Below are 56,785 nucleotides of genomic sequence, written 5' to 3'. Positions count from 1 at the left end.
ACTTTGGCCTGAGCCAGATCGCGCTCAGGGGTATCGAAGTACTGGTTCATCAACTCACGGCGTTCCCAGCCATTTTTGTTGCGTTTTTTCAGTAGCGGGTGCTCGCGCAGGGCAGCGAGGGTTTCGCGGCTGACGCGGAGTTTGATTTCGGTTTCTTTCTGCATGGCCGGAAAATCCAGGATCGGGAGCGCAGCCGGGGGAATGTGTGGCTGCCAAGGCCGTGCAGTGTACAGGACTCAAACTTCCTACGCCCTGCGGCGGTTTATTCCGAGCGCCGGATGGCTCTATGATGGACTTCAAATCGGGAGTTGGAGTCAGCGATGCCTTTGCCATCCATGCAAGACCAGTTCGCGGCACTGATCGCCGCACCGTCGGTCAGTTGCACCCAACCGAGCCTGGATCAGTCCAACCGGGCGGTGATCGATTTGCTTGCCGGCTGGCTGGGGGATCTGGGCTTCAGCTGCGATATCCAGCAGGTCAGCCCCGGCAAATTCAACCTGCTCGCGAGTTTCGGCAGTGGCCCCGGCGGCCTGGTGCTGGCCGGGCACAGCGATACCGTGCCTTATGACGATGCGCTGTGGCAGACCGATCCGCTGAAACTCACCGAAGTCGATGGCCGCTGGGTCGGGCTGGGCAGTTGCGACATGAAGGGTTTTTTCGCGCTGATCATCGAGGCCGTGCAGCCGCTGCTCGACCAGCCGTTCAAGCAACCGCTGCTGATCCTCGCCACCTGTGATGAAGAGAGCTCGATGTCCGGTGCCCGGGCGCTGGCCGAGGCCGGCAAGCCACTGGGCCGTGCGGCGGTGATCGGCGAGCCGACCGGGCTCAAGCCGATCCGCATGCACAAGGGCATCATGATGGAGCGCATCGATATCCTCGGGCAGAGCGGCCATTCGTCGGATCCGCGCCTGGGCCACAGCGCCCTCGAAGCGATGCACGATGCCATTGGCGAACTGCGCGGTTTGCGTCTGTTGTGGCAGCGTGAATTCAACAACCCGCAGTTCAGCGTGCCGCAACCGACCATGAACTTCGGCTGTATTCATGGCGGCGACAATCCGAATCGCATCTGCGGCCAGTGTTCGCTGGAGTTCGATCTGCGCCCGTTGCCGGGCATGGACCCGAAAGTCCTGCGTGCGGAGATTCTGCGCAAGCTCAATCCGGTTGCGGAACGTCATCAGGTGAAGATCGACTACCAGCCGTTGTTCCCGGAAGTGCCGCCATTCGAGCAGGCCGAAGACGCCGAATTGGTGCGCATCGCCGAAAAGCTCACCGGCCACAGTGCCGAAGCAGTAGCGTTCGGCACCGAAGCGCCTTATCTTCAGCGCCTTGGCTGCGAAACCATTGTGCTCGGCCCCGGCGACATTGCGTGTGCGCACCAGCCCGGCGAATACCTTGAAATGTCACGTTTGCAGCCTACCGTGCATCTACTGCGGCAGTTGATTGAACATTACTGCCTGACAACTGACGAACGATGATCAACCCCTGTGGGAGCGAGCCTGCTCGCGAAAGCGCCATTCCAGACACCTCAATGTCGACAGATACACCGCTTTCGCGAGCAGGCTCGCTCCCACAGGAGGTATGTGTTTTATCCGATCAAACGCTGTAAATTGCCAGCACCCCAACCCGTATTCATGAGGAGAGCGCGCGTGTCGCCAAGCCTGTTCCGACGATAACCATCAGCCCGCTGTGCGTTTTCCGTTTCGCCCTTATTTCCGGCTGCTATTTATTACAGGCCCAGGTTCATGCCCGAATACGTCAATTGGCTTCGTCACGCGTCCCCTTACATCAATGCCCACCGCGACTGCACCTTCGTCGTCATGCTGCCCGGCGACGGCGTGGAGCATCCGAATTTCGGCAACATCGTCCACGACCTGGTGCTGTTGCACAGTCTCGGCGTGCGTCTGGTGCTGGTCCACGGTTCGCGCCCGCAGATTGAAACCCGCCTCGCTGCGCGCGGCCTGACCCCGCACTACCACCACGGCATGCGCATCACCGATGCGGCGACCCTGGAGTGCGTGATCGACGCGGTCGGTCAGTTGCGTATCGCTATCGAAGCGCGGCTGTCGATGGACATGGCCTCGTCGCCGATGCAGGGCTCGCGCTTGCGGGTGGCCAGCGGCAACCTTGTGACCGCGCGGCCGATCGGCGTGCTTGAAGGTGTCGACTATCACCACACCGGTGAAGTGCGCCGGGTCGATCGCAAAGGCATCAATCGTCTGCTCGACGAGCGTTCGATCGTGCTGCTGTCGCCGCTGGGCTACTCGCCGACCGGGGAAATCTTCAACCTCGCCTGCGAAGACGTCGCCACCCGCGCCGCCATCGACCTCGGTGCCGACAAGCTGCTGCTGTTCGGCGCCGACCTCGGTCTGATCGACGAGAACGGCAAACTGGTGCGCGAACTGCGTCCACAGCAGGTGCCGGCGCATCTGGCGCGTCTGGGCAGCAACTATCAGGCGGAACTGCTGGATGCCGCTGCCGAGGCTTGCCGTGGCGGTGTCGCGCGCAGCCATATCGTCAGCTACGCCGAAGACGGCGCGCTGCTGACCGAACTGTTCACCCGCGACGGTGGCGGTACGCTGGTCGCTCAGGAGCAATTCGAACTGGTGCGCGAGGCGGCGATTGAAGACGTCGGCGGTTTGCTCGATTTGATCAGCCCGCTGGAAGAGCAGGGGATTCTGGTGCGTCGTTCGCGCGAAGTGCTGGAGCGCGAGATCGAGCAGTTCAGTGTGGTTGAGCGTGAAGGGATGATCATTGCCTGTGCGGCGCTGTACCAGATTGCCGATTCGGATGCCGGTGAGCTGGCGTGCCTGGCGGTGAATCCGGAGTACCGCCACGGTGGTCGCGGCGATGAGCTGCTGGAGCGCATCGAGACCCGTGCCCGGGCGCAAGGGTTGAAGACTCTGTTCGTTCTTACCACCCGTACCGCGCACTGGTTCCGCGAGCGCGGGTTCGAACCTAGCAGTGTCGAGCGTCTGCCGGCGGCGCGGGCGTCGCTGTACAACTATCAGCGCAACTCGAAGATCTTCGAAAAGACCCTCTGAAGATTAGCGAAGGACTTTTGTGGCGAGGGGATTCATCCCCGATGGGCCGCGCAGCGGCCCCCGCTTCAGCAAAAGCAGGGGACTGCTGCGCAGTCCATCGGGGATGAATCCCCTCGCCACCTATTCAATTGTTTTCGGTTACAAACTTCGCACTGACGTACGGCGAGTAGTCCGGCAGCACCGTCTCGACCTTGCCCTGTTCCTTCAAAAACTTCGCCGTCTCACCAATCGCTTTCGCCGTGCCGCCGTCCAGCAGTGCGGTGGATTGCTGTGCCTTGGCATCCGGGAAGGCTGAACCGGCCAGCAGTTCCGGTACATCGGCGGCATTGGCACCGGTCAGTTTGGCGATTTTCTGAACCGGCGCCGAGTCAGCCGTCCAGCTGTCTTTATGCGCTGCGTAATCGGCAAATGAATCCAGCGTGACTTTGGCAAACTTCGCGACGACGTCAGGATGCTTCTCGGCGTAGTCCTTGCGCGCGACCCAGACTTCGAAGGTCGGTGCGCCCCATTGGCCGACTTGAGCGGCATCGGTCAGGGTCTTGCCGGTCTTGCGGATTTCCCCCAGCGCCGGCGACCAGACGAACGCGCCATCGATATCCCCACGCTTCCAGGCTGCTGCGATTTCCGCCGGCTGCAGGTTCACCACTTTGACTTTGCTGGTGTCCAGACCCCAGTGCTTGAGTGCGCCGAGCAAGCTGTAATGGGAGGTGGAAACAAAGGGCGTGGCGATGGTCTTGCCGACCAGGTCCTGCGGGGTGTTGATCCCGCTGCCATTGCGCACCACCAAGGCTTCGGCGGCATTGATCTGTGCTGAAACAATGAAGGCGACGATTGGTAGATTGCGTGAAGCGGCCGCTGCCAGAGGGCTGGAGCCGAGGTTGCCGATCTGCACATCGCCGGAGGCAATGGCTGTCACAACTTCCGGGCCACTATTGAAGCGTCGCCAGTCGATCTTCTGGCCGATGGTTGTTTCGTAAGTACCGTCGGCCTGGGGCACTTTGCTCGGGTCGATCCCGGTTTGATAACCGATGGCGAGGTTGCCAGCGTGCGCGGAAAAACAAATCAGCGCTGATACACAAACTGTAACAAATTGACTAGATAGTGCGCGTTTAGCCATCATGGCATCGCCTTTTCGATAGGGTTTGACGAATTGGGGTTGCGCCAAAGCTAATCGATATAAAAAAAGGCTAACAAATACCATTTAGGAATGAGCTTAGTCGCCGATACGTTGTATCCGGGCGAAGATGGCTAGATAGTGGCCATATTCCCGAATGATATGAAAAAGAATGAATAAATTCTTTTTGGGTTTATCAGGAAATCTTTACTCTGCACGGACCAAATCACTGCGATTAGACCTTGGTCGTAGACACACAAGGTTACGATTGACTTGTCAGTCACGGTCTGGCGCTAATCGCGCATCTTAGGATCCAGGGCATCAGACCCCGGGCCAGGAACACAAGAATTAGAAACGAGAGGAGCTTTACATGAACAAGTCCACCTTGGCCCTGGCTGTGGCCGTAGGGGTTATGGCGCAGCAGGCAGGCGCCGCCGGTTTCATCGAAGACAGCAAAGCCACTCTGGGCTTGCGCAACTTCTACATCAATACTGACAACCGTGACAGCGACGTCAACGCTCCTGCCAACAAGCGTGCAGGCGTGCAGAGCAAGCAAGAAGAATGGGGCCAAGGCTTCGATCTGCGCTTCATCTCCGGTTACACCCAAGGCACTGTGGGTTTCGGTATCGATGCGATCGGCCTGTTGGGTGTGCGTCTGGATTCCGGTGGTGGCACTAACGGTGCTTCCCCGGCGACACCGACTAACTACGGTTCCTACGGCGGCACTGTTTTCCCAAGCAAATCCAATGGTGAAGCGGTTGATAACTTCTCCAGCCTGGGTCTGACCGCCAAGGCCAAGATCTCCCAGACCGAACTGAAGCTGGGTACTTTGCAGCCTAAAAACCCGGTTATCGTCACCAACGATGGTCGTCTGTTGCCGCAAACTTTCCAGGGTGGCCAGATCACTTCGGGCGAGATCAAGGATCTGACCCTTGTGGGCGGCCAGATCGAGCACGTAAAAGGTCGTAACTCCAGCAACAACGAAGAACTGTCGATCGCGGGTGCCAACGGCCGTACTGCGTCTGGCCGTGACAGCAACAAGTTCATCTATGCCGGCGGTGACTACAAGATCACTAAAGATCTGACCGCTCAGTACTACTACGGCAATCTGGACCAGTTCTACAAGCAACACTTCCTGGGCCTGGTTCACAACTGGGCAATCGGCCCGGGCGTATTGAAGTCGGACTTCCGTTACTTCAACAGCCGTGACGATGGCGCTAACGGTCACGATGCCAACTATTTCACCTCCGGCGATTACGGTACTGGCGTCACCAAAGGCAAAGTCGACAACAACCTGTACAGCGGCTTGTTCTTGTACACCGTTGAAGGTCACACCTTCGGTGGCGGTTATCAGGTCAGCAACGGTAACAGCGACTTCCCTTGGCTGAACCAGGGTGACGGTTCGTCGAACTACACCATTACCGACATGCAGATCCAGAAGTTCGGCCGTGCTGGCGAGCGCACTTGGCAGGCTCGCTACTCGTATGACTTCGCTAAAGTGGGCATCCCTGGCCTGACAGCCGGTCTGATTTACCTGCGTGGCGATAACATCGATACCACCGGCAAAGTTGGTTACAACCAAGTTACCGTCAACGCCACTGGCCGCTCCGAATGGGAACGCGACCTGACCGTTGGTTATGTCGTACCAGAAGGTCCGCTGAAGAACCTGGGCCTGATGTGGAAAAACGCTACCTGGCGCAACGACGTCCCAGGTCAGCGCGACCAGGATGAAAACCGCCTGATCGTCAGCTACTCGATCCCGCTGCTGTAATAGCGCGTCTCGATTCGCTGATGTAAAAAAGCCCCGTCCGGCATCGCGCCGGACGGGGCTTTTGCATTTTCGGGTCAGGCTCACCCCCGTAAGCCTGTTCCGAAATTCCCTCTTTTGCAGCTACTCAAGGCCTTCTCGAACCTTGAGGGCGATGTTCGTCGCGATGCGGGCGAGCGTCCAGTGAACGATGTTTAATATTCATTTAAATTCTAAATATCTGCTTATTTATTCTTTTTCATGATGTCGAATCCCGAGCTACAGTTGAGTTCTCCAACAACTCATCAGGAGCAGCACCATGAGCCTCAGACTCGGCGACATCGCCCCCGACTTCGAACAGGATTCCAGCGCCGGCAAGATTCGTTTCCACGAGTGGCTGGGCGATAGCTGGGGCGTGCTGTTCTCCCACCCGGCGGACTTCACGCCGGTGTGCACCACCGAGCTGGGCTTTACCGCCAAGCTCAAGGATGAGTTCAGCGAGCGCGGCGTCAAAGCCATCGCGCTGTCGGTCGACCCGGTGGACTCGCACCACAAGTGGATCGAAGACATCAACGAAACCCAGAACACGATCGTCAACTTCCCGATCCTGGCCGATGCCGACCGCAAGGTTTCAGACCTTTACGACCTGATCCACCCCAACGCCAACGACACCCTGACCGTGCGCTCACTGTTCGTCATCGACCCGAACAAGAAGATCCGCCTGACCATCACCTACCCGGCGAGCACCGGGCGCAACTTCCACGAGATCCTGCGGGTGATCGATTCGCTGCAGCTCACCGACAACTACAAGGTGGCAACTCCGGCCAACTGGCAGGACGGTGAAGAGGTGGTGATCGTGCCGTCGCTCAAGGACGAGGAAGAGATCAAGCGGCGCTTCCCCAAAGGCTATCGCGCGGTGAAACCATACCTGCGCCTGACGCCGCAGCCGAATAAGTGAATCAGTGAGATTGGCGGTGTAGCCACCACCGACATTGCGAGCAGGCTCACTCCTATATTTGAAATGCGTTCCCCTGTGGGAGCGGGCTTGCTCGCGAAGACGCCAGTCCAGGCAACACAGAATTGAGAATCCAGAACCACAAAGCAGGGGATTTCAGGCCGTTTTCACGGCCTGTTTTTTTGCCCGGAACAAAGCAAATCGCATATCTCTTAAACGCATAACCAAATGAATAAATATGATTTATGGATATATAAATCAGCTGGTAAGGTCACTCCCATCGAAGCGAGATCGCAACCCGCGAATCGCCTGTAACGCTTAAGGAATTGTCTGAATGCTGGTCGTCTCACTCGGTGGCAGTCCCAGCCAGCGCTCCCGCTCAGGAGTGTTGCTTGAGCGCTCGCAACGCTGGTTGCAGGCGCAAGGGGTGGAAGTGGTGAGTTATCAGGTGCGGGACTTCCCGGCCGAAGATTTGCTCCACGCCCGCTTCGACAGCCCGAAGGTGCTCGACCTGCTGGCGCAGATTGAAAACGCTGACGGTCTGCTGATCGCCACGCCGGTGTACAAGGCGTCGTTTTCCGGGGCGCTGAAGACCGTACTCGATCTGCTGCCCGAACGCGCCTTGAACCACAAGATTGTTCTGCCGATGGCCACCGGCGGCAGCATCGCCCACATGCTGGTGGTCGATTACGCGCTCAAGCCCGTGCTGTCGGCATTGAAAGCCCAGGAAATGCTCCAGGGCATTTTCGCCGAGGACAGCCAGATCGCTTATGGCGAAGGCAGCGCCCAGGCGCAACTGGCGCCAGCGCTGGAACAGCGTCTGCATGAAGCGCTGGATCAGTTTGTCACTGCCATGGCTCGCCGGCCGAAACCGCTGGAGCCGGGCCTGTTGAATGAACGTTTATTGAGTGCTCGCTGGAGCATTTGAGCCTTACCCGAATTTGCTCCACTCACCTTACTCAGCCGCTAACGGCCAAGCAGGTGCAGCCAAAACCCAACAGCAAAAAGGAGAGCGCTATGCGCACTGTATTTTTGCGTCGTGGTCTGGTCGCTCTGTTTGCTGCGGCTGTGTCCTTCGGCGCCATTACTCAAGCTCAAGCCGAGACATTGCGGATCGGTTATCAGAAGTACGGCACGCTGGTGCTGCTCAAGGCCAAAGGCACTCTGGAAAAGCGTCTGGCCGCCCAAGGCGTGGACGTGCAATGGACTGAATTCCCCGGCGGCCCGCAGCTGCTGGAAGGCCTGAACGTCGGCTCGATCGACTTCGGCGTGACCGGTGAGACTCCGCCAGTGTTTGCCCAAGCGGCGGGCGCTGATCTGCTCTACGTTGCCTACGAACCGCCAGCGCCGAACAGCGAAGCGATCCTCGTACCGAAGGATTCGCCAATCAAATCGGTAGCGGATCTGAAGGGCAAGAAAGTCGCCCTGAACAAAGGCTCCAACGTGCACTACCTGCTGGTGCGCGCACTGGAAGATGCCGGTCTCAAATACTCCGATATCCAGACCGTGTTCCTGCCGCCGGCCGATGCCCGCGCTGCGTTCGAGCGTGGCAGCGTCGATGCCTGGGTAATCTGGGATCCGTACCAGGCCGCTGCCGAGAAACAGCTGCAAGCGCACACCCTGCGTGACGGCAAAGGCATCGTCGACAACCATCAGTTCTACCTCGCGACCAAACCTTACGCGCAGAAAAATCCCGAGGTGATCAAGACCCTCGTCGAAGAAGTGCGCGCCGTCGGCGAGTGGTCCAAAGCCAATCCTGAAGACGTGACCCAACAGGTCGCGCCACTGCTCGGCCTGCCGGCGGACATCACCCTGACCTCGGTGAAACGCCAGGGCTACGGTGCGTTGTTCCTGACCCCGGACGTGGTCGCCGCGCAACAGAAAATCGCCGACACCTTCTACCAGCTCAAGCTGATTCCCAAGCCGTTGAGCATCAAGGATGTGATCTGGACACCTCCGGCCGCTGTGGCCCAAAGCTCGGTTAGCCAAACCCAGTAAATCGAATCCCCAAGGAGACCACTCCATGAGCCTCAACATCTTCTGGTTCCTGCCTACCCACGGCGACGGCCATTACCTTGGCACCGCCGAAGGCGCCCGCGCCGTTGACCACGGTTATCTGCAACAGGTCGCGCAAGCGGCGGATCGTCTGGGCTTTGGCGGCGTGCTGATTCCCACCGGCCGTTCCTGCGAGGACTCGTGGCTGGTCGCCGCGTCGCTGATCCCGGTGACCCAGCGTCTGAAGTTCCTTGTCGCCCTGCGCCCCGGGATCATTTCCCCGACGGTGGCGGCGCGGCAGGCAGCGACGCTGGATCGTCTGTCCGGCGGTCGTGCGCTGTTCAACCTGGTGACCGGTGGCGATCCGGAAGAGTTGGCCGGTGATGGTCTGTTCCTCAACCACGAAGAGCGTTATCAGGCCTCGGTGGAATTCACCCGCATCTGGCGTCGGGTGCTGGAAGGCGAAACCGTTGATTACGACGGCGAACACATCAGCGTGAAGGGCGCCAAACTGCTCTATCCGCCGATCCAGCAACCGCGTCCGCCGCTGTACTTCGGTGGATCTTCGGAAGCGGCGCAGGATCTGGCTGCCGAACAGGTCGAGATGGTGCTGACCTGGGGCGAGCCGCCAGCCGCAGTGGCCGAGAAGATCGAACAAGTGCGCGCTAAAGCGGCAAAGCTCGGACGTACTGTGCGATTCGGCATTCGTCTGCATGTGATCGTGCGCGAAACCAACGCCGAAGCCTGGCAAGCGGCCGACCGGCTGATTTCGCATCTGGACGACGACACCATCAAACGTGCGCAAGCATCGCTGGCGCGCTTCGACTCGGTCGGTCAACAACGCATGGCCGCGTTGCACGGCGGCAGTCGTGACAACCTCGAAGTCAGCCCCAACCTGTGGGCCGGCGTCGGCCTGGTGCGTGGCGGTGCCGGTACCGCGCTGGTCGGCGATGGTCCAACCGTGGCCGCCCGCGTGAAGGAGTACGCGGATCTGGGTATCGACACCTTCATCTTCTCCGGTTATCCACACCTCGAAGAATCGTACCGCGTCGCTGAACTGCTGTTCCCGCACCTCGACATCGAGCGTCCGGAACTGCCGAAAAGCGCCGGTTATGTCAGCCCGTTCGGCGAGATGGTGGCCAACGACATTCTTCCCAAAGCCGCGTCGCAGAGCTGAGGCGCGCCATGAAAAAATTTATCCACAGCCTCGCGCCCTGGGCGTTGCCGGTGCTCCTGCTGGCGGTGTGGCAGTTGTCGGTGTCAGCCGGTTGGTTGTCGACGCGGATTCTGCCGGCACCGGTGGCGGTGATCGAGGCCGGTGTCAGCCTGGTGCGCAGCGGCGAGATCTGGACGCACCTGGCGATCAGCGGCTGGCGCGCGGCGCTGGGCTTCACTATCGGCGGCAGCATCGGCCTGGTGCTGGGCTTCATCACCGGCCTGTCGAAGTGGGGTGAACGCCTGCTCGACAGCTCGGTGCAGATGATCCGCAACGTGCCGCACCTGGCGCTGATTCCGTTGGTAATTCTGTGGTTCGGCATCGATGAGTCGGCGAAGATTTTCCTGGTCGCATTGGGCACGTTGTTCCCGATCTACCTCAACACCTATCACGGCATCCGCAACGTCGATCCGGCGTTGGTGGAGATGGCGCGCAGTTATGGCCTGTCCGGTTTCAGTTTGTTCTGGCAGGTGATTCTGCCGGGGGCACTGCCTTCGATTCTGGTCGGTGTGCGCTTTGCGCTGGGCTTCATGTGGCTGACGCTGATCGTTGCCGAAACCATTTCCGCCAGCTCCGGCATCGGTTATCTGGCGATGAATGCCCGCGAGTTTTTGCAGACCGACGTGGTGGTGCTGGCGATCCTGCTTTACGCGGTACTCGGCAAGCTTGCTGATCTCGCCGCCCGTGCTCTTGAGCGGGTGTGGCTGCGCTGGCATCCGGCCTATCAGGTTGCCAAAGGAGGTGCGGCATGACCGCTCAACAACCTCCACGCCTGCTGCGCGGGATTCCGCTGGTGGTGCGCAACCTGCAGAAAACCTTTGGTGCGCGGCAAGTGCTGCGCGACATCGACCTGCACATTCCGGCGGGGCAATTCGTCGCCGTGGTCGGACGCAGCGGGTGCGGCAAGAGCACCTTCCTGCGCTTGCTCGCCGGCCTCGACCAACCGACTGGCGGCGACCTGCTGGCCGGCGCCGCGCCGCTGAGCGATGCGCGGGAAGACACCCGGCTGATGTTCCAGGAAGCCCGGTTGCTGCCGTGGAAAAAGATCATCGACAACGTCGGCCTTGGCCTTAAAGGCAACTGGCGCCCGCAAGCACTGGAGGCGCTGGAAGCGGTGGGTCTGGCCGATCGCGCCAACGAGTGGCCGGCCGCCTTGTCCGGCGGGCAGAAGCAGCGTGTGGCGCTGGCCCGGGCGCTGATTCACCAGCCGCGCCTGCTGTTGCTCGACGAGCCGCTGGGTGCGCTGGATGCGCTGACCCGGATCGAGATGCAGCAACTGATCGAACGCCTCTGGCAGAAGCATGGGTTCACCGTGCTACTGGTGACCCATGACGTCAGCGAAGCGGTGGCGATTGCCGACCGGGTGATTCTGATCGAGGACGGCGAAGTCGGCCTCGACCTGCAAGTGGAACTGCCACGCCCGCGAGTGCGCGGATCGCATCGACTGGCGGCGCTGGAAACCGAAGTGCTCAACCGTGTTCTGTCCCTGCCCGGCGAGCCGCCGGAGCCGGAACCTGTTTCACCACTGCCTACGCAATTGCGCTGGGCTCAATAACTCAAGCTTTATCAACGACAGGAATCAAAGCCATGACTATCAAAGCCATCAACGTGCGCAACCAGTTCAAAGGCTCGATCAAGGAGATCGTTCTCGGCGACGTGCTGTCGGAAATCGACGTGCAAACCGCTTCCGGCATCGTCACTTCAGTGATCACCACCCGCTCGGTCAAGGAGCTGGAACTGGCGGTGGGCAGCGAGGTGATCGCCTTCGTCAAATCCACCGAGGTGTCGATCGCCAAGTTGTAAGCCAGTGAGTAAAAAACAACCCCGAAAGGCGTGAGCCCTTCGGGGTTTTTTGTGTCTGTCTTGAAGTTCGCGGTGCGGCCTTCGCGAGCAGGCTCGCTCCCACAGGGAACCGCATTCCAAATGTGGGAGCGAGCCTGCTCGCGAAGAGGCCGGTAAAGACGCTAGAGAATTCTTTTGGGCAGATAAGGCGGCAGATACAGCCCGATATAGGCATCAAACACCCGCATCCCTTCCTCGGCCATGCGCGGTGTGATCTGCCCGTGCTGCTGCACCGAGCGCGCATACACGCGGTCACCCAGTTCCATCGCCAGCGCGAACACGTCGACATCGCTCGGCAGGCGCGGCAATTCGAAGTGATGGTCGAACAGCTTGTGCATCAGGTCGCCCAGTTCGATGTCGTGCTGGCGGTCCGCCTGGGTCACTTCGGTCAGGCCGTGCTGGGCGAGGATCAACTGGCGGGCCGCCGCGTCTTCGTCGTAGATCTCCAGCATCCGCTCTTCGACCAGCCGCGACAGGTCGCGCCAGTCGCGCAGCGCCTCGTGATCGATCGGCGCTTGCAGGCAGGCGCGAAACGCCGCATGCACGTCGGCGGTCAGCGCTTCGAGCAGTGCCGGGACGCTGGCGAAGAAGTGGTACACGGAGGAGGGTGGAATCTGCGCGCGTTCGGCGACGCTGTAGATCGACAGACTGGCCACACCCTCGGCGGCCAGCAGCGTACGCGCGGCGTCGAGTATCGAGTCGATGCGCGCCTGGCTGCGGGCGCGGGGTTTGCGGACGGGGGCGGGACGCGTCATGGAAGTCTCCTGCGGGGCAGCGGGCATTGTACGAGCAGGCTTGTGTGTTGTCTGCCGACCTGTGGCGAGGGGGATTTATCCCCGATGGGTTGCGAAGCGACCCCAAACCCATTCCCCTCGGTGTGTCAGGAGTATCCGGTTCTCAGGGATTACGACTGCTGCGCAGCCGGTCGGGGATAAATCCCCTCACCACAGTGGAAAATGTTCAGGCATAAAAAAACGCTGCGGGCTGAAATGGCCGGCAGCGCTTTTTATTCCTGCAATCCGTTTACACAGTATGCAGATACCAGTTGTACTCAAGGTCGGAGATGGAGTGTTCGAACTCCTCCAGCTCGCTTTCCTTGCAGGCGACGAAGATATCGATGTATTTCGGATCGATGTACTTGGCCATCACTTCGCTGTCGTCCAGCTCGCGCAGGGCATCGCGCAAGTTGTTCGGCAGGCTTTGTTCGTTCTGCTCGTAGCTGTTGCCTTCGACCGGAGCGCCCGGTTCGATCTTGTTCACCAGACCGTGATGCACACCGGCCAGGACCGAAGCCATCAGCAGGTACGGGTTGGCGTCGGCGCCGGCCACGCGGTGTTCGATACGCACGGCATCGGCAGAGCCGGTTGGTACGCGGATCGCCACGGTGCGGTTGTCCAGGCCCCAGCACGGCGAGTTCGGCACGTAGAACTGCGCGCCGAAGCGACGGTACGAGTTGACGTTCGGGCAGAGGAAAGCCATCTGCGCCGGCAGGGTCTCGAGCACACCGCCGATCGCGTGACGCAGCGCGGCGTTCTGCTCGGGATCCTCGCTTGCAAAGATGTTCTTGCCATCTTTGTCGAGCACCGAGATGTGGACATGCAGACCATTACCCGCCTGGCCCGGATACGGCTTGGCCATGAAGGTGGTGTCCATTTCATGGTCGTAGGCGATGTTCTTGATCAGACGCTTGAGCAGTACCGCGTAGTCGCACGCCTTGATCGGGTCGGCGACGTGGTGCAGGTTCACTTCGAACTGCGCCGGGGCACTTTCCTTGACGATGGCGTCGGCCGGGATGCCTTGCTCTTTGGCGCCTTCCAGAATGTCCTGGAGGCAGTCGACATATTCGTCGAGGTCGTCGATCAGGTAGACCTGAGTCGAGTGCGGGCGTTTGCCGGAGATCGGTGAACGTGGCGGCTGTGGACGACCGTTCACGTTTTCCTGGTCGATCAGGTAGAACTCCAGCTCGAAGGCTGCGCAGATGGTCAAGCCCAGCTCGTCAAACTTTGCAACAACTTGACGGAGCACTTCGCGCGGATCGGCGAAGAACGGGTCGCCTTCGAGTTCGTGCATGGTCATCAACAGTTGCGCGGTAGGGCGCTTCTGCCATGGCTCGTTGCACAGGGTATCGGGGATTGGATAGCAGATCCGGTCGGCGTCGCCGATGTCCAGACCCAGGCCGGTGCTTTCCACCGTAGAGCCATTGATATCCAGAGCAAATAGAGAGGCCGGCAGGTTGATGCCTTTCTCGTAAACCTTGTGGAGGCTGGTGCGTTCGATGCGCTTGCCGCGCACCACACCATTCATATCCGCAATCAGAAGGTCAACGTACAGAACCTCAGGATGTTCCTTAAGGAACGCGTTCGCTTCGTTAAGCTGAACGGCACGCGGGGGTACCGACATGATGCAACACCTTTGTTGTTAAAAATATCAATCATTGATCTTTTCTGGTTTCAGTCAACCCGAACGGCCTGCCGAAGTCAAGCGAGGCCTTTTTTGCCCTAAAAAAGCGCTGCAAGGGCATTTATGGGGCACTTTGGGGCAGTTTTTTGTCCTTGGGACGCTTGGCACCCGCGGGCTTGAGCAGGCCGTGTTGTATTTTTTACGGGGGTGTTGTGTAAAAAAATGAACAAGGCTAAGCTCCGACCAAACCCATAACAGCAATAATACCGGGGTGCTTCATGTCTCGCCTGCCGTTAATCGGCATCACCGACTGCTCGCAACAGTCCGGTCTGCATGCTCATCACATCAGTGGCGACAAATCCGTCCGTAATGCAGCCAGCATGGCTCGTGGCGGGTCGACGAGGTTATCGTGCGCATCAGGCCCAACGGCAACGTCCGATATTCTGGACGCACGGGACAGCATCCTGTTTATGGCGTCTCCTTCCAATATAGATCCCTTTGAGTCCCAAAGCCTGTGCCGCTTCCAAAGCCGTGCTCATGATTCTGCACGCCTTGAATGTGCACAGGAAATGCAACGCCAGCGTAAAGGGCAGGTAAGCTCCTCTTTCATTGTCTATGCGCGGTGCCAGGCGTAAGCCGGTACTGCGCGCAAGCAAGCCCCCTTTAACGCGACGCCACGGCGTCAAACTTTGCCTGACACGATGTCAGGAGACTCAGCCCAGAGGCATTTATGAGTAACAACCTCGACCAGCTCACCGATTGGTTGAAAGACCACAAGATCACAGAAGTCGAATGCATGATCGGCGACTTGACCGGTATCACCCGGGGCAAGATCTCGCCGACCAACAAGTTCATCGCCGAAAAGGGCATGCGCCTGCCGGAAAGCGTTCTGTTGCAGACCGTGACCGGCGACTACGTCGAAGACGACATCTATTACGAACTGCTCGACCCGGCCGACATCGACATGATCTGCCGTCCCGACCAGAACGCCGTGTACCTGGTGCCATGGGCCATCGAGCCGACCGCCCAGGTGATCCACGACACCTACGACAAGCAAGGCAACCCGATCGAGCTGTCGCCGCGCAACGTGCTCAAGAAAGTCCTGAAACTCTACGCCGACAAGGGCTGGCAGCCGATCGTGGCGCCGGAGATGGAGTTCTACCTGACCAAACGCAGTGACGACCCCGACTATCCGCTGCAGCCGCCGATCGGCCGCTCGGGCCGTCCGGAAATCGGTCGTCAGTCGTTCTCCATCGAAGCGGCGAACGAATTCGACCCGCTGTTCGAAGACGTCTACGACTGGTGCGAACTGCAGGAGCTGGACCTCGACACGCTGATCCACGAAGACGGCACGGCGCAGATGGAAATCAACTTCCGTCACGGCGATGCACTGTCGCTGGCCGATCAGATTCTGGTGTTCAAGCGCACCATGCGCGAAGCCGCGCTCAAGCATGACGTGGCCGCGACCTTTATGGCCAAGCCGATGACCGGCGAGCCGGGCAGCGCGATGCACCTGCACCAGAGCATCATCGACATCGAGACCGGCAAGAACGTGTTCTCCAATGAAGACGGAACCATGAGCCAGCTGTTCCTGCACCACATCGGTGGTCTGCAGAAACTGATCCCGGAATTGCTCCCGCTGTTCGCACCGAACGTCAACTCGTTCCGCCGCTTCCTGCCGGACACTTCGGCGCCGGTGAACGTGGAGTGGGGCGAAGAAAACCGCACCGTGGGCCTGCGCGTACCGGATGCCGGGCCGCAGAACCGTCGGGTGGAAAACCGCCTGCCGGGCGCCGACGCCAACCCGTACCTGGCGATTGCCGCGAGCCTGCTTTGCGGTTACATCGGCATGGTCGAGGGCCTCAACCCGAGCGCGCCAGTGGTCGGTCGTGGCTATGAACGCCGCAACCTGCGCCTGCCGCTGACCATCGAGGACGCGCTGGAGCGTATGGAAAACAGCGCGACCATCGAGAAATACCTGGGCAAGACCTTCATCACCGGCTACGTCGCGGTCAAGCGGGCCGAGCATGAAAACTTCAAGCGCGTGATCAGTTCCTGGGAGCGTGAGTACCTGCTCTTCGCCGTCTGATACGCCGGGCGCGGTGGCCAGCCGCCGCGCCTTCACCGATAACAAGGAGAATTGGCATGACCAGCAACAACCCGCAAACCCGTGAGTGGCAAGCCCTGAGCAGCGATCACCACCTGGCCCCGTTCAGCGACTTCAAGCAGCTGAAAGAGAAGGGTCCACGGATCATCACCAACGCCAAGGGCGTGTACCTGTGGGACAGCGAGGGCAACAAGATCCTCGATGGCATGGCGGGTCTGTGGTGCGTGGCGATCGGTTATGGCCGCGATGAGCTGGCCGACGCAGCTGCCAAGCAGATGCGCGAACTGCCTTACTACAACCTGTTCTTCCAGACCGCGCACCCGCCGGCGCTGGAACTGGCCAAGGCCATCGCCGACGTGGCGCCGCAAGGCATGAACCACGTGTTCTTCACCGGTTCCGGCTCCGAAGGCAACGACACCATGCTGCGCATGGTTCGCCACTACTGGGCGATCAAGGGCCAGCCGAACAAGAAAGTCATCATCAGCCGCAAGAACGGTTACCACGGTTCGACCGTGGCGGGCGCGAGCCTGGGTGGCATGACCTATATGCACGAGCAGGGCGACTTGCCGATCCCGGGCATCGTCCACATTGCGCAGCCGTACTGGTTCGCCGAGGGCGGCGACATGTCGCCGGAAGAGTTCGGCATCTGGGCGGCCAATCAGCTGGAAGAGAAGATTCTCGAAGTCGGCGTGGACAACGTCGGTGCGTTCATTGCCGAGCCGATTCAGGGCGCTGGCGGCGTGATCATTCCGCCGGACACCTACTGGCCGCGCATCAAGGAAATCCTCGCCAAGTACGACATTCTGTTCGTCGCCGACGAAGTGATCTGCGGTTTCGGCCGTACCGGCGAGTGGTTCGGTTCGGATTTCTACGACCTGAAGCCGGACATGATGACCATCGCCAAAGGCCTGACCTCCGGCTACATCCCGATGGGTGGCCTGATCGTGCGTGATGAAGTGGTGAAAGTGCTCAACGAAGGCGGCGACTTCAACCACGGCTTCACCTACTCCGGGCATCCGGTGGCGGCGGCGGTGGGTCTGGAAAACATCCGGATTCTGCGCGACGAGAAAATTATCGAGAACGCGCACAACGAAACGGCACCGTATTTGCAGAAACGTCTGCGCGAACTCAACGATCACCCGTTGGTGGGTGAAGTGCGCGGGGTCGGTTTGCTGGGGGCGATCGAGCTGGTGCAGGACAAGGCCACTCGCAAGCGTTACGAAGGTCGGGGCGTGGGCATGATCTGCCGGCAGTTCTGCTTCGATAACGGCCTGATCATGCGCGCCGTGGGCGACACCATGATCATTGCGCCGCCGCTGGTGATCAGCAAGGCAGAAATCGATGAGCTGGTGACCAAGGCACGTAAATGCCTGGACCTGACCCTCAGTGCGTTGCAGGCCTAAGTGCTAGGCTTCGAGCGGGGGAGCTGCGGCGCTCTCGCTCGAAGGTGTCAGAAAGGTTGGCCTTTTCTTGAAAGACCGCCTCCGATCTTGCCAGACTAGCCGCGGTTCCAGTTGTCCGGGTTCGGCCGCTGAACAAAGTGGTTCAAAAAAGAAAAATTTGGAGCATGACGCATGAAGGCATTAGGTAAAAAGCTTGCTGGCAAGACTCTTCTCGCGCTGTCCGTCGCGGGCATGATGGCGGGTGCGGTTCACGCGGACGACAAGGTACTGCACGTTTACAACTGGTCCGACTACATCGCTCCGGACACCATCGCCAACTTCGAGAAAGAGTCCGGGATCAAAGTCGTCTACGACGTATTCGACAGCAACGAAACCCTGGAAGCCAAACTGCTGGCGGGCAAGTCCGGTTACGACGTGGTCGTGCCGTCGAACAACTTCCTGGCCAAGCAGATCAAGGCTGGCGTTTACCAGGAGCTGGACCAGTCCAAGCTGCCTAACTGGAAGAATCTGAACCAGGACCTGCTCAAGGCCGTGTCGGTCAGCGACCCGGGCAACAAGCACGCCTTCCCGTACATGTGGGGCTCGATCGGCATCGGTTACAACCCGGAGAAGGTCAAGGCTGCGCTGGGCGTCGACACTATCGACTCGTGGGACGTGCTGCTCAAGCCTGAGAACATCGCCAAGCTCAAGGGCTGCGGCGTGAGCTTCCTCGACTCGCCGACCGAAATGCTCCCGGTCGCGCTGCACTACCTGGGCCTGCCAACCGACAGCCAGAAGAAAGAAGACATCAAGAAAGCCGAGGAACTGTTCCTCAAGATTCGTCCTTCGATCACCTACTTCCACTCCTCCAAGTACATCTCGGACCTGGCCAACGGCAACATCTGCGTAGCGGTCGGCTACTCGGGTGACGTGCAGCAGGCCAAGTCCCGTGCCGCCGAGGCCGGTGACAAGGTCAAGGTCAGCTACGCCATTCCGAAGGAAGGTGCCGGCAGCTTCTATGACATGGTCGCGATTCCGAAAGATGCGGAAAACATCGACGGTGCCTACAAGTTCATGAACTACCTGCTGCAACCGAAAGTGATGGCCGAGATCACCAACGCTGTGCGCTTCCCTAACGGTAACGCCGAAGCGACCCAGTACGTGAACAAGGACATCACCGCCGATCCAGGCATCTACCCGCCAGCCGACGTGCAGGCCAAGCTGTATGCGATCGCCGACTTGCCGGCCGCTACCCAGCGTGAACTGACCCGCAGCTGGACCAAGATCAAATCCGGTAAATAAGCCGGTTTGAAGCAACAACCACTGGCCGTCGTCGCCGCGACGGCGGCCAGCGGATCAATTAAATGACAGGAAGTTTTGCAGGAACGGTTTTTCGAGGGTAAGTTGCGCGCCGGTTTGGTTGCCGGGCAGCCATGGCTGTCATGTAACGCGGGGCAACTTGGGCCCAACTAATTTAGAGGACCTCCACTTGCCTATTTTTTCTTCTTTGCGCAAAGCCCTGCTGGCCACTGCCGGCCTGACGATCGCTGTCGGAGCCCAGGCCGCCGGTACGGTGCATATTTATAACTGGTCGGATTACATCGGCGAGACCACCCTGGCCGACTTCGAGAAAGCCACCGGGATCAAACCGGTGTACGACGTGTTCGATTCCAACGAGACCCTGGAAGGCAAGCTGCTGGCCGGGCGTACCGGTTACGACGTGGTCGTGCCGTCGAACCATTTCCTCGGCAAGCAGATCAAGGCGGGCGCGTTCCAGAAGCTCGACAAGTCGCAGTTGCCGAATTATTCGAATCTCGATCCGGTGCTGCTCAAGCGCCTGGAACAGAACGACCCGGGCAACCAGTACGCCGTGCCGTACCTGTGGGGCACCAACGGCATCGGCTACAACGTCGAGAAAGTCAAAGCGGTGCTCGGCATCGACAAGATCGACTCCTGGAGCGTGCTGTTCGAGCCGGAGAACATCAAGAAGCTGCACAGCTGTGGCGTCGCGTTCCTCGACTCGGCCGATGAAATGATGCCGACCGTGCTCAACTACATGGGCCTGAACGCCAACAGCACCAATCCGAAAGACTACGCCAAGGCCACCGACAAACTGCTGGCCGTGCGTCCTTACGTTACCTACTTCCACTCGTCGAAATACATCGGTGATCTGGCCAATGGCGACATCTGCGTGGCCATCGGTTTCTCCGGCGATATCTTCCAGGCCAAACACCGTGCCGAAGAAGCCAAGAAGGGCGTGAACATCGCCTACTCGATCCCGAAAGAGGGCGGCGCGCTGTGGTTCGACATGCTGGCGATTCCAAAGGATTCGTCCAACGTCAAAGAGGCCCACGCCTTCATCAACTATTTGCTGAAACCTGAGGTGATCGCCCAGGTCAGTGATTACGTCGGTTACGCCAACCCCAACCCGGGGTCGGACAAGCTGATGGAACAGTCCATCCGCACCGACGAAGCGGTTTATCCACCGCAAGCAGTCCTCGACAAGACCTACGTGTCGGTCGAGTTGCCACCCAATATTCAGCGTTTGATGACCCGTAGCTGGACCAAGGTCAAGTCGGGCAAGTAAGGCACAAACTATCCTGGGTTCGTCCGCATGGGGCGAACTGCACTGTTTTTTTCTGGGAGTTTCGTAAATGGCAGTTGCCTCCGGCGCCTATAAGAAAGCCCTCGAGGGCGACCAGACACCTAAGCAGGTGTTGGTCAAAATCGACCGGGTCACGAAGAAGTTCGACGAGACGATTGCCGTGGACGATGTGTCCCTGGAAATCAAGAAAGGCGAGATCTTCGCCCTGCTCGGCGGCTCGGGATCGGGCAAATCCACGCTGCTGCGGATGCTGGCAGGGTTCGAACGGCCCACGGAGGGGCGCATTTTCCTCGACGGCGTCGACATCACCGACATGCCGCCGTACGAGCGACCGATCAACATGATGTTCCAGTCGTATGCCTTGTTCCCGCACATGACCGTGGCGCAGAACATCGCCTTCGGCCTCAAGCAGGACAAGATTCCCAACGCCGAGATTGATGCGCGCGTGGCCGAGATGCTCAAGCTGGTGCAGATGAGCCAGTACGCCAAGCGCAAGCCGCATCAACTGTCCGGCGGTCAGCGTCAGCGTGTGGCACTGGCGCGCTCGCTGGCCAAGCGGCCGAAGCTGCTGCTGCTCGACGAGCCGATGGGCGCACTGGACAAGAAACTGCGTTCGCAGATGCAACTGGAGCTGGTGGAGATCATCGAGCGCGTCGGCGTGACCTGCGTGATGGTGACCCACGACCAGGAAGAGGCCATGACCATGGCCGAGCGCATCGCGATCATGCACCTGGGCTGGATCGCCCAGATCGGCAGCCCGATCGACATCTACGAAACCCCGACCAGCCGTCTGGTCTGCGAATTCATCGGCAACGTGAACATCTTCGAAGGCGAAGTGATCGACGACGCCGAAGGCCACGCGACGATCACCTGCAAGGACCTCGACCGGCAGATCTACGTCGGCCACGGCATCAGCACCTCAGTGCAAGACAAGTCCGTGACCTACGCGATTCGTCCGGAGAAGCTGCTGGTCACCGCCGAAATGCCGACCTGCGAATACAACTGGTCGAGCGGCAAGGTGCATGACATCGCCTACCTCGGTGGCCACTCGGTGTTCTACGTCGAATTGCCGAGCGGCAAACTGGTGCAGTCGTTCGTCGCCAACGCCGAACGTCGCGGCCAGCGTCCGACCTGGGGCGATCAGGTTTACGTGTGGTGGGAAGACGACAGCGGCGTGGTACTTCGCTCATGAACATGCGCAAGTTCAAACGACGGCTCAACCGAATAATTCCCAATGGCCGGCAACTGGTCATCGGGGTTCCGTTCATCTGGCTGTTCCTGTTCTTCATGCTGCCGTTCTTCATCGTCCTGAAGATCAGCTTCGCTGAAGCCGACGTGGCCATCCCGCCGTACACCGAGATCTACACCTTCGCCGAGCAGAAGCTGCAACTGCTGCTGAACCTCGGCAACTACGCGATGCTGGGCGACGACGAGTTGTACATCGCCGCCTACCTGGGCTCGCTGAAGATGGCGTTCTTCAGCACGCTGCTGTGCCTGCTGATCGGCTACCCGATGGCCTACGCCATCGCCAGCGCCCGTAAAGAGCTGCAGACAGTGCTGGTGTTGCTGATCATGATGCCGACCTGGACCGCGATCCTGATCCGCGTTTACGCGTGGATGGGCATCCTCAGCAACAACGGCCTGCTCAACGGTTTCCTGATGAGCATGGGCTTTATCGACGAGCCGCTGCAGATCCTCAACACCAACCTGGCGGTCTATATCGGCGTGGTTTATTCGTACCTGCCGTTCATGATCCTGCCGCTGTACGCCAACCTGGTGAAGCACGATCAGAGCCTGCTGGAAGCCGCTTCCGATCTCGGTTCGAGCACCTTCAACAGTTTCTGGAAAATCACCATTCCGCTGTCCAAGAACGGGATCATCGCCGGCTGCATGCTGGTGTTCATCCCGGTGGTCGGCGAGTTCGTGATCCCGGAACTGCTTGGCGGCCCGGAAACCCTGATGATCGGTAAAGTGCTCTGGCAAGAGTTCTTCAACAACCGTGACTGGCCGGTGGCGTCCGCCCTGGCGGTGGTGATGCTGGCGATCCTGATTGTGCCGATCATCCTGTTCAACCGCAGTCAGGCCAAGGAAATGGAGGGCAAAGAATGAAACGCATCCGTTTCTCCAGCCTGATGCTGGTACTGGGTCTGTTGTTCATCTACCTGCCGATGCTGATCCTGGTGATCTACTCGTTCAACGCCTCGAAACTGGTGACCGTGTGGGGCGGCTGGTCGATCAAGTGGTACGTCGGCCTGCTCGACAACACCCAACTGATGGGCTCGGTGGTGCGCTCGCTGGAAATCGCCTGCTACACCGCGGTTGCGGCGGTGGCGCTGGGTACGCTGGCAGCGTTCGTGCTGACCCGCATTACCCACTTCAAGGGCCGCACGCTGTTCGGTGGCCTGGTGACCGCGCCGTTGGTAATGCCTGAGGTGATCACCGGTCTGTCGCTGTTGCTGCTGTTCGTGGCCATGGCGCAGATGATCGGCTGGCCGCAGGAACGTGGCATCGTCACCATCTGGATCGCCCACACGACGTTCTGTGCGGCGTATGTGGCGGTGGTGGTGTCGGCGCGTCTGCGTGAGCTGGACCTGTCGATCGAAGAAGCGGCGATGGATCTGGGGGCGCGGCCGTGGAAGGTGTTCTTCCTGATCACCATCCCGATGATCGCGCCGTCGCTGGCAGCGGGCGGCATGATGTCGTTCGCTCTGTCGCTGGACGATCTGGTACTGGCGAGCTTCGTTTCCGGCCCGGGTTCGACCACGCTGCCGATGGAAGTGTTCTCGGCGGTGCGTCTGGGCGTGAAGCCTGAGATCAACGCCGTGGCCAGTCTGATTCTGCTGGCAGTGTCGATCGTGACGTTCCTGGTGTGGTTCTTCAGCCGCCGTGCCGAAGAAGCGCGCAAGAAAGCCATCCAGCAAGCCATCGAAGAAGGCGCCGCCGATTCGTGGAAGCAACCGGACGTGCGCCGCGCGCCTGCACCGGAAGCGGCTTAAAGCAAACTCGGGTTGGCCCCTTTATCAAGGCCAACCCAAATCCAACTGTGGGAGCGAGCCTGCTCGCGAAAGCGGTGCGTCATTCAACATCAATGTTGATTGATACGCCCCCTTCGCGAGCAGGCTCGCTCCCACAGTTGGTTTCAGGAAGTCCAGGGAGATTGGCGAATGACTTCAACAAAGTTCATCGGTTTGAACCCCGGCTCCTGATCCACCAGCACATCGGTCTTCACGTTGCCGAACGTGGTCTGCGGACGATGGCGCAAGCCGTCGGCAAACGCGCAGATGATGCATTCCTTGAAACCTTCCCCGCGTGGATGCGCATGCACCACCGCCTCGCGCTGGGTGCTGCTGAACGTCGCGTAATCCATCCCCAACACGTCCATCTCGACCCCGGCGGTGACCAGCGCGACGGTCGGCCGCAAGTGCTTTGGCACGCCTGGCGTGGTGTGCAGGGCAATCGACAGCCAGACCTGCTCGATGTCGTCATCACTCAGCCCGTACGGTTTGAGAAACGCCGCTGCCGCGTTGGCGCCATCCACTTCGAAACGCTCGTCGGCACTGCGATAGCCCTCGACCAGACCGAGGTCGTGGAACATCGCGCCGACATACAGCAGCTCCGGGTTGTAGGCCAGTTGCTGGCGCTCGCCGCTCAATGCGCCGAACAGAAACACCCGGCGCGAGTGGTGGTAGAGCAGGTCGGTTTCGATGTCGCGAATGTATTCGGTGGTGGCCCGGGCGAGGGAGCTGTCGGGGATCTTGATGCCGGCAATGGTCGTGCTCATGAAGGTATCCTCATCGAAAACGCCGTCGTGGCGCTGATGGACAAAGTCTGTTCCCCAAGGCACTAAACGGACAATCAACGCATGGCTGCGATCCTTGCCAATCAACCTGCAAATCGTGCCAACCTCGCTTGTTGAACCTGGATTGGCTAGGGTTGGTTCAATCAACAAGGCAGGCACGGCCCATGTGGGAGCGGGCTTGCTCGCGAAAGGGCCCTCACATTCAACTTACCTGTTGAATGACACACCGCTTTCGCGAGCAAGCCCGCTCCCACAGGGATTTGTGTTTGCCACAGGCATTGAGGACATTGGAGGCTCATGAACAAAACCATCGCGATCGTGGTATTCCCCGGCGTGCAGGCGCTGGATGTCAGCGGGCCGATGGATGTGTTCGCCGAGGCCAACCGGTTTCTGCCGCCCGAGGATCACTATCAGTTGGAGGTGATCGGCCTCGAACGCGGGCCGATGGCTTGTTCCAATGGCCTGAGCATCAGCGCTCACCGGCACTTCAGCGAAGCGCTGGACGCTTGTGATTTGTTGGTGGTCGCTGGCGGGCCGCAGTTGCCGTTCATGGATTTCGGCAAAAGCTTCGACACCTGGCTGCGTGAGGCCTGCGCCCGTGCACGGCGCTTCGGCTCGATCTGCAACGGCGCGTTCATGCTGGCGCGGGCGGGACTGCTGGAAGGGCGCACCGTGACCACCCACTGGAACGATGCCGAAGCCTTGGCACAGCTGTGTCCATCGACCCGAGTCGAGGCCGATCGCCTGTACGTCGAAGACGGTGCGCTCTACACCTCGGCCGGGGTCACCGCCGGGATCGATCTGTCGTTGTACCTGTTGGCCCGCGATCACGGCGCTGAAGTGGCGCTGATTGTGGCCAAGCGGCTGGTGGTATTCACCCAGCGTTCTGGCGGGCAATCGCAGTTCAGCCCGTTCCTCACGCCGCACGCGGAGCCGACGTCGGCGGTGGCGATGGTGCAGTTATATGTGCTGGCCAACCTCACCGGGGATCTGACGATTGCCGATCTGGCGAATGCGGCGAACATGAGTGCGCGCAACTTCTCCCGGGTGTTCGCTCGCGAAGCCCGGGTCACCCCGGCGGAGTTCGTCGAAAGTGCGCGAGTGGATGCGGCGCGAGTACTGCTGGAAAGCACCACGGCACCGCTGAAGACCGTGGCCTATCAGTGCGGGTTTCGCGATGCGCAGCACATGCGCAGTGTGTTCAATCGGCGGTTGGGGGTGACACCGCAGCAGTTTCGGCTGAATTTTGCGCTGATGCTCTGAAGGTCTCTTGTGTTCTTAAGGGCCCCATCGCTGGCAAGCCAGCTCCCACAGGTTTCTCGGGTATTCACATAATCTGTGTTCACTGAAAATCCTGTGGGAGCTGGCTTGCCAGCGATGGGGCCAGACCAGCCAGCACAAAACTACTGGGCAGCCCGCGCCGGCAACAGCTTCAAGGTACTGCGAGTATTGGCCGTCACCTCTTCCTCGCTGAAATGCGCCTGCACGAACATCCCCTCGACGTACTCTTCAGCCTGATCGTCATAGTGGCTGTCGAACGGCACACCGCTCTGGCCGACCGGGTTGATGGTCAGGCTGTGCGCCGGGTCGGCGAAGTCGACCAGCCGCCGCGTCGAAGGCCCGTAAGTCACCGGCCACGGCGCCGGGCCGAGCTTGGCCGAGAGGTTGTTCGGCACTTCGTGGCTACCCGGCGCGGCGAACGGCCCGACGTTGAAGATGTGATCCAGCGGCTTCTGCTGACCCAACGGATGACCGTGAGTCAGGGTGTGCGCCGTGCCCCATTGCCAGTCGGACGGATTGTCGCCGAGGGTCTGTTTCAGGTGCGTCATGCTCGCCTGCCACGCCGCTTTGACGACGTCGGCGCGAGTCTCCTTGTTCGGCGTGTTGTGGTTGTCCCACCAGGGTGAATCGGCGTTCGCCGCCAGTCGCGGCAGGGCGGCATCGATCACCCGGGTCGACAGCAGGGTCTCGAAGAAATCGTTGCCCAGCTCATCACGCATCGCCGCATCGGCGAGATCGTAGAGGAACTGGTTGAACACTGTGGCGTTGACCGAATCCAGCGGATAGTCGCCCGGCCACTGCGCCAATTGCTCGACCAGTTTCAGTTGCGCCGGATCACTCACCACTTCACGCAACACCTGCAGCAACGGCGCCAGGGTGCGCGGGCCGTAGGCGGTAGTGGTGCCCAGTTGCAGTTTCTGGTTGGCTTCGTTGCTCCATTTCACGCTCTTGTCGCTGAGCTGGCGATTGAGCTGCTGTCCGCGATCGGCGAGGTTGTAGTAACCGGGAATCTCCATCGCGGTCGGCGACAGTGGCTGGAAGTTGGCCGAGACGATGTAGCCGCGCGCCGGGTTTTCTTCCTGCGGGTTGGCGCTGAACGGGTAGTAGCCGTCCTTGTCTGCCTGATTGCTGCTGCCGTCGAGAATGAACTCCGGCTTCACCTCGGCCGGGCGTTTCGGCAACAGCGCCGAGGCCCACCAGGCAATGTCACCCTTGGCGTTGGCGTAGACGATGTTCAGCCCCGGTGCCTGCACCTTGGTCGCGGCGGCGCGGGCCTTGGCCAGGGTGTCGGCGCGGTTGAGCTGGTAGAAGCCTTCGAGGATCGGGTTCGGCGTTTCGAGGAACGCCCACCACATGGCGATCGGCGTTTTACCGGTGGCAGTGCCGAGGGCGTCGTTGACGATCGGGCCATGGGGCGACTGGCGCAAGGTCAGCGTCACCGGCGCCTGGCCCTTCACCGCGATCTGCTGCTGGGTGCTGAGCAGATCGGTCCACTGGCCGTGGTACCAGACCTGATTCGGGTTGTCCGGGTTGACCTTCTCGGCGATCAGATCCAGATCGTCGTTCTGGAACATGGTCAGGCTCCAGCCGAAATCCAGGTTGTGCCCCAGGAATGCGAACGGCACCAGCGCCTGATGATGGCCGTAGAGCTCAAAGCCCGGTGCCGACAGTTGCGCCTCGTACCACACCGACGGCACCGAGAAGCGAATATGCGGATCACCGGCCAACAGCGGTTTGCCGCTCTGGCTACGGCTGCCGGCAATCACCCAGGCGTTGCTGCCTTCGAATTGCGGCAGGCCGTTTTCAATCAGCGCCTGCTCGCTGAGGCGGGCGAGGGCGTTGAGGTCTTTCCAGTCACCGGCGGCGAGGGTCGGAGTCTTGTTGGCGTGACCTTTGGCGAGCACGCCTTTGGGCTGCCAGTCGAGGTCGAAGACGTTGAGGTAATCGGCGCCGAGTTGATCGCGCACGTAGGTCAGCAGTGGCTCGGTGCGAAACGCCGCGGCGAAGCTGTAGGCCATGTAACCGGCGACGCTGATGCTGTCTTCGGCGGTGAACGGCCGCTTGGGGATGCCCAGCACGTCGAACTCGATCGGCGCGACGTGGCTGTCCTGATATTGGTTGATGCCGTCCAGATAGGCTTGCAGGGCCTTCCACGCGGGTGACTGTTTATCGAGACTGGCGACATAACGGGCGGCGCGTTCACGGATGCGCAGGCTGCGAAACAGTTTGTCGGTGTCGAGCAGCTTCGGCCCTAGCACTTCGGCCAACTCGCCACGCGCGAGGCGGCGCATGGCTTCCATCTGGAACAGGCGATCTTGAGCGTGCACGTAGCCGAGGGCGCGATACAGATCGGTTTCGTTTTCGGCGCGGATGTGCGGCACCCCGCGTTCGTCGTAACGCACCGTCACCGAACCTTGCAGGTTGCGCAGCTCCACCTGGCCCTGACGCGTGGGTTGCTTGCTGTAGAGGTAGGCACCGACGCTGGCGAGCAGGACAACGATGAGCAAGGCAAGAACGGTGAAGACGCGTTTCATGGTGACTCCTTGTGCATGCGGGATTGCCGCCCGTCGGGCTGCAAACAATTAGCACAGACCTTCCGTGCCGTGCATCGCTGTCCTCGAAAAGTCCGGAATGCCTTACTGCGCCAGCACCGGCCAAGGGCAATAACACCCGACCGCCAGGGTGTGCGTGGCGTTGACCGGTCGATCATCCATCAGCGCGTTGAGGATCGGTTCAATAAAGCTGTTGCTGGAGTTGCAGGTCAGGCCTTCGCTGTAGGGGCCGAAGTACGCCAGTTTGCCGCTGCGGTCCCAGATCGCCACGGCGGGGCTGGCGGGGATCTGTTCGGAGCCGGGCAGCACCGTGATGGTTTTCAGATTGCCGAGGGTGGCGGGCAACTGGCCGTGGCTGCCGACGCGCTGCACCGCAAAGAACTCCACGCCGCGCGGGCCGAACTGCTCGACCATTTCCGTCAGGTGCTGTTGATTGCCAACGTTGCACGGGCAGGCCGGATCCCAGAAGTGCACGAGGCGGATTTTGCCGGGGCCGGCCAGCTCATCCGGCAGACGCAGCGAATCACCGGAAAACACCGCGGTGTGCTGACTGAACGCACGCAGATAACGCCCCTGAAACCAGTCGTACGCCGCCCACAGTACCCCGGCACACAGAAGCGCGAGCAGGCTGGCAAACAGTGCGGTGCGGTAGGGCGAGCGCATGGTTTTTCGATCCTCGAAGGGGGGCTAGCTTGCCATGCTTGCCGCAACAGATGAATATCGCAGGCCGATAAAGTCTGTTTACCGCTTTGGAATACCCGCATGCCTGACACTTTCGATGCCGATCATTTACGCGCCAGCCTAAAGCCTTTGGCCCAGTGGCAGCCGTTGTCGGATGAGGCGAAAGCGTATCAGCGGTTTTATAAAACCGACTTCCCCGAGCGCGATGTCTGGCGCGGCATGGGCCGGTTCGAAGTGGACGGGTATGAGCTGGTCAGCCATTGCTGGTGGCCGGAGAAGGTCAAGGGCACGCTGTTTCTGCTGCACGGTTTTTACGATCACACCGGGCTGTATCGGCATGTCATCGAGTGGGCACTGGATCAGGATTTTGCTGTTATTGCCTGCGACTTGCCGGGGCATGGTTTGTCGAGTGGGCCGCGGGCGAGCATCCGTGATTTCTCCGAATATCAGGACGCCTTGCAGGCGTTGTTCGCCGAAGCCGGTTCGATTGCCCTGCCGCAACCCTGGCACCTGTGCGGGCAAAGCACCGGCGGCGCGATCGTCGTCGACCATGTACTCAATCATGGCGAGGGCAGCCCGGCGCAAGGCCATTTGATTCTGTTGGCGCCGCTGGTACGTCCGCGCGCCTGGGGCTGGTCGCAGCTCAGTTATTACCTGCTGAGGCCTTTCGTGCGAGGCATCGCCCGGCGCTTCAGCGAGAACTCCAACGACCCGGATTTCCTGCCGTTTCTGCAGGCCGATCCGTTACAGCCCAAACGCTTGCCGACCGCGTGGGTCGGTGCGCTGTCGCGCTGGATCATCCGCGTCGAACACGCGAAAAAAAGTCCGCGACGGCCGCTGATCATTCAGGGGCAGGCGGACATGACCGTGGATTGGCAGCACAACTTGCAGGTGCTGAAGTGGAAGTTCGACCGGCCGCAGATTCTGCTGCTGCCGCAGGCGCGGCATCATCTGGCGAATGAGACGCTGGAAATGCGCGAGGAGTATTTCGAGTTTCTGAACAAGCGAATTAGGGGGCGGAATCTTCAGTGATTCCGAGGGCCTCATCGCGAGCAGGCTCACTCCTACATTTGATCGCGGTCTCCTGTAGGAGTGAGCCTGCTCGCGATGGCGGTCTGAAAGGCGATAAAGATTACTGGCTGAGGTTCGAGGCGCTTTGCCCCACCGCCAACCCCGCCCGGATCGCTGCCAGCGCCGCCTGGTAATAGGCCTTGCCCTCGCTGGACTCGGCGAAGGTCGCGAACTGCTCCAGTTCGTCATCCGACAGATCGCGATAAACGTAGAGCAGCGTGTTGTTCAAATCAGCACCGATCTGCTCCATCAGGCGCTGGCGCTGACCGTTCAACATGCCTTGCGCCTGACCGCCACCGAGCAGGCCGGGGATCATCGAGCTCAAACTGTCCGCCGCCACCCCGGCAATCGCCAGGCTGACCTCGGCACCGGCCTCGCGCGCCGGCAGCGCTTGCGCCAGATGGCCGATGATCAGCAGGCGGCTGTCGCTGGCCTGCATCTTCGGCAGGCCCTTGGCGTTCTTCGCCAGTTGATCGCGACGGGTGGCGAGCAATTCAGCGGCGACGATTTTCTTGCCCAGCGGCGATTGAAAAAAAGTCAGCGCCGGTTGTGGATCGGCAAGGTGCTGGCGCAGTTGCGCTTCGGCACGCTGATCCATGGCCTGGGGGGCGAAGCGCTGGTTGCTGTTGTTGACCAGGGCTTGAAACACCGCCGGCGGCAGGTTGTTCTGGTAGCGCTGCTGCGCGGCACTCAGGGCATCATTGAAATGCGCACGTTGATCTGGCCAGCCGGCGATCTTGTACAGCTGATCGTGGCCGTCCGCCCAGGCGGGCAAAACGCAGAACATCAACAGTGAAAAAAGCAAACGGCGCATAGGGACTCCTGTCAGCAGCGGACTATTCTCCGTGCGGTGCCGGTACTTGTCGAGAATTCGTAGCAAGCCGCTGCGTGGCTCTGTCGGATTTCCTGCCGCCGGCATACTATGCGCGCCATGCAAATATCCTCTGAACACCCGCTGCTGTTACGCATCGTCGACGACCTGGCCGAACACGGCTGGTCGCAGCAGAACATTTTCCTGCCCGCAGGTTTGACCCGCGAGCTGGCGGCCGAGTGCCGCAAACGTGAGGCCGAGGGTGAACTGGCGCCGGCGGCGGTGGGCCGTGGGCCGTTTTCGGAGATTCGCGAGGGTATTCGCGGCGACCACATCCAGTGGATCGACCCGGGCCAGGCCGAGGCCAGCGACCGTTATCTGAGCCTGATGGACAGCCTGCGCGAGGCGCTCAATCGCGGGCTGTTCCTCGGGCTCGAGGATTTCGAGTGCCACTTCGCCCTGTATCCGCCGGGCGCGTTTTACCGTAAGCACGTTGATCGTTTTCGCGACGACGACCGGCGCATGGTCTCGGCGGTGGTCTATCTCAATGACGCGTGGCTGCCGGAAGACGGCGGTCAGTTGCGCATGTATCTGAACGATGAACGGGTGCATGACGTGCAGCCCACCGGCGGCTGTCTGGTGGTGTTCCTCTCCGGTGAGGTGCCGCATGAAGTGCTGCCGGCGCACCGCGAACGCCTGTCGTTGACGGGCTGGTTCCGCCGCCGTGGCAACGAGCCGTTCTGATATGCAGAAGATTCTGGTCAGCCGCTGCCTGTTGGGCCACCGCGTGCGTTACGACGGCGGAGCCAGCGGGCCGTTCGATCTGCTCGAACAGTGGATAGCCGAAGGGCGTGTGGTGCCGCTGTGTCCGGAAGTGGCTGGCGGTTTGCCGACCCCACGGGCAGCGGCGGAAATCCCCGGCGGGCAGGGCACCGAAGTGCTCGATGGCACGGCGGCGGTGATCACCACCGAAGGCGAGGACGTCAGCGCGCAGTTTCTCGACGGCGCGTGGCAGGCGCTGGCGCTGGTGCAAAAGCACGGCATCCGCGTCGCGGTGCTCAAGGCCAACAGTCCTTCCTGCGGAAACTTGCTGACCTATGACGGGACGTTCAGTGGCGTCAAAGTCTCTGGCGAAGGCGTGACGGCAGCATTGCTCAAGCGCCATGGTGTGCAGGTCTTCAGCGAGCTCGAATTGTCTGAGGCCGCAATCGCCCTGACCCACCTCAACTAAAAAACTCCACAAAATCCTTGTGGGAGCGGGCTTGCTCGCGAATGCGGTGTGTCATTCAAAGATGATGTTGACTGACACACCGCATTCGCGAGCAAGCCCGCTCCCACAGGGTTTATGTATTTACCTGGACTCGGTGAGCCACTTTTGCGACAGCGCCGCCAACCGCCCATCCGCCTTGATCCGCTGCAATGCACCCGCAAGGCTCGCCTGAAACGCCGGATTACCCTTCTGAAACGGAATCGCCAACTCCACCGGCACCGCCGTCTTCGGCTTCTCCTCGGTCAGCGCCTGTACCAGCACCATCGGTCGAGGCTGCTCATCCTTCTTCGCCAGCAGCTGCGAATCGACCTTGCCGTAAGGCTCGCTGACGTCGAAACGATCCTTGAGTTCAGGTGTCAGTGCTATGTGGTTGAGCGCGACGTCGTACTTGCCGCTTTCAACGCCCTGGAGCAGGTCGGCTTCGTCGGTGACGATGAAGTCGGCGCGCACATCCAGCTCGTTGGCCAGCAGTTGCCCAAGCTCGACCTCGAACCCCGTGAGTGTGTCGCCATCCTTGAAATTGAAGGGCGGTGTATTAGCCTCAAGGGCAATGCGCAACTCGCCACGGTCGTTGACGTCATCAATCAGTTCGGCGTGAGCCAGAGGGCTCAGAAGGGGTAGCAGGCAGATCAGGCCAGGCAGAAAGCGCATGGTCACTCCTTTGAAATCATTATTGCGATGCTCTGAGTCAGGCTCGCTTTGCTATGGTTGTCGAGTGCCTTCGACAACGAATGGTCATGAAGTTGTCATGACCGCGCGGATTTTACGGAAAAACTGGAGAAGAGAATGAAAACGTTTATGTCACGAGCAGCCTTGGCTGGCCTGTTGATGGGTGTTTCAGTGCTGGCCAGTGCAGCGACCCCGGCACCCAAGGGCGCCGAAGTGTTCATCGTTTCTCCCGAAGACGGGGCCACGGTTTCTCAGGAGTTCAAGGTCAAGTTCGGGGTCAAGGACGTTGCGCTGGCACCCGCCGGTGACGTCACCAAGAACACCGGGCACCATCACCTGCTGATTGATGCCAAGGAAATCGTTCCGGCCGGTTCCGTCGTGCCGACCGACGCCAACCACATGCACTTCGGCAAGGCACAGACCGAGGCTACGATCAAACTGGCCCCGGGCAAGCACACCTTGCAACTGGAGCTGGGCGACAGCGGCCACATGGCGTTCGATCCGCCGATCGTGTCGAAAAAGATCACCGTCAACGTCGAATGACGTTTTCGCACGCATGAAAAAGGGAGCCCGAAGGCTCCCTTTTTTTGTCGCTCAGCGTCGGATCAGAACAACACGCGGCTACGGATGGTGCCGTTGACGTGTTGCAGTTTCTCTTGCGCCAGCTCCGAGTACTCGGCGTCGACGTCGATCACCACGTAACCGACTTTCTCGTTGGTCTGCAGGAACTGACCGGAGATGTTGATACCGTTTTCGGCGAAGACCTTGTTGATCTCGCTCATCACACCCGGGATGTTCTCGTGGATGTGCAGCAGGCGGTGCTTGCCAGGGTGAGCCGGCAGGGCCACTTCCGGGAAGTTCACCGACGAAACGGATGTGCCGTTGTCGCTGTACTTGACCAGTTTTTCCGCCACTTCCAGACCGATGTTGGCCTGTGCTTCGGCAGTCGAACCACCGATGTGCGGGGTCAGGATCACGTTGTCCAGGCCACGCAGCGGGCTTTCGAACTCTTCGTCGTTGGAGCGTGGCTCCACCGGGAATACGTCGATGGCCGCGCCGATCAGGTGCTTGTCCTTGATCGCGTCCGCCAGCGCGTCCAGCTCGACCACGGTGCCGCGCGCGGCGTTGATCAGGATGCCGCCCTTCTTGATGGCGCGGATTTCCTTCTCGCCGATCATCCACTGGGTCGCAGCGGTTTCCGGAACGTGCAGAGTGACGATGTCGGACATGCCCAGCAGCTCGTGCAGGTTGCCGACCTGAGTGGCGTTGCCCAGCGGCAGCTTGGTCACGGTGTCGTAGAAGAACACCTGCATCCCTAAGCCTTCCGCCAGAACCGACAGCTGAGTACCGATCGAGCCGTAGCCGACGATGCCGAGTTTCTTGCCACGGATCTCGAAGGAGTTGGCTGCGGACTTGATCCAGCCGCCACGGTGGCAGGAAGCGTTTTTCTCAGGGATGCCGCGCAGCAGCAGGATCGCTTCGGCCAGTACCAGTTCCGCGACGGAGCGGGTGTTGGAGTACGGCGCGTTGAACACGGCGATACCGCGCTCGCGGGCAGCACTCAGGTCAACCTGGTTGGTGCCGATGCAGAAACAGCCGACCGCGACCAGCTTCTTCGCGTGATCGAAGATCTCTTCGGTCAGTTGGGTGCGCGAACGAATGCCGATGAAGTGAGCGTCAGCGATCTTTTCCTTGAGCTCGGCTTCCGGCAAGGAGCCTGTCAGGTATTCGATGCTGGTGTAGCCCGCCGCCTTGAGGACGTCGACAGCCGATTGGTGGACGCCTTCGAGAAGAAGGAACTTGATCTTGCTCTTATCGAGAGAAGTCTTGCTCATCTGCGTAAACCTGTATCCCGGAGAAAAATGGCAGGAAATGGTCAACAGACATTGACCTGGACGACAAGAAAGCCGTCACCGCAGAACTGGCCTTGGGCACTGGCCTGCGGGGTCGATATGCTAGCATAGCCACCCTGCTAAACACTCATTCCTGCGACGTGAAGCGTCTTCAGGATGACCATGAATTGTTCGAGAGTTCTGTCGATGACCAATCCTGCCCTGATTGATGAACTGAAGACCCTGGTCGAGCCTGGCAAGGTCCTGACCGACGCCGACTCCCTGAACGCGTACGGCAAGGATTGGACCAAGCACTTCGCGCCCGCGCCAAGCGCCATCGTGTTTCCCAAGACCATCGAACAGGTGCAGGCCATTGTCCGTTGGGCCAACACCCATAAAGTGGCGCTGGTGCCGTCGGGCGGGCGCACCGGGCTGTCCGCCGCCGCCGTTGCCGCGAATGGCGAAGTGGTCGTCTCGTTCGACTACATGAACCAGATTCTCGACGTGAACCTCACTGACCGCACCGCCGTGTGTCAGCCGGGCGTGGTCACCGAGCACTTGCAGAACGTCGCCGAAGAAAACGGCCTGTACTACCCGGTGGACTTCGCGTCGGCCGGTTCCAGTCAGATTGGCGGCAATATCGGCACCAATGCCGGCGGGATCAAGGTGATTCGCTACGGCATGACCCGTAACTGGGTCGCCGGCCTGAAAGTGGTTACCGGCAAGGGCGATGTGCTGGAGCTGAACAAGGACCTGATCAAGAACGCTACCGGTTACGACTTGCGCCAGTTGTTCATCGGCGCCGAAGGCACCCTCGGCTTTGTGGTCGAAGCGACCATGCGTCTGGATCGCGCGCCGAAAAACCTCACCGCGATGGTCCTCGGCACCGCCGACTTCGACTCGATCATGCCGGTGCTGCACGCCTTCCAGGGCAAACTCGACCTGACCGCGTTCGAATTCTTCTCCGACAAGGCCCTGGCCAAAGTGCTGGGCCGTGGCGACGTACCGGCGCCGTTCGACACCGAGTGCCCGTTCTATGCGTTGCTGGAATTCGAAGCAACCAGCGAAGAAGTGGCCAACACCGCGCTGGAAACCTTCGAACACTGCGTCGAGCAGGGCTGGGTGCTGGACGGCGTGATGAGCCAGAGCGAAACCCAGCTGCAGAACCTGTGGAAGCTGCGCGAGTACATCTCCGAAACCATCTCGCACTGGACACCGTATAAGAACGACATTTCGGTCACCGTTTCTAAAGTGCCAGCGTTCTTGCAGGAAATCGACGCGATCGTTGGCGAATACTACCCGGACTTCGAAATCGTCTGGTTCGGCCACATCGGCGACGGCAACCTGCACTTGAATATTCTCAAGCCGGATAACCTGAGCAAGGACGAGTTCTTCGCCAAGTGCGCGACCGTCAACAAGTGGGTGTTCGAAACCGTCGAGAAATATAACGGCTCGATTTCCGCCGAACACGGCGTGGGCATGACCAAGCGCGACTACTTGACCTACAGCCGTTCTCCGGTCGAAATCGAGTACATGAAAGCGGTCAAAGCGGTGTTCGACCCCAACGGCATCATGAACCCGGGCAAGATCTTCGCGGTTTGATTGGCAATCCCCTGAATCAATGAAGGCAGGAGTCGGTAAATGAGCTATCAGCACCAGTACGTCGACGGCACGCGCATTCACTTCCCGATCGGGAAAGTGGTGTGCATTGGCCGTAATTATGCCGAACACGCCAAGGAACTGGACAACCCGGTGCCTACCGAGCCGTTGCTGTTCATCAAGCCAGGCAGTTGCGTGGTGCCACTGGAAGGCGGCTTCAGCATTCCGACCGAGCGCGGCTCGGTGCACTACGAAGCGGAAATCGCCGTGTTGATCGGCAAGCCGCTGTCGACCAAGCCGAGCCGCGAAGAAGTGCTCGACGCGATCTCCGGTTTCGCTCCGGCGCTGGACCTGACCCTGCGCGACAAACAGGCCGAGCTCAAGTCCAAGGGCCTGCCGTGGGAAATCGCCAAGTCGTTCGACGGCGCGGCGGTGATTGCCCCGTTCGTGGTCGGCAGCACTTTCCCTGACCTGACCGACATCGGCATTCGCCTGACCATCAACGGTGAAGTGCGTCAGGACGGCAACAGCAGCGCGATGCTCAACCCGATCGTGCCGATGATCCAGCACATGGCCGGCTGCTTCTCGCTGCAGGCCGGCGACGTGATCCTCACCGGCACGCCAGTGGGCGTCGGCCCGCTGAATGTCGGTGACGACATCGTGCTGGAACTGGTTGGCGCGAGCAGCTTCAGCAGCAGCGTTCGCTAACCGCGAAACCGTAACACCCTGTGGCAGCGAGCCTGTTGTGGTGAGGGGATTTATCCCCGATGGCCTGCGCAGCAGTCCCAGTTTTTGGGGCCGCTTCGCAGCCCATCGGGGATAAATCCCCTCACCACAGTGCTCGCTCCCACATTGCTTTGTGGTGTCCTGAAGAAGGTTGGCGGCACACGCCAATCCCGCCATTTGCCGTTTTTTTCACATCCTGTCCGGATAATTCCTCGCATTCTGGCGTCTGAGCCGGCCTCTTTGTGCTATTACCCTTAGCCTGAATTTTCGGAACGCGTCCCTGATGTCAGCTCACACTCAGCTCAATCCTCCTCGTCGCTCACGTTTCGCCCTGCGCTGGTATGTCTGGCTGTTGCTGGTGCTTGCCGCCGCGTATGGCCTGGCGTTTGCCATGCACTGGGACGACCGTGGCCTGCTGTGGCTGCGCGAGCGCTTCGAGAGCCAGACCGAGCAAAAGGCGAGTATCTGGCTGCCGGACTATCGGGCGGTGATCGACGGCAAACTGCTGCCGGGCATGGAAAAGGACGAGGCCTCGGACCTGTCCTACAACCCGCAGACCAAAACCCTGTTTTCGGTGATGGGCAAGAATCCGTTTCTGGTCGAACTGACCCTGCAGGGTGATGTGCTGCGCAAGATGCCGCTAGTGGGCTGGAGCAATCCGGAGGGCGTGACCGTGATGGAAAACGGCCTGATGGCGATCGTCGATGAGCGCGAACACCTGCTGACCATCGTCAAGGTCGATGCCAACACCCGCGAGCTGAATATCGCCGACTTCCCGAAATACGATCTCGGTCCGTCGAAAAACCAGAACAAGGCATTCGAAGCAATCACCTGGGATCCGCACAATCAACAGCTACTGCTGGGCGAAGAGCGTCCGCCGGCGCTGTTTACCTGGAAGAGCGACGGCAGCCAGATCCTCAAGGGCGACAAGCAGAAGCTGGCCAGCGATGAACTGGATATCCGCAACCTGTCGGCGCTGGCGATCGACCCGCGTACCGGCCACACCCTGGTGCTGTCTGCCGATTCGCATCTGTTGTTGGAGCTGGACGAGAAGGGCGAGCAGGTCAGCTTCATGACCCTGCTTGGCGGCTTCAATGGTTTGAAGGACACCATCCCCCGCGCCGAAGGCGTGACCATGGACGACGCCGGTACGCTGTACATGGTCAGCGAGCCGAACCTGTTCTATCGCTTCGAAAAGCACAAGTAAGCCCATCGCGGTCGGCTTGTGGTCGCAGGCAAGTGGCCATTAAGCTTCAGTTCAGACAGGCGTGATATTTCATCCGCCTGTTTTGATCCCGAGCCTGCCCGAATGCGTCGACTTGCCCGCCCCAAGCCCCTGTTTATCATCCTGTCGGTTGTTGTCCTGATCGTGTTGATCGCGATCGGCCAATACCTGCGCCTGTTCGAGCGCGCCTGGTTCAATCTGCATACCTTGTGGCAGCCGTTGAGCAGCGAGGCCATTGGTCTGGATCAATACCGGGTCGAGGTCGAGGCCAGGATCATCGACGGCCTGAACGACGATGTCTCGGCGCTGACCTACGATCCGGTGCGCAAAAGCCTGTTCACCGTGACCAACAAGAATGCCGAGCTGGTCGAGTTGTCGCTCGAAGGCAAAATCCTGCGGCGTATCGCGCTGATCGGCTTCGGCGATCCTGAAGCGGTGGAGTTCATCAGCGCCGACACCTATGTGATCACCGACGAGCGCCAGCAACGCCTGATCAAAGTCCATTTGGAGCGGGACACCACGTTCCTCGATGCGGCGGACGCTGAACAGATGACCTTGGGCGTGCACATGAGCGGTAACAAGGGCTTCGAAGGTCTGGCGTATGACTCGGTGGGCAAGCGCCTGTTCGTCGCCAAGGAGCGTGACCCGATGCTGATTTATGAGGTGCACGGTTTTCCGCACTTCAACCCGGAAAAATCCTACGCGGTACACGTGATCAACAACCCCAAGCGCGATGCCGGGATGTTCGTGCGCGATCTGTCGAGCCTGCAATACGACGAGCGCAGCGGCCATTTGCTGGCGCTGTCCGACGAGTCGGGGCTGATTCTGGAGCTGGATGTGGACGGGCGGCCGTTGAGTACCTTGTCGCTGAACAAGGGGCGCCAAGGCCTACAGAAAAGCGTGCCGCAGGCTGAAGGGATCGCGATGGACGACGACGGGACGCTGTATCTGGTGAGTGAGCCGAACCTGTTTTACGTCTTCAAAAAGCCAACCCAGCCCTGACCTACACCTCAAATCAATGTAGGAGTGAGCCTGCTCGCGATAGCGGTGTGTCAATCGACATCAATATCAACTGACAGACCGCAATCGCGAGCAGGCTCACTCCTACAGGGGTATTTCATCTACCCACACAATGTGGGTGACCGGGCTTACTCAGCCTTCAGGGTTTTCACACCTTCGCTGGTACCCAACAACAGCAGATCCGCCGGACGCGCCGCGAACAAGCCATTGGTGACCACGCCGACGATCGCGTTGATCTGCGCTTCCAGCTCCACCGGGTTGGTGATCTGCAGGTTGAACACGTCGAGGATGATGTTGCCGTTGTCGGTCAGCACGCCTTCGCGGTACACCGGGTCGCCGCCCAGTTTCACCAGTTGGCGGGCGACGTGGCTGCGGGCCATCGGGATCACTTCGACCGGCAGCGGGAATTCGCCCAGCACCGGCACCAGTTTGCTGGCGTCGGCGATGCAGATGAAGGTCTTGGCCACGGCCGCGACGATCTTCTCGCGGGTCAGGGCCGCGCCGCCGCCCTTGATCAGGTTCAAGTGCGCGTCGCTCTCGTCGGCGCCGTCGACGTAGAACTCCAGGTCGCTGACGGTGTTCAGTTCATACACCGGAATGCCGTGACCCTTGAGGCGCGCGGCAGTGGCTTCGGAGCTGGCAACCGCGCCATCGAACGCGCCCTTGTGCTGGGCCAGTGCGTCGATGAAGCAGTTGGCGGTGGAGCCGGTGCCGACCCCGACGATGCTCTTGTCGTCGAGTTTCGGAAGGATGAAGTCGACGGCGGCCTGAGCCACTGCCTGTTTGAGTTGATCCTGGGTCATGCGGGCTCCGGAAGCGGGCAAGGTGAGTGCGGAAAGGCCGGCATTATAGCCGCAAGCCGGGCTAAAACCTCCTGATTCGTGTGGTCGCACGGGCAAAAGCCGGGTTAGACTCGTCGGTCCCGCCCAATCGCCAGTGATGCTTTCCGATGCTCGAACAGTACGTCAAAAAGATCCTCACCTCGCGCGTTTATGACGTTGCCGTAGAAACCCCGCTGCAGAACGCTCGCCAGCTCTCCGAGCGGCTGGGCAATGACATCTGGCTCAAGCGTGAAGACTTGCAGCCGGTGTTCTCGTTCAAGATTCGCGGCGCGTACAACAAGTTGACCCAGCTGACTGACGAAGAACGCGCCCGTGGCGTGGTCACCGCGTCGGCGGGCAACCATGCGCAGGGTCTGGCGTTGGCGGCGAAAGTGCTGGGCGTGAAAGCGACCATCGTGATGCCCAAGACCACCCCGGAGATCAAGGTCGAAGGCGTGCGTTCGCGCGGCGGCAAAGTCGTGCTGCACGGCGATTCCTTCCCGGAAGCACTGGCCTACTCGCTGAAGCTGGTCGATGAAAAGGGCTACGTCTACATCCACCCGTACGACGATCCACACACCATTGCCGGGCAGGGCACCGTGGCGATGGAAATTCTGCGTCAGCACCCGCAACCGCTGGACGCGATTTTCGTGCCGGTCGGCGGCGGCGGTCTGATTGCCGGTATTGCGGCGTACGTGAAATACCTGCGTCCGGACATCAAGGTCATCGGCGTCGAGCCGGACGACTCCAACTGCCTGCAAGCGGCCATGGCCGCCGGCGAGCGCGTGGTGCTGCCGACCGTGGGCATCTTCGCCGACGGCGTGGCCGTGGCGCAGATCGGCCAGCACACCTTCGACATCTGCAAGGATTACGTCGACGAAGTGATCACCGTCAGCACCGACGAGATCTGCGCGGCCATCAAGGATATTTACGACGATACCCGCTCGATCACCGAACCTGCCGGCGCCTTGGGCGTGGCCGGGATCAAGAAGTACGTCGAGTTGCGCGGCGTCAGTGGCCAGACCTTTGTCGCCATCGACTCCGGGGCCAACGTCAACTTCGACCGCCTGCGCCACGTCGCCGAACGCGCCGAGCTGGGCGAGGGCCGCGAAGCGATCATCGCCGTGACCATTCCGGAGCAGGCCGGCAGCTTCAAGGCGTTCTGCGAAGCGATCGGCAAGCGCCAGATCACCGAATTCAACTACCGCTACAACACCGGCAGCGAAGCGCACATCTTCGTCGGCGTGCAGACTCACCCGGAAAACGACCCACGCAGCGCACTGCTGGCGAGCCTGACCGAGCAGGGCTTCCCGGTACTCGACCTGACCGACAACGAACTGGCCAAGTTGCACATCCGCCACATGGTCGGCGGCCACGCGGCGCACGTGATCGACGAAGTGGTGTTCCGCTTTGAATTCCCGGAACGTCCAGGCGCGCTGTTCAACTTTCTCAACAAGCTCGGCGGGCGCTGGAACATCTCGATGTTCCATTACCGCAACCATGGCGCGGCAGACGGCCGGGTGGTCGCCGGCCTGCAAGTACCGCATGACGAACGTCATCTGGTGCCGGCGGCACTTGAAGAAATCGGCTACCCGTACTGGGATGAAAGCGAGAACCCGGCCTATCAGCTGTTTCTTGGCTGAGCGGCTACGCTGATGGGCAGGCCCTGAGGAAATCGAACAATGGAAACGTTAACTGCCCTGAAAGCCGCGCACATGGTCGCCACCGTGGTGTTGCTGGCCAGTGCGCTGGGTTTGGGAGTCTGGGTTTTTCTGGCGCACCGCAAAGGTGATGCAACGGCGGGCAGCCGCACCTTGCAACGGCCACGGGTGTTCATCTGGCTGTTGATGGGCCTGGCGTTGCTGAGCATGCCGTTTACCGGCTGGGGCATGGTGCATCTGGTGGGGTGGCCGCTGGGGCAGACCTGGCTGCTGGCTTCCAGCGTGCTGTACACCGTGGTGGCGCTGGCGTGGTTCTGGTTGCTGGTGCGGTTGAATCGCTTGCGCAAGGCGCCGGGCGGCGTTGGCAGGTTCACTTTTGCCTTGGCGTTGTTCAGTGTTGTCTGCTTTATCGCCATTGCCGGGTTGATGGGCGCCAAGCCTGTTTAAGGCTTGAGACCGCGTCGAGCCCATTCGGGAGCAAGCCCCCTCCCACATTGGATTTGTGTTGTGAACACCATCCCCTGTGGGAGCGAGCCTGCTCGCGAAGGCGTAATCAGCCGCGCAACGAAATCACCGGCCAGCCCCGCTTCTCGGCCTCGGCGCGCAGATTCGGATCTGGATCCACCGCCACCGGGTTCGCCACCTGCTCCAGCAGCGGCAGGTCATTCATCGAGTCGCTGTAGAAATAGCTGTCATCCAGCGAATGCCCGGTTTCCTCCAGCCAGCGATTCAGGCGCGTCACCTTGCCTTCGCGGAAGCACGGAATGTCGGTGCTGCGCCCGGTGTAGCGGCCATCGACCATCTCGCACTCGGTGGCGATCAGGGTTTCGACGCCCAGGCGCACCGCAATCGGCGCGGTGACGAAGCGGTTGGTGGCGGTGATGATCACCAGTTTGTCGCCGGCGTCGCGGTGCTGTTTGAGCAGTTCCAGCGCCTTGGGCAGCACGATCGGCTCGATGCAGTCGCGCATGTAATCGTTGTGCCACTGTTCAAGCACGGCCATTTCGGTGCGGCCGAGGATTTCCAGGCAGAAGTTCAGGTACGCGGCGTTATCCAGTTGGCCGGCCAGGTAATCCTGGTAGAACTCGTCGTTGCGCTGCTTGTATGCAACCGGGTCGAGGAAGCCGCGTTCGCACAGATAGTCGCCCCAGGCGTGATCGCTGTCGCCGCCCAGAAGGGTGTTGTCCAAATCGAATAGAGCCAGGCGCATTGCAGTTACCCGCTGAAAAGTCAGTAAAAAGGCGACAAGAATACGGTCTTTTCACAAGAGTGCACATAAGGTAGGAACCTTCGTTGCCGCCTTATCAAGCTTTGTGGAACAATGCGGCGACATGCGTTTGCGAGGTTGTTGCCGTGATCGACCCCGATGGTTTCCGCCCCAATGTCGGGATCATTCTGACGAATGACGCCGGCCAGGTGCTATGGGCTCGCCGTATCAATCAAGATGCCTGGCAGTTTCCACAAGGGGGAATCAACCCCGAGGAGACGCCGGAAGACGCCTTGTACCGCGAGCTGAACGAAGAAGTTGGCCTGGAACGTGAAGATGTTGAAATACTGGCCTGTACCCGGGGCTGGTTGCGCTATCGTTTGCCGCAACGTCTGGTGCGTACCCACAGCCAACCGCTGTGCATCGGCCAGAAGCAGAAATGGTTTCTCCTGCGCCTGATCTCCAACGAGCAGCGGGTGCGGATGGATTTGACCGGTAAACCGGAGTTCGATGGCTGGCGCTGGGTCAGTTATTGGTATCCGTTGGGCCAGGTGGTGACATTCAAGCGCGAGGTGTATCGACGCGCCCTCAAAGAGCTTGCCCCGCGCCTTTTAGCGCGCGACTGACGACGGAGTTCGACCCCGAGCCATGCTCAATACGCTGCGCAAGATCGTCCAGGAAGTTAACTCCGCCAAGGATCTCAAGGCGGCGTTGGGGATTATTGTGTTGCGCGTCAAAGAGGCCATGGGCAGCCAGGTCTGCTCGGTCTACCTGCTTGATCCCGAGACCAACCGCTTCGTCCTGATGGCCACCGAGGGCTTGAACAAGCGCTCGATCGGCAAAGTCAGCATGGCACCCAACGAAGGTCTGGTGGGTCTGGTCGGCACGCGTGAAGAACCCCTGAACCTCGAAAACGCCGCGGATCACCCGCGCTACCGCTACTTCGCCGAAACCGGCGAGGAGCGCTACGCCTCTTTCCTCGGGGCGCCGATCATTCACCACCGTCGAGTCGTCGGCGTGTTGGTCATCCAGCAGAAAGAACGCCGCCAGTTCGATGAAGGTGAAGAAGCCTTCCTCGTGACCATGAGCGCGCAGCTCGCCGGCGTTATCGCCCACGCCGAGGCCACCGGCTCGATCCGTGGTCTGGGCAGACAGGGCAAGGGCATTCAGGAAGCCAAGTTCGTCGGCGTACCGGGTTCGCCGGGTGCGGCGGTCGGTACTGCGGTGGTCATGCTGCCGCCGGCGGATCTGGACGTGGTGCCAGATAAAACCATCACCGACATCGACGCCGAGCTGGCGCTGTTCAAGACCGCCATCGAAGGCGTGCGCGCCGACATGCGCGCGTTGTCCGCCAAGCTCGCGACCCAGCTGCGCCCGGAAGAGCGTGCGCTGTTCGACGTCTACCTGATGATGCTTGACGATGCCTCGCTGGGCAGCGAAATCACCACCGTGATCAAGACCGGCCAGTGGGCCCAGGGCGCACTGCGTCAGGTGGTCACTGAGCACGTCAACCGTTTCGAGCTGATGGACGACGCCTATCTGCGCGAGCGTGCGTCGGACGTCAAAGACCTCGGCCGCCGCCTCCTGGCCTACCTGCAGGAAGAGCGTCAGCAGAATCTGGTCTACCCGGAAAAAACCATTCTGGTCAGCGAAGAGCTGACGCCGGCCATGCTCGGCGAGGTGCCGGAAGGCACGCTGGTCGGTCTGGTGTCGGTCCTCGGTTCGGGTAACTCCCACGTCGCGATTCTGGCCCGGGCCATGGGCATCCCGACGGTGATGGGCCTGGTTGACCTGCCTTACGCCAAGGTCGACGGCATCGAGGTGATCGTCGATGGCACCCGTGGCGAGGTCTACACCAACCCCAGCGATGTGCTGCGCAAGCAGTTCGCCGAGGTGGTCGAAGAAGAGAAACAACTGGCGCTGGGCCTCGACACCCTGCGTGATCTGCCGTGCGTGACCCTCGATGGCCATCGCATGCCGTTGTGGGTCAACACCGGCCTGCTGGCGGACGTGGCGCGGGCGCAGAAGCGCGGCGCCGAGGGTGTCGGCCTGTACCGCACCGAAGTGCCGTTCATGATCAACCAGCGTTTCCCGAGCGAAAAGGAACAACTGGCGATCTACCGCGAGCAACTCGCCGCGTTCCACCCGCAACCGGTAACCATGCGCAGCCTGGACATCGGCGGTGACAAGTCGCTGTCGTACTTCCCGATCAAGGAAGACAACCCGTTCCTCGGCTGGCGCGGGATTCGCGTGACCCTCGACCACCCGGAAATCTTCCTGGTGCAGACCCGCGCGATGCTCAAGGCCAGCGAAGGCCTGAACAACCTGCGGATCCTGCTGCCGATGATCTCCGGCACCCACGAACTCGAAGAAGCCCTGCACTTGATCCACCGGGCCTGGGGCGAAGTGCGTGACGAAGGCACCGACGTGCCGATGCCGCCAATCGGGGTGATGATTGAAATTCCGGCTGCGGTGTACCAGACCAAGGAGCTGGCGCGGCAGGTGGACTTCCTGTCGGTCGGCTCCAACGACCTCACCCAGTACCTGCTGGCGGTGGATCGCAACAACCCGCGAGTGGCCGACCTCTACGACTACCTGCACCCGGCGGTGCTGCAAGCCCTGCAGACCGTGGTGCGCGATGCGCATGCCGAAGGCAAACCGGTGAGCATCTGCGGCGAAATGGCCGGTGATCCGGCAGCGGCGGTGCTGTTGATGGCGATGGGCTTCGACAGCCTGTCGATGAACGCCACCAACTTGCCGAAAGTGAAGTGGATGCTGCGCCAGATCAACCTGAGCAAGGCCAAGGATCTGCTGGCGGAGCTGATGAAGATCGATAACCCGCAAGTGATCCACAGCTCGCTGCAACTGGCGCTGAAGAATCTCGGGTTGTCGAAGATGAATCCGCCGGCGGTCAACAAGGCCCTCTGAAAGGCTGATGGCCCCTTCGCGAGCAAGCCCGCTCCCACAGGGATTTGTGTCGATCACAGAACCAATGTGGGAGCGGGCTTGCTCGCGAAGGCGTCAGTCCCGCTACCGCTACCGCTAAACCTGAACCTCCACCTCACCCAAATGCCCGCCATACGGCCCGAAACTGCGCTCGACCATCCGCCGCGTTCCATCCGCTTGCACGATCAACGCCGTACTCGCCCGCGTGCCATAACTCTGGCTGGCAATGAACACACTCGACAGCAGTGATTCAGTGGCCAGCCCGACCCCGGTGTCCGGCAATTCGTTAAACGGCGCGGCCTGAGCATCGCCCAGCAGTTCCAGCAACCGCGCAGGCTGCGGATCATCCAGCACCGCACTCAGTGCAGCCTTGGCCTTGAGCAACTTCGGCCACGGCGTATCCAGCCCGGCATTTGACAGCCCGTAAACCCCGGGTTGGAGCATCACCGGCTCAGACGTCCGCGCATTGAAGTGCCACAGCTCGTGGGCATTGCCCAGCAGCAGGTTGAACCCGGCGTACTCCGGCGCGCGACCGGCCACATCGCGCAAATAATCATCAATCGAAGCATCACCCGTGAGAAACCGCGCCACCAGCTCTCCCCGCGACTTGCGCGCCGGCGGCTGGTGCGGATCGCGGATATTGGTCAGCGCGGCAAAGCGCCCGTTGGCGCCGATCCCCAGCCAGGTGCCGCCCGCCTCAAGATCGCGCCCGGCATGTACGTGCGGCGCGTCGGTCCATGGCGCCAGCGGCAGGCTCGGGCGGGCGTAGAACTCGTCACGGTTGGCCGCGACGATCAGCGGCTGGGCATGGCCCGGGCGCCAGGCGAAAACGATCAGGCACATAAGGTGGTCCTTGTGTGTTTTCTGCTCACTCTACGCAGTCGGCGTCCGTGCATCCATCGTCAGTGGAGCCAAAGGGCATGCATCCGTTACCATGCCGCTCCGGTTTTGGGGATGCGTCTGGGAGACGGTCATGGAATTTCTGCTCTATCTGGCGTTGGGCGCCTGTGCGGGCGTGCTGGCCGGGCTGTTCGGGGTGGGCGGCGGGATCATTATTGTCCCGGTGCTGGTGTTCAGTTTTACCTTGCAGGGATTCGATCAGTCGATCCTCACGCACCTGGCGGTAGGGACATCGCTGGCGACGATCATTTTCACTTCGGTCAATGCCGTGCGTGAACACCATCGACGTGGTGCGGTGCGCTGGCCGATCTTCATGTGGATGACCGTGGGCATTCTGCTCGGCGCCGGTTTTGGGGCGCTGACGGCCGAGGCGATTTCCGGGCCGAACCTGCAGAAGATCATCGGCGTGTTCGCTTTGGTGATTGCCGTGCAACTGGCGCTGGAGGTCAAGCCCAAGGCCAGTCGAACGGTGCCGGGTAAACTCGGTCTGACCGTGGCCGGCAGTGTGATCGGCTGGGCCTCGGCGATTTTCGGAATCGGCGGCGGCTCGCTGACCGTGCCGTTCCTGACCTGGCGCAGCGTGCCGATGCAGCAGGCGGTGGCCACGTCGTCGGCCTGTGGCTTGCCGATTGCTGTGGCGAGTGCATCAAGTTTCATGATTCTTGGCTGGCATGATCCGCTGTTGCCACCGCATAGTCTCGGTTTTGTCTATTTGCCGGCGCTGCTGGGCATTGCCCTGACCAGCATGGTGTTCGCCCGTCTCGGCGCGCGCCTGGCACACAGATTGTCGCCGCGCTTGCTGAAACGGCTGTTCGCCGCTTTGCTGTTCTGCGTGGGCCTGAATTTCCTGCTCTGACCCACTGGGTCAGAGCAGGCCGCAATCCTGGCTTAATCCTGAGGTGGCAGCGTCGCCCGGGAATTTTGGTTTCACTCTAACGAGGAGTCGCAATGCTGCCTTACCCGCAGATCGACCCGGTGGCCCTGGCCATCGGTCCGCTGAAAATCCACTGGTACGGCCTGATGTACCTCGTCGGCATCGGCGGCGCATGGCTGCTGGCGTCGAGCCGGCTCAACCGTTTCGACCCGACCTGGACCAAGGAGAAGCTCTCCGATCTGGTGTTCTGGCTGTCGATGGGCGTAATCGTCGGCGGACGTCTGGGTTACGTGCTGTTCTATGACCTGAGCGCTTATCTGGCCAACCCGACGCTGATTTTCGAAGTGTGGAAGGGCGGCATGTCGTTCCACGGCGGATTCATCGGGGTGATGCTCGCCGCGCTGTGGTTCGGCAAGCGTAACGGCAAGACCTTCTTCCAGCTGATGGACTTCGTTGCGCCGATGGTGCCGATCGGTCTGGGCGCCGGGCGTATCGGCAACTTCATCAACGCCGAGCTGTGGGGCAAGCCGACCGACGTGCCGTGGGCGATGATCTTCCCGCCGTTCAGCGATCCGGCGCAGTTGCCGCGTCACCCGTCGCAGCTGTATCAGTTCGCGCTCGAAGGCGTGGCGCTGTTCCTGATCCTGTGGTTGTTCTCGCGCAAGCCGCGTCCGACCATGGCCGTATCGGGCATGTTCGCGCTGTTCTATGGCATCTTCCGTTTCATCGTCGAGTTCGTCCGCGTACCGGACGCGCAACTGGGCTACCTGGCCTGGAACTGGCTGACCATGGGTCAGGTGCTGTGCGTACCGATGATCGTCGGCGGACTGTTCCTGATCTGGCTGGCCTATCGTCGTGCGCCGGCAGCGCCGCTCGCGCCGACCGCTTAAACTACGAACCCCGGCGCGCGACGCCGGGGCTCAAAGGACACAGGTAACTCATGAAGCAATATCTCGAACTGGTCTCGCACGTCATCCAGAACGGCACCAAACAGGCCAACCGCACCGGCATCAACACCATCAGCTTTCCGGGTGCGATGCTGCGTTTCGATCTGCAGGAAGGCTTTCCGGCGATCACCACCCGCAAGATGGCCTTCAAGTCGGCCATCGGCGAGATGTGCGGTTTTCTGCGTGGCGTGAACAACGCTGCTGAATTCCGTGCGCTGGGCTGCAAGGTCTGGGACCAGAACGCCAACGAAAATGCGCAATGGCTGGCCAACCCGTTCCGTCAGGGCGAAGACGACCTCGGCGAAATCTACGGCGTGCAATGGCGCAAATGGCCGGCGTACAAGCAGATCCCGCTGAGCAACACCGCCGCCATCGAACAAACCCTGAGCAACGGCTACAAGCAGATCGCCCAGGGCGAAGAAGATGGTCAAGCCTACGTGGTGCTGTACAAAGCCATCGATCAGGTGCGCCAGTGCGTCGACACGATCATCAACGATCCAGGCAGCCGCCGCATACTGTTCCACGGCTGGAACGTCGCCCAGCTGGATGAAATGGCCCTGCCGCCGTGCCATCTGCTGTACCAGTTCCACCCGAACGTCGAGACCAGAGAGATCTCCCTGACCCTGTACATCCGCTCCAACGACCTGGGTCTTTTATCGGACGTAGGAAAAAGCGCACAGTACGCACTCCTAGCCTAAAAAATTTGTCTTTCGTGCTACTTCATCTTGACCTTGACAAGCTGCACATTCTGCATAGGATGGGCGGCCTTCAAAAAGGGGTAGTCGGTGAAGGTTGTAGTCGAAGAGAAGCAGTTGCTCGACCTAGGTGGGTCGATGCTCAACGAAGATGGGCCCACAGTGGCAAACCGGGTGTCTGTGACGGCGGTGGGGCTGTTCGATTCAGAAGAGAGGCTTGTACCCCTTGTAAGCGAGTACCTGACCTTCGCAGTTCGCAGCGCCAACCTAGCGGCCCTGTCAGCCGAGACATATGGGCGTAACATTGGTTACTTGCTCGAACACCTGAAAGGCACGCCAACTTTCAAAAGCTCGTCTTATGACGAAATCCTTCTTTCCGTAACTAAACACGGCATCCAACGGTACTTTACCCACCTGCGTGAAGTGGATGGTTTGACCTCAACTACCATCCGTAACAGGGATGCTTGTTATATGGCCCTGTTCAATGACTTCCTGTGCGTTGGCGGAAAGCACAAAGGCCCAGCACGTGAGGACAATCCTTATGCTGGTGGTTTTCTTTCCCCTGCTCCAAAGAAGGATTTGGTTTATCCCTGTTCATTGCAGGAACTCAAAGCGCTTATTGAGTCTGCGAGCAGCGAGAGGGAGCGATGCCTGATCCAAGCTATTTTTGATGTGGGTTTGCGCCGAAGTGAAGTTGGCAGGGTTACCTTGGGCGCTGTGAATAAAGCTTTGGGGTTTGCTCAAGCTAACTTTGTTCCGGATGATGACCTTGATTGGGTGCATCCTGATTACTGCCCTCTTTACATTGACGGCAGTAAAGGACGTGGGAATGAGCTCAAGCCACGATACTCAATCGTGAGTCGAGCTGTGCTCGAACGTATCAAGCGTTATCACGCATCTCCCTTATATAAGAAGCACGCTCGCCGTTATGAGACTGCTGATGTAACGCCGTGCTTCTTCAATTCGGAGGGACAGCCCTTTAATCCAGATGCGGTTAGCAAACTGCTTGAGCGGCTCTCTAAGCGCGCTGTCAGGAGTAAGCGGGTTGAACGCATGATTTCGCCCCATAAGCTTCGTCATGGTCACGCATATGCGATTTTGACTAGCCCTGACTTCGGCGATGACTATCTCAACAAACTCCTGATGGCCCAGAAGTCACTCGGCCACTCAGATACATCCACGACAGGAACTTATACCAAGTTGCCACAGGAAATCTTCCACCTGGTTTGCCCGAACACTGGAGAGGTTGCGACCAAAGCAAAAAGCATGGCGGATCTTGCTGCTCAGACGACGCTGAAAATCAGGTTGGGAGATAAGAAATGAATGTTTCAGAACGTGCAGTCGAGAGTGGCAAGATTTTCAGGTGGCTGAAGGAGCTGGAAGAAAATCCACTCCAATACTACCAAGTCGAGCTCAGCGATAACTCCAGTGGTACTTATGCTCCGCTGATGCTCAGCGAGTCGTACGTTGCAGGCAAGGATCTCGACCCATCAATCAAGATGTTTGAGCTTGCAGAGCAAAAGCTCATCCTGAATATGCTTATTGATGGCGTTATACATCAGGGAGAAACTGCTGCAGGTTGTAATTGGCGTTTGAAGCTTTTGGGCTGGTATAAGTCGCTATCTCAGGAAGAGAAGCTCGCGCTCCCGATTTTTGGCAACAAACTAAAGCTCTCCAAATCAGTAGTGCCGGCTTTTGTAAAGGAAGCGATTAAATCCGGCTATAGCCGATACGAAAGCGTTCGTCTTGCCTACGATGACATCAATGCCGATCTTCAGTCTCTTGGAGCCGCTTCTGCGAGCTATATGACCGTCAAGGAGCGGATTGAATCCAAGGGGGAGTTTGTGCCGCAGGAGAATGCTCTTGTGGATTTCAAACGACTACAGATGCTTGATTTTGCTGCCCTGGACGGTCTCGAAAAATCATCTGAAGGTAGGCCATTCAACGACTTGAAACATGCGTTTGCGACCGCTTCGCTAGGTACTACCAGCGACTCTGGAGCGAGCAATTATCATGAGGGGTTCAAATGGTTCACGAGGCTCCTTACTGGGCAAGGCTTCAGTGGCATGGAGCCGCTGTCTGAGGTTCTCGATCCGTTCAGCCTCCCGTTGTTCCGTTCGTATCTCGAGCGCCATATTGTTGAGGGCACCCTTTCTCCGATTACCGCGACTACCTTGGTGAGTGCCGTCCGTAGCACCCTGACGACCATCAAAAACATCAAGGGCTACACAGGATCAGATTTCATCAACTGTCAGGGGTTTGATGCTGACCGTGTCACTGATGCGTACCGTCCCTACTCGAGTGCTGAGCGTGATCGAATCTCTGCGAGCGTGAACGAGGATATCGAGCACTACAACACCCTTGCACAGCCTTACCAGAGGAGCGGCATTGGTAAGGATCCTCTCAACGAGAAAGGGAGCATCAAACCAGGCTTCAAAACCCTCGATAATGCACGTTGGATTTTTGAGAACAAACTGGGATGTTCTCACGTTGGTCACGATCAAAAGGACAGCGAGGATCTATACATCAGGGCTTTTCTCAGCATCGTACGCCGTTCAGATACTGGGCTGCGGGAAATTGTAGAGGGTTGGGGCGTTCACTATCTTGTCGACGTCCAAGTGATTACGCCTTATGCGATCAAGCTGGCCCAAGTCACCGGACTGAACGCTGACTCACTCGAGCTGCTTGATGTGGATGACTATGAGCCTAAGCATCCGCTCACTGGGCGTCCGTGCCTTCGGTACTGGAAAGAGCGTTCTGACGGTGAGAAGTTGATGCATCTTGATATCTTTGAGGCTGACATTACCTGGCTCACCACGTCTCAATCTTATGCTGTTGCTCAGATTTTTGAGGACATCAAGGCACTGACAGCCTCGTTTCGTGACTCTGCTCCCCCAGTCATGCGCGATAAGCTATTCATGTGGCAATCCAGTGCTCGGAAAAGCTTCATGGAAATCAAGTCCTTCGCCACTGGGAAGGACGGCGCACTAGGGGTTGCCTTTGCTGCTTACGGTAAGCGTAAAGGCTTCGTGGACAGCAATGGCCAGCCCTTGAACCTCACTCCTGCCAGGTTGCGCCCCAGCTTCATCAGCGAGCTTGTGGAGCGTGACGTCCCCGTCCGTGAGATTCAGTTGATTTTGGGCCACAAGCATATTGAAACCACACTGGCCTACCTGGATCGTATGGACTTCAACTACATCGCACGCTCCAAGCTGGATGTGGCTCTCAGGGAGCTTCATGAGTCAGCAGCCGAGTTGGCTGATAGCCTCTCGAACAGCGAGGCTGAAACCAACCTCATTGATGTCGTTAAGCTCGATGGGCCACAGGTTGTTTTCAAAACTCCTCTAGCGAGCTGCCGTAACATTTTCAACCCACCGGAGTTCATCAAGAAGCTGAGCTCCTACGTGCCCGGCAGCCCTTGTGCGTTGTACAACATGTGCCTGGGATGCGAGAACGTTTTGCTCACTGCGTCGAACCTGCCAGAGCTGTTCGCGATGGAGCGGGACTACCTCACGCTCAAGGAGGTTTCTCGCATCATGGATACGCCGTATGGACGCGTAGTACGCGAAAACTTGGCGTTGCTGGCTGGCATTCTGCACTCAAAATCTGATTTCACGCCTGAAGAGTTGACCGAGGGCCGTCGTCTTTCGGAGTTCGTCGATACGACTGTGCTGGTGGATGGGGTGGCGATGTGATGATGGAGCAGATTGATTTTTCTACCCTGTTAACGTTCTCGAAGTTTCGCTCGAGCCTTTCACTGCTGCAGGGCCAGGCTTCCGCTCTTGAAGCAGGAAGCGAACAGCAGGAGGCTTTGGCTTTCCTGTCCTACCTCAGTACCTTGCAGGTATCTCAGAGCTCTGCATTCGTCGACTGGGTTTGGGACTTCAATAAGGATTACCCAAATGCCTCGCGCTACATTCGTGGGGCTAAACTTCGCATCGATTTCACGAAGTATTCCAACATTCCAGAGCTGGCGATTCTCGAGCTCAAAGCTGCATTCATGATCATCCTCAAGGCCCTGAGCGGGATTCCAGCGGATGGGAAATCCACCAGAGTCAGCAAGAAACCGCTTAAGCCCAATTCGCTGATCAGTGACTATGAAAACGGGCTTCGGTTTTTGGATAAGGTTTATGCCGTCGCGGCTATTGAGCTGGGAAAGGAACACGTGGATCGTGAGCTGATCTCAATTCAATGCTTGCCTGCGCATTTCTATGCAGCAGCTGCCGAAGATTACGACTACGTATACGACGAATACACTGAGAAGCTGTTCAAGCACCTCAAGTCTGGCTACCTGCAAGCGAACGTGTTCGGTGCGAGCCTGCCATTCGTCGACTTTTCCAAGCTGAAATGGAAAGTCCTGGGTGGTAAAAATCGGCCTGTAAAGGATGCTGAGAAAAAGTCGCAAATTTTACCAAATAGCGTCTTCGAAATTTCTTCCCAGATGGCCTCGCTGTCGATTGTCGATTTTTTGGATGCGATGGGAGAAGAGGTTATCGATGTTGCTAGCCTCAAGCGTCGTAACGCTAAGGAATACTTTCCTTCGCAACAGAGTGGGTTGAATCCGCTCAAATTCAACTTGTATGTGTACAAGCGGCTTTCTAACAAGGGTTTCTCTTTTGATGAGGTCGCTAAAGTTCTGGGCAGCGATGTCATGAACTCTAGCAGGCTGTTCTCTGTAATAGCGCCCTGGGCTGTTAAGCAATATGCGAAAGACACCGGGTCGGCTCTCGATGATCAATTCAGGCTTTACCTGAACTTTGTTAACTACTCATGTCTCTACATTATTGGTCAATATACCGGGATGCGTCCTTCAGAATATGCAGAGCTGCTCGCAAGCTCGAGCCTCCGACCTGATGGCCGCTACTGGGTTTTGGCGAGTAATGTGAGCAAACATCAAGACAACCTTGTTGAGTTGTTTGATGATTTCTGGCTCGCGATTCCCATTGTTCGCGATGCTGTTCGGGTGTGCCAGCTCATCAGCAAATACAAGAATAACGACTATATCTTTTCGAACGTTGATACCGTTGCTTTTGGAGAGCAAGGGAAACCATTTGCTGCCGGTTCAACCAAAGCCACGCTGGAGAAATTTTTCGAGCGTGTCTTGCCGCCCGAGACGTTTGAGAATTTGGACTTTCACGCCTACATGATGCGTCATACCTTGGCCTACCAACTGCATCGTGCCGACTTGGGGCTGCCGTTTATCTCTCACCAGCTAAAGCACTTTGGTGAGATTGTGGGTGTGGGACATTCTGATCGTGGGTTTAGCAAGACCACCCTGCTGTACGGCGAAATCGCCGACAGGATTTCCAAGGGTGCTGGTGCCCGGAAGGCGGAAGGGAGGTCGCTTCGTCAGGAAGCGGAGCTTGAGAGCATTCATCAGCGGTTCGACCCTGACGGTAGCTATGCAGGTGTGAACGCCGAGGCCCACAAGGAGAGTCTCAGGAAGGTTTTCCGGGGTTACATGGCCTCTGGGCATACCAAGGAGGACATTTTCGAGGCCATGCTCGACCAGCACATTGCGGTTATCAACGTGGGCTCTGGCTTCTGTTACGGTGGAGGTGTTGATGAGTTTGACAGTTCGCTGCCATGCATTGGAGGGCTGCGCTGCAACCCCAACCGTTGCCAGAATGCCATCGTCAGCAAAGCCAACGCTCCGGCTTGGCGAGACGTGTATTTCCAAAACAAGGCGATGCTTGGTAACCCGGCGTACGCACACAGCCATGCGCAGAACAAAGCGGCGATGGAGGAAGCTTACGGCGTCCTTCAGCTGTTGGAAGAGGAGCTCTGAAATGAGTGATCCACGTGCATTCGATCAGAAGAACAAGGAAGATTTTGATCAGTACACAGAGTTGTTGACTCGGGCACTCTTTGATATCGGTGCGAACGAATCTCTGAAGGCAACTGTTGCCGAACTTAGCCGCATTACCGGTATGCATCGAAATACCATCCGGCAACGTGTTTGGCCTTTAGAGCGCCTTGAGACTATCAAGGAAAATCGCCGTATCGAAGTTTTGCGTAAGCAGGTTTCTAATAAGAAGCCAGTTGATCCTATGGTGGTTTTGACTGAGAAGTTAGAGTCAGCTCGGATTGAAGTGCTTCATTGGTTTACTGAGGCTAAATTAGCGGATGACGTTGCTCAGACCAACGAAAATAAGTATCAAAGTATGGTAAGTTCGAGAGATACCTATATGAGTCTTTTGGCGGATGCCAATAAACGACTGTTGGAGTCTCAGAAAGAAATTGATAAACTTAAGCAAGTTATCAGCATCCTGGAAGCTGCCCAGGTGGAGAAAAGTTCATGAAAAGCTATCTGGATCTACTAGGTGATGTTCTCGAAAATGGTGCTCAGAAAGGTGATCGTACTGGTACGGGCACAATAAGTGTATTTGGCAGGCAGTTCCGTCATGACCTGTCAAAAGGCTTTCCTTTGCTCACAACAAAAAAGTTGCACTTCAAAAGCATAGTTAATGAGCTCATTTGGTTTCTTGGCGGTGATACCAACGTTAAGTGGCTTAATGAGAATGGCGTCAAGATTTGGAACGAGTGGGCTACCGAAGACGGTGACCTCGGGCCTGTGTACGGTAAGCAGTGGACTGCCTGGCCAACCAAGGATGGCGGCACAATCAACCAGATTGACTACGTCGTTAACGCGCTGAAGACCAATCCCAACAGCCGGCGAATCCTGTTCCATGGTTGGAACGTAGAGTATCTGCCGGACGAGAAGGTGAGCCCTCAGGAAAATGCCCGTCAAGGCAAGATGGCGCTGCCTCCGTGTCACCTGCTGTACCAGTTCTACGTTGTGGACAACAAGCTGTCGGCGCACCTCTTCATCAGGTCGTCCGACACCTTCTTGGGGCTCCCATACAACACGGCATCCCTGGCGTGCCTGACTCACATGCTCGCCCAGCAATGTGATCTCGACGTGGGTGAGATCGTGATCTCGCTCAGCGATGTCCACATCTACTCCAACCACATGGAGCAGGTAAAGACTCAAATCGCTCGTGAGCCACGTCAGTTGCCTGAGCTGAAGCTGCTTCGTAAGCCTGCTTCCATCTACGACTACAAGTTCGAAGATTTCGAGGTTGTGGGCTACGATCCGCATCCGCATATCGCGGCGCCTGTATCGATTTGATCCTCAGCGGCATCAAGTGACAAGACCGGTCTCAGGGCCGGTTTTTTCTTTTCTGTGGATGAGGAAATGTGGTACGACATAATGTTTTCTGGGGGCTGATGATCCTGGGCTTTCAGTTAGGGCGTGCCCCTGCGGGTAGCGGCTGTCGTGTACCAAGCCCTGGCTCCGCGAGGTCTCGGCCCTTCGGGCTTCCTTCCTCACGCCTTTGGCCCTGAGGGCCGGCGCGCTCCGCTTGCTTGGCGGGGGCATCTCCAGTCGACTGCTTGCTGTGAGTCAGCGGTGCTCGATACCAGCGGCTGTTCAGATGCCATCGTTTCGAGCAGGGAGGCTAAGGGTGATAGCTTACCGGAGTGTCTTAGCTACCACCCGAGTCACTGGAGCCTCACATGATCAACCTCCATCGCTTAATCTCCAGGCTGTTTCCCGACCGCCGTCCCGATTGGGAGCAGAAGCGTGAGCGCGAGTTCATCCAGGCGGCCAACTCCTTGAAGACCCTCAAGGTGACACCAGAGGGCGGCATGTCCATCGACCCCGAAGAGCTCCGCGAACAGATCGTCGCTTCACGTGGTAAGCGTCTGCCCAACTCACGTTGCGTAAGTCAGACAGATACCCACTGATGCGGCAGCAGTTGGTCGATCTCACTCGCCCGTTGCGTCGGCAAC

General features: G+C 59.4%; 51 protein-coding genes and 1 pseudogene (1 of these 52 cut by a window edge). 39 read left to right on the top strand and 13 right to left on the bottom strand.

The annotated features are described in order from the left end of the window. Positions 1-164, bottom strand: the 5' end (the start) of a protein-coding gene (locus HDC30_RS11055) for an inorganic triphosphatase (RefSeq protein ID WP_103368201.1). The gene continues 1,207 nt to the left of window position 1, outside the view; the window shows 164 of its 1,371 coding nt (coding positions 1-164); its start codon is at positions 162-164; its stop codon lies beyond the left edge, outside the window. A 156-nt stretch (positions 165-320) separates the two neighbouring features. Here HDC30_RS11055 and argE point away from each other — a divergent pair, with 156 nt between their 5' ends. Continuing rightward, positions 321-1,475: an acetylornithine deacetylase gene (gene argE, locus HDC30_RS11050; RefSeq protein ID WP_183782953.1), complete on the top strand. Its 1,155-nt coding sequence runs from the start codon at positions 321-323 to the stop codon at positions 1,473-1,475. A gap of 267 nt (positions 1,476-1,742) precedes the next feature. After that, positions 1,743-3,041 (top strand): amino-acid N-acetyltransferase, encoded by a 1,299-nt coding sequence (gene argA / locus HDC30_RS11045; RefSeq protein ID WP_095137611.1) that lies wholly within the window; start codon positions 1,743-1,745, stop codon positions 3,039-3,041. A 124-nt stretch (positions 3,042-3,165) separates the two neighbouring features. On the opposite strand, the gene tauA is transcribed toward argA, so the two are convergent. Continuing rightward, positions 3,166-4,161 (bottom strand): taurine ABC transporter substrate-binding protein, encoded by a 996-nt coding sequence (gene tauA, locus HDC30_RS11040; protein ID WP_183782951.1) that lies wholly within the window; start codon positions 4,159-4,161, stop codon positions 3,166-3,168. A gap of 364 nt (positions 4,162-4,525) precedes the next feature. Between tauA and HDC30_RS11035 the strand changes: the two genes are divergently transcribed. The 8 genes from HDC30_RS11035 (at position 4,526) to HDC30_RS11000 (ending at position 11,871) form a co-directional block, all read left to right on the top strand. Beyond that, on the top strand, positions 4,526-5,926 hold the full coding sequence (locus HDC30_RS11035) for an OprD family porin (RefSeq protein ID WP_183782949.1): 1,401 nt from the start codon (positions 4,526-4,528) through the stop codon (positions 5,924-5,926). 295 nt (positions 5,927-6,221) lie between these two features. Further along, positions 6,222-6,860, top strand: coding sequence for a peroxiredoxin (locus tag HDC30_RS11030; protein WP_183782947.1), 639 nt, complete (start codon positions 6,222-6,224; stop codon positions 6,858-6,860). A 331-nt stretch (positions 6,861-7,191) separates the two neighbouring features. Then, positions 7,192-7,785, top strand: coding sequence for an NADPH-dependent FMN reductase (gene ssuE, locus HDC30_RS11025; RefSeq protein WP_098966158.1), 594 nt, complete (start codon positions 7,192-7,194; stop codon positions 7,783-7,785). Positions 7,786-7,874: 89 nt separating this feature from the next. Further along, positions 7,875-8,855 (top strand): sulfonate ABC transporter substrate-binding protein, encoded by a 981-nt coding sequence (locus tag HDC30_RS11020; protein ID WP_027610509.1) that lies wholly within the window; start codon positions 7,875-7,877, stop codon positions 8,853-8,855. Between the two features lie 25 nt (positions 8,856-8,880). Beyond that, a complete protein-coding gene (gene ssuD, locus HDC30_RS11015; RefSeq protein ID WP_003229262.1) occupies positions 8,881-10,029 on the top strand; it encodes an FMNH2-dependent alkanesulfonate monooxygenase in 1,149 nt (382 codons plus the stop codon). Between the two features lie 8 nt (positions 10,030-10,037). Further along, on the top strand, positions 10,038-10,820 hold the full coding sequence (ssuC, locus tag HDC30_RS11010) for an aliphatic sulfonate ABC transporter permease SsuC (protein ID WP_098966154.1): 783 nt from the start codon (positions 10,038-10,040) through the stop codon (positions 10,818-10,820). After that, entirely contained in the window at positions 10,817-11,623 is an 807-nt protein-coding gene (ssuB, locus tag HDC30_RS11005) for an aliphatic sulfonates ABC transporter ATP-binding protein (RefSeq protein WP_095137604.1), read from the top strand. The genes ssuC and ssuB overlap by 4 nt, the downstream gene beginning before the upstream one ends. Positions 11,624-11,655: 32 nt before the next feature. Further along, a complete protein-coding gene (locus tag HDC30_RS11000) occupies positions 11,656-11,871 on the top strand; it encodes a molybdopterin-binding protein (protein WP_007967989.1) in 216 nt (71 codons plus the stop codon). A 161-nt stretch (positions 11,872-12,032) separates the two neighbouring features. Here HDC30_RS11000 and HDC30_RS10995 read toward each other — a convergent pair whose 3' ends face one another. Continuing rightward, positions 12,033-12,665 (bottom strand): TetR/AcrR family transcriptional regulator, encoded by a 633-nt coding sequence (locus HDC30_RS10995; protein WP_183782945.1) that lies wholly within the window; start codon positions 12,663-12,665, stop codon positions 12,033-12,035. A gap of 268 nt (positions 12,666-12,933) precedes the next feature. Continuing rightward, positions 12,934-14,310: a glutamine synthetase family protein gene (locus tag HDC30_RS10990; protein ID WP_003229254.1), complete on the bottom strand. Its 1,377-nt coding sequence runs from the start codon at positions 14,308-14,310 to the stop codon at positions 12,934-12,936. Positions 14,311-15,040: 730 nt separating this feature from the next. Here HDC30_RS10990 and HDC30_RS10985 point away from each other — a divergent pair. The 7 genes from HDC30_RS10985 to HDC30_RS10955 all read left to right on the top strand — a co-directional run bounded on the left by HDC30_RS10985 (position 15,041) and on the right by HDC30_RS10955 (position 23,400). Beyond that, positions 15,041-16,399, top strand: a complete 1,359-nt coding sequence (locus HDC30_RS10985; RefSeq protein WP_007967993.1) for a glutamine synthetase family protein — start codon at positions 15,041-15,043, stop codon at positions 16,397-16,399. Between the two features lie 56 nt (positions 16,400-16,455). Continuing rightward, positions 16,456-17,820 carry an aspartate aminotransferase family protein gene (locus tag HDC30_RS10980; RefSeq protein WP_150370124.1) on the top strand — a complete coding sequence of 455 codons (1,365 nt, stop codon included), beginning with the start codon at positions 16,456-16,458 and terminating at the stop codon, positions 17,818-17,820. A gap of 171 nt (positions 17,821-17,991) precedes the next feature. Continuing rightward, positions 17,992-19,101, top strand: a complete 1,110-nt coding sequence (locus HDC30_RS10975; RefSeq protein WP_183782943.1) for a polyamine ABC transporter substrate-binding protein — start codon at positions 17,992-17,994, stop codon at positions 19,099-19,101. 187 nt (positions 19,102-19,288) lie between these two features. Beyond that, positions 19,289-20,386 carry a polyamine ABC transporter substrate-binding protein gene (locus tag HDC30_RS10970; protein ID WP_098966145.1) on the top strand — a complete coding sequence of 366 codons (1,098 nt, stop codon included), beginning with the start codon at positions 19,289-19,291 and terminating at the stop codon, positions 20,384-20,386. Positions 20,387-20,453: 67 nt separating this feature from the next. Beyond that, a complete protein-coding gene (locus HDC30_RS10965; protein ID WP_003229245.1) occupies positions 20,454-21,596 on the top strand; it encodes an ABC transporter ATP-binding protein in 1,143 nt (380 codons plus the stop codon). 35 nt (positions 21,597-21,631) lie between these two features. Next, positions 21,632-22,513, top strand: a complete 882-nt coding sequence (locus tag HDC30_RS10960) for an ABC transporter permease subunit (protein WP_171061891.1) — start codon at positions 21,632-21,634, stop codon at positions 22,511-22,513. Next, a complete protein-coding gene (locus HDC30_RS10955; RefSeq protein WP_007968003.1) occupies positions 22,510-23,400 on the top strand; it encodes an ABC transporter permease subunit in 891 nt (296 codons plus the stop codon). Before HDC30_RS10960 ends, HDC30_RS10955 begins: the two co-directional genes overlap by 4 nt. A 143-nt stretch (positions 23,401-23,543) precedes the next feature. Here HDC30_RS10955 and HDC30_RS10950 read toward each other — a convergent pair whose 3' ends face one another. Further along, positions 23,544-24,185: an HD domain-containing protein gene (locus HDC30_RS10950; RefSeq protein WP_183782941.1), complete on the bottom strand. Its 642-nt coding sequence runs from the start codon at positions 24,183-24,185 to the stop codon at positions 23,544-23,546. Between the two features lie 315 nt (positions 24,186-24,500). Between HDC30_RS10950 and HDC30_RS10945 the strand changes: the two genes are divergently transcribed. After that, positions 24,501-25,466, top strand: coding sequence for a GlxA family transcriptional regulator (locus HDC30_RS10945; RefSeq protein WP_183782939.1), 966 nt, complete (start codon positions 24,501-24,503; stop codon positions 25,464-25,466). Between the two features lie 140 nt (positions 25,467-25,606). Here the strand turns inward: HDC30_RS10945 and HDC30_RS10940 are convergent, their stop codons facing one another. Continuing rightward, positions 25,607-28,018, bottom strand: coding sequence for a penicillin acylase family protein (locus HDC30_RS10940; protein WP_183782937.1), 2,412 nt, complete (start codon positions 28,016-28,018; stop codon positions 25,607-25,609). A 102-nt stretch (positions 28,019-28,120) separates the two neighbouring features. Continuing rightward, positions 28,121-28,699 carry a DUF6436 domain-containing protein gene (locus tag HDC30_RS10935; protein ID WP_183782935.1) on the bottom strand — a complete coding sequence of 193 codons (579 nt, stop codon included), beginning with the start codon at positions 28,697-28,699 and terminating at the stop codon, positions 28,121-28,123. A 99-nt stretch (positions 28,700-28,798) separates the two neighbouring features. Here HDC30_RS10935 and HDC30_RS10930 point away from each other — a divergent pair, with 99 nt between their 5' ends. Then, the gene (locus tag HDC30_RS10930; RefSeq protein ID WP_183782933.1) at positions 28,799-29,749 is read left to right on the top strand and encodes an alpha/beta hydrolase; all 951 of its coding nucleotides are present in this window, start codon (positions 28,799-28,801) and stop codon (positions 29,747-29,749) included. Positions 29,750-29,849: 100 nt separating this feature from the next. Here the strand turns inward: HDC30_RS10930 and HDC30_RS10925 are convergent, their stop codons facing one another. Beyond that, a complete protein-coding gene (locus HDC30_RS10925; protein WP_183782931.1) occupies positions 29,850-30,602 on the bottom strand; it encodes a DUF2059 domain-containing protein in 753 nt (250 codons plus the stop codon). A 108-nt stretch (positions 30,603-30,710) separates the two neighbouring features. Between HDC30_RS10925 and HDC30_RS10920 the strand changes: the two genes are divergently transcribed. Next, positions 30,711-31,343 (top strand): 2OG-Fe(II) oxygenase, encoded by a 633-nt coding sequence (locus HDC30_RS10920; protein ID WP_183782929.1) that lies wholly within the window; start codon positions 30,711-30,713, stop codon positions 31,341-31,343. A gap of 1 nt (position 31,344) precedes the next feature. Next, positions 31,345-31,830, top strand: a complete 486-nt coding sequence (locus tag HDC30_RS10915; protein WP_183782927.1) for a DUF523 domain-containing protein — start codon at positions 31,345-31,347, stop codon at positions 31,828-31,830. A gap of 120 nt (positions 31,831-31,950) precedes the next feature. Here the strand turns inward: HDC30_RS10915 and HDC30_RS10910 are convergent, their stop codons facing one another. Continuing rightward, positions 31,951-32,520, bottom strand: a complete 570-nt coding sequence (locus HDC30_RS10910) for a transporter substrate-binding domain-containing protein (protein WP_096797592.1) — start codon at positions 32,518-32,520, stop codon at positions 31,951-31,953. Between the two features lie 135 nt (positions 32,521-32,655). Here HDC30_RS10910 and HDC30_RS10905 point away from each other — a divergent pair, with 135 nt between their 5' ends. After that, positions 32,656-33,081 carry a DUF4399 domain-containing protein gene (locus HDC30_RS10905; RefSeq protein WP_027610528.1) on the top strand — a complete coding sequence of 142 codons (426 nt, stop codon included), beginning with the start codon at positions 32,656-32,658 and terminating at the stop codon, positions 33,079-33,081. Between the two features lie 62 nt (positions 33,082-33,143). Here the strand turns inward: HDC30_RS10905 and serA are convergent, their stop codons facing one another. Continuing rightward, entirely contained in the window at positions 33,144-34,373 is a 1,230-nt protein-coding gene (gene serA / locus HDC30_RS10900; RefSeq protein ID WP_003229219.1) for a phosphoglycerate dehydrogenase, read from the bottom strand. A gap of 204 nt (positions 34,374-34,577) precedes the next feature. Here serA and HDC30_RS10895 point away from each other — a divergent pair, with 204 nt between their 5' ends. The 4 genes from HDC30_RS10895 (at position 34,578) to HDC30_RS10880 (ending at position 38,922) form a co-directional block, all read left to right on the top strand. Further along, a complete protein-coding gene (locus tag HDC30_RS10895) occupies positions 34,578-35,972 on the top strand; it encodes an FAD-binding oxidoreductase (RefSeq protein ID WP_183782925.1) in 1,395 nt (464 codons plus the stop codon). A gap of 39 nt (positions 35,973-36,011) precedes the next feature. After that, on the top strand, positions 36,012-36,677 hold the full coding sequence (locus HDC30_RS10890; RefSeq protein WP_027610530.1) for a fumarylacetoacetate hydrolase family protein: 666 nt from the start codon (positions 36,012-36,014) through the stop codon (positions 36,675-36,677). A 301-nt stretch (positions 36,678-36,978) separates the two neighbouring features. Next, the gene (locus HDC30_RS10885; protein ID WP_123585774.1) at positions 36,979-37,902 is read left to right on the top strand and encodes an SdiA-regulated domain-containing protein; all 924 of its coding nucleotides are present in this window, start codon (positions 36,979-36,981) and stop codon (positions 37,900-37,902) included. Positions 37,903-38,004: 102 nt separating this feature from the next. Then, a complete protein-coding gene (locus HDC30_RS10880) occupies positions 38,005-38,922 on the top strand; it encodes an SdiA-regulated domain-containing protein (protein ID WP_183782923.1) in 918 nt (305 codons plus the stop codon). Between the two features lie 146 nt (positions 38,923-39,068). Here the strand turns inward: HDC30_RS10880 and rpiA are convergent, their stop codons facing one another. After that, a complete protein-coding gene (gene rpiA, locus HDC30_RS10875; protein ID WP_007913886.1) occupies positions 39,069-39,743 on the bottom strand; it encodes a ribose-5-phosphate isomerase RpiA in 675 nt (224 codons plus the stop codon). Between the two features lie 146 nt (positions 39,744-39,889). On the opposite strand from rpiA, the gene ilvA reads away from it, so the two are divergent. Both ilvA and HDC30_RS10865 read left to right on the top strand, forming a co-directional pair. After that, positions 39,890-41,404 carry a threonine ammonia-lyase, biosynthetic gene (gene ilvA, locus HDC30_RS10870; protein WP_027610533.1) on the top strand — a complete coding sequence of 505 codons (1,515 nt, stop codon included), beginning with the start codon at positions 39,890-39,892 and terminating at the stop codon, positions 41,402-41,404. Positions 41,405-41,443: 39 nt separating this feature from the next. After that, the gene (locus tag HDC30_RS10865; protein ID WP_183782921.1) at positions 41,444-41,869 is read left to right on the top strand and encodes a DUF2269 domain-containing protein; all 426 of its coding nucleotides are present in this window, start codon (positions 41,444-41,446) and stop codon (positions 41,867-41,869) included. Positions 41,870-41,975: 106 nt separating this feature from the next. Here HDC30_RS10865 and HDC30_RS10860 read toward each other — a convergent pair whose 3' ends face one another. Beyond that, the gene (locus HDC30_RS10860; RefSeq protein WP_027610535.1) at positions 41,976-42,632 is read right to left on the bottom strand and encodes an HAD family phosphatase; all 657 of its coding nucleotides are present in this window, start codon (positions 42,630-42,632) and stop codon (positions 41,976-41,978) included. Between the two features lie 143 nt (positions 42,633-42,775). Here HDC30_RS10860 and HDC30_RS10855 point away from each other — a divergent pair, with 143 nt between their 5' ends. Continuing rightward, complete coding sequence (locus HDC30_RS10855; protein WP_003229203.1) at positions 42,776-43,255, top strand: RNA pyrophosphohydrolase; 480 nt, start codon at positions 42,776-42,778, stop codon at positions 43,253-43,255. 22 nt (positions 43,256-43,277) lie between these two features. Next, positions 43,278-45,557, top strand: coding sequence for a phosphoenolpyruvate--protein phosphotransferase (gene ptsP, locus HDC30_RS10850; protein ID WP_047596633.1), 2,280 nt, complete (start codon positions 43,278-43,280; stop codon positions 45,555-45,557). 114 nt (positions 45,558-45,671) lie between these two features. On the opposite strand, the gene HDC30_RS10845 is transcribed toward ptsP, so the two are convergent. Beyond that, positions 45,672-46,418 (bottom strand): NRDE family protein, encoded by a 747-nt coding sequence (locus HDC30_RS10845; RefSeq protein WP_097088919.1) that lies wholly within the window; start codon positions 46,416-46,418, stop codon positions 45,672-45,674. Positions 46,419-46,548: 130 nt separating this feature from the next. Here HDC30_RS10845 and HDC30_RS10840 point away from each other — a divergent pair, with 130 nt between their 5' ends. The 9 genes and pseudogenes from HDC30_RS10840 (at position 46,549) to HDC30_RS10800 (ending at position 56,740) form a co-directional block, all read left to right on the top strand. Beyond that, complete coding sequence (locus HDC30_RS10840) at positions 46,549-47,331, top strand: sulfite exporter TauE/SafE family protein (RefSeq protein ID WP_123585768.1); 783 nt, start codon at positions 46,549-46,551, stop codon at positions 47,329-47,331. Between the two features lie 92 nt (positions 47,332-47,423). Next, complete coding sequence (gene lgt / locus HDC30_RS10835) at positions 47,424-48,239, top strand: prolipoprotein diacylglyceryl transferase (RefSeq protein WP_095668081.1); 816 nt, start codon at positions 47,424-47,426, stop codon at positions 48,237-48,239. Between the two features lie 50 nt (positions 48,240-48,289). Next, positions 48,290-48,991, top strand: a pseudogene (locus HDC30_RS10830) (thymidylate synthase); the annotation flags it as partial. Between the two features lie 90 nt (positions 48,992-49,081). Then, complete coding sequence (locus tag HDC30_RS10825; RefSeq protein WP_311660422.1) at positions 49,082-50,314, top strand: tyrosine-type recombinase/integrase; 1,233 nt, start codon at positions 49,082-49,084, stop codon at positions 50,312-50,314. Continuing rightward, positions 50,311-52,686, top strand: a complete 2,376-nt coding sequence (locus tag HDC30_RS10820) for a tyrosine-type recombinase/integrase (protein ID WP_183782917.1) — start codon at positions 50,311-50,313, stop codon at positions 52,684-52,686. Before HDC30_RS10825 ends, HDC30_RS10820 begins: the two co-directional genes overlap by 4 nt. Then, entirely contained in the window at positions 52,686-54,779 is a 2,094-nt protein-coding gene (locus HDC30_RS10815) for a site-specific integrase (RefSeq protein ID WP_183782915.1), read from the top strand. The genes HDC30_RS10820 and HDC30_RS10815 overlap by 1 nt, the downstream gene beginning before the upstream one ends. A 1-nt stretch (position 54,780) precedes the next feature. Continuing rightward, positions 54,781-55,293 carry a hypothetical protein gene (locus tag HDC30_RS10810; protein WP_183782913.1) on the top strand — a complete coding sequence of 171 codons (513 nt, stop codon included), beginning with the start codon at positions 54,781-54,783 and terminating at the stop codon, positions 55,291-55,293. Beyond that, positions 55,290-56,123, top strand: coding sequence for a thymidylate synthase (locus tag HDC30_RS10805; protein WP_183782911.1), 834 nt, complete (start codon positions 55,290-55,292; stop codon positions 56,121-56,123). The genes HDC30_RS10810 and HDC30_RS10805 overlap by 4 nt, the downstream gene beginning before the upstream one ends. A gap of 386 nt (positions 56,124-56,509) precedes the next feature. Further along, complete coding sequence (locus HDC30_RS10800) at positions 56,510-56,740, top strand: hypothetical protein (protein ID WP_183782909.1); 231 nt, start codon at positions 56,510-56,512, stop codon at positions 56,738-56,740. Positions 56,741-56,785: the final 45 nt, after the last annotated feature.

Source organism: Pseudomonas sp. JAI115 (assembly GCF_014200835.1).
Taxonomy (GTDB): Bacteria; Pseudomonadota; Gammaproteobacteria; order Pseudomonadales; family Pseudomonadaceae; genus Aquipseudomonas; species Aquipseudomonas putida_A.
This window is presented reverse-complemented; position numbering and strand designations above follow the sequence as displayed.

Excerpts from the sequence above, each read along its gene's own strand:
- serA (WP_003229219.1), bottom strand. The coding sequence starts at position 34,373 with ATGAGCAAGACTTCTCTCGATAAGAGCAAGATCAAGTTCCTTCTTCTC.
- HDC30_RS10885 (WP_123585774.1), top strand. The coding sequence starts at position 36,979 with ATGTCAGCTCACACTCAGCTCAATCCTCCTCGTCGCTCACGTTTCGCC.
- argA (WP_095137611.1), top strand. The coding sequence starts at position 1,743 with ATGCCCGAATACGTCAATTGGCTTCGTCACGCGTCCCCTTACATCAAT.
- lgt (WP_095668081.1), top strand. The coding sequence starts at position 47,424 with ATGCTGCCTTACCCGCAGATCGACCCGGTGGCCCTGGCCATCGGTCCG.
- HDC30_RS10945 (WP_183782939.1), top strand. The coding sequence starts at position 24,501 with ATGAACAAAACCATCGCGATCGTGGTATTCCCCGGCGTGCAGGCGCTG.
- HDC30_RS10990 (WP_003229254.1), bottom strand. The coding sequence starts at position 14,310 with ATGTCGGTACCCCCGCGTGCCGTTCAGCTTAACGAAGCGAACGCGTTC.
- ilvA (WP_027610533.1), top strand. The coding sequence starts at position 39,890 with ATGCTCGAACAGTACGTCAAAAAGATCCTCACCTCGCGCGTTTATGAC.
- HDC30_RS10940 (WP_183782937.1), bottom strand. The coding sequence starts at position 28,018 with ATGAAACGCGTCTTCACCGTTCTTGCCTTGCTCATCGTTGTCCTGCTC.
- HDC30_RS10800 (WP_183782909.1), top strand. The coding sequence starts at position 56,510 with ATGATCAACCTCCATCGCTTAATCTCCAGGCTGTTTCCCGACCGCCGT.
- HDC30_RS10925 (WP_183782931.1), bottom strand. The coding sequence starts at position 30,602 with ATGCGCCGTTTGCTTTTTTCACTGTTGATGTTCTGCGTTTTGCCCGCC.
- HDC30_RS10955 (WP_007968003.1), top strand. The coding sequence starts at position 22,510 with ATGAAACGCATCCGTTTCTCCAGCCTGATGCTGGTACTGGGTCTGTTG.
- HDC30_RS10865 (WP_183782921.1), top strand. The coding sequence starts at position 41,444 with ATGGAAACGTTAACTGCCCTGAAAGCCGCGCACATGGTCGCCACCGTG.
- ptsP (WP_047596633.1), top strand. The coding sequence starts at position 43,278 with ATGCTCAATACGCTGCGCAAGATCGTCCAGGAAGTTAACTCCGCCAAG.
- HDC30_RS10810 (WP_183782913.1), top strand. The coding sequence starts at position 54,781 with ATGAGTGATCCACGTGCATTCGATCAGAAGAACAAGGAAGATTTTGAT.
- HDC30_RS10930 (WP_183782933.1), top strand. The coding sequence starts at position 28,799 with ATGCCTGACACTTTCGATGCCGATCATTTACGCGCCAGCCTAAAGCCT.
- ssuC (WP_098966154.1), top strand. The coding sequence starts at position 10,038 with ATGAAAAAATTTATCCACAGCCTCGCGCCCTGGGCGTTGCCGGTGCTC.
- HDC30_RS10910 (WP_096797592.1), bottom strand. The coding sequence starts at position 32,520 with ATGCGCTTTCTGCCTGGCCTGATCTGCCTGCTACCCCTTCTGAGCCCT.
- rpiA (WP_007913886.1), bottom strand. The coding sequence starts at position 39,743 with ATGACCCAGGATCAACTCAAACAGGCAGTGGCTCAGGCCGCCGTCGAC.
- HDC30_RS10995 (WP_183782945.1), bottom strand. The coding sequence starts at position 12,665 with ATGACGCGTCCCGCCCCCGTCCGCAAACCCCGCGCCCGCAGCCAGGCG.
- HDC30_RS10840 (WP_123585768.1), top strand. The coding sequence starts at position 46,549 with ATGGAATTTCTGCTCTATCTGGCGTTGGGCGCCTGTGCGGGCGTGCTG.
- HDC30_RS10805 (WP_183782911.1), top strand. The coding sequence starts at position 55,290 with ATGAAAAGCTATCTGGATCTACTAGGTGATGTTCTCGAAAATGGTGCT.
- HDC30_RS10950 (WP_183782941.1), bottom strand. The coding sequence starts at position 24,185 with ATGAGCACGACCATTGCCGGCATCAAGATCCCCGACAGCTCCCTCGCC.
- HDC30_RS11030 (WP_183782947.1), top strand. The coding sequence starts at position 6,222 with ATGAGCCTCAGACTCGGCGACATCGCCCCCGACTTCGAACAGGATTCC.
- HDC30_RS10815 (WP_183782915.1), top strand. The coding sequence starts at position 52,686 with ATGATGGAGCAGATTGATTTTTCTACCCTGTTAACGTTCTCGAAGTTT.
- tauA (WP_183782951.1), bottom strand. The coding sequence starts at position 4,161 with ATGATGGCTAAACGCGCACTATCTAGTCAATTTGTTACAGTTTGTGTA.
- HDC30_RS10965 (WP_003229245.1), top strand. The coding sequence starts at position 20,454 with ATGGCAGTTGCCTCCGGCGCCTATAAGAAAGCCCTCGAGGGCGACCAG.
- HDC30_RS10860 (WP_027610535.1), bottom strand. The coding sequence starts at position 42,632 with ATGCGCCTGGCTCTATTCGATTTGGACAACACCCTTCTGGGCGGCGAC.
- ssuB (WP_095137604.1), top strand. The coding sequence starts at position 10,817 with ATGACCGCTCAACAACCTCCACGCCTGCTGCGCGGGATTCCGCTGGTG.
- HDC30_RS10880 (WP_183782923.1), top strand. The coding sequence starts at position 38,005 with ATGCGTCGACTTGCCCGCCCCAAGCCCCTGTTTATCATCCTGTCGGTT.
- HDC30_RS10985 (WP_007967993.1), top strand. The coding sequence starts at position 15,041 with ATGAGTAACAACCTCGACCAGCTCACCGATTGGTTGAAAGACCACAAG.
- HDC30_RS10820 (WP_183782917.1), top strand. The coding sequence starts at position 50,311 with ATGAATGTTTCAGAACGTGCAGTCGAGAGTGGCAAGATTTTCAGGTGG.
- HDC30_RS10980 (WP_150370124.1), top strand. The coding sequence starts at position 16,456 with ATGACCAGCAACAACCCGCAAACCCGTGAGTGGCAAGCCCTGAGCAGC.
- HDC30_RS10915 (WP_183782927.1), top strand. The coding sequence starts at position 31,345 with ATGCAGAAGATTCTGGTCAGCCGCTGCCTGTTGGGCCACCGCGTGCGT.
- ssuD (WP_003229262.1), top strand. The coding sequence starts at position 8,881 with ATGAGCCTCAACATCTTCTGGTTCCTGCCTACCCACGGCGACGGCCAT.
- HDC30_RS11020 (WP_027610509.1), top strand. The coding sequence starts at position 7,875 with ATGCGCACTGTATTTTTGCGTCGTGGTCTGGTCGCTCTGTTTGCTGCG.
- HDC30_RS10975 (WP_183782943.1), top strand. The coding sequence starts at position 17,992 with ATGAAGGCATTAGGTAAAAAGCTTGCTGGCAAGACTCTTCTCGCGCTG.
- HDC30_RS10905 (WP_027610528.1), top strand. The coding sequence starts at position 32,656 with ATGAAAACGTTTATGTCACGAGCAGCCTTGGCTGGCCTGTTGATGGGT.
- HDC30_RS11000 (WP_007967989.1), top strand. The coding sequence starts at position 11,656 with ATGACTATCAAAGCCATCAACGTGCGCAACCAGTTCAAAGGCTCGATC.
- HDC30_RS10890 (WP_027610530.1), top strand. The coding sequence starts at position 36,012 with ATGAGCTATCAGCACCAGTACGTCGACGGCACGCGCATTCACTTCCCG.
- HDC30_RS10845 (WP_097088919.1), bottom strand. The coding sequence starts at position 46,418 with ATGTGCCTGATCGTTTTCGCCTGGCGCCCGGGCCATGCCCAGCCGCTG.
- argE (WP_183782953.1), top strand. The coding sequence starts at position 321 with ATGCCTTTGCCATCCATGCAAGACCAGTTCGCGGCACTGATCGCCGCA.
- HDC30_RS10895 (WP_183782925.1), top strand. The coding sequence starts at position 34,578 with ATGACCAATCCTGCCCTGATTGATGAACTGAAGACCCTGGTCGAGCCT.
- HDC30_RS11035 (WP_183782949.1), top strand. The coding sequence starts at position 4,526 with ATGAACAAGTCCACCTTGGCCCTGGCTGTGGCCGTAGGGGTTATGGCG.
- HDC30_RS10920 (WP_183782929.1), top strand. The coding sequence starts at position 30,711 with ATGCGCGCCATGCAAATATCCTCTGAACACCCGCTGCTGTTACGCATC.
- HDC30_RS10935 (WP_183782935.1), bottom strand. The coding sequence starts at position 28,699 with ATGCGCTCGCCCTACCGCACCGCACTGTTTGCCAGCCTGCTCGCGCTT.
- ssuE (WP_098966158.1), top strand. The coding sequence starts at position 7,192 with ATGCTGGTCGTCTCACTCGGTGGCAGTCCCAGCCAGCGCTCCCGCTCA.